General features: G+C 69.6%; 51 protein-coding genes and 1 tRNA gene (2 of these 52 running past the window's edge). 26 read left to right on the forward strand and 26 right to left on the reverse strand.

Translation table 11 applies throughout. The features are described 5' to 3' along the window. The 5 genes from ASC98_RS08885 to ASC98_RS08905 all read right to left on the reverse strand — a co-directional run. On the reverse strand, positions 1–22 hold the 5' end (the start) of the coding sequence (locus ASC98_RS08885; RefSeq protein ID WP_056816225.1) for an ABC transporter ATP-binding protein. Its footprint begins 761 nt before the window's first position; only the first 22 of its 783 coding nucleotides appear in the window; its start codon is at positions 20–22; the stop codon falls past the left edge of the window. Beyond that, positions 19–1368, reverse strand: a complete 1350-nt coding sequence (locus ASC98_RS08890; protein ID WP_082541566.1) for a branched-chain amino acid ABC transporter permease — start codon at positions 1366–1368, stop codon at positions 19–21. Before ASC98_RS08890 ends, ASC98_RS08885 begins: the two co-directional genes overlap by 4 nt. After that, on the reverse strand, positions 1365–2312 hold the full coding sequence (locus ASC98_RS08895) for a branched-chain amino acid ABC transporter permease (protein WP_056816228.1): 948 nt from the start codon (positions 2310–2312) through the stop codon (positions 1365–1367). Before ASC98_RS08895 ends, ASC98_RS08890 begins: the two co-directional genes overlap by 4 nt. Positions 2313–2377: 65 nt before the next feature. Continuing rightward, entirely contained in the window at positions 2378–3625 is a 1248-nt protein-coding gene (locus tag ASC98_RS08900) for a branched-chain amino acid ABC transporter substrate-binding protein (protein ID WP_056816230.1), read from the reverse strand. Between the two features lie 143 nt (positions 3626–3768). Beyond that, a complete protein-coding gene (locus ASC98_RS08905; RefSeq protein ID WP_157597651.1) occupies positions 3769–5415 on the reverse strand; it encodes a 3-(methylthio)propionyl-CoA ligase in 1647 nt (548 codons plus the stop codon). A 149-nt stretch (positions 5416–5564) separates the two neighbouring features. On the opposite strand from ASC98_RS08905, the gene ASC98_RS08910 reads away from it, so the two are divergent. From ASC98_RS08910 to ASC98_RS08940, 7 genes are all read left to right on the forward strand, one after another. Beyond that, the gene (locus ASC98_RS08910) at positions 5565–5861 is read left to right on the forward strand and encodes a type II toxin-antitoxin system RelE/ParE family toxin (protein ID WP_056816743.1); all 297 of its coding nucleotides are present in this window, start codon (positions 5565–5567) and stop codon (positions 5859–5861) included. 2 nt (positions 5862–5863) lie between these two features. Beyond that, the gene (locus tag ASC98_RS08915; protein WP_056816233.1) at positions 5864–6163 is read left to right on the forward strand and encodes an addiction module antidote protein; all 300 of its coding nucleotides are present in this window, start codon (positions 5864–5866) and stop codon (positions 6161–6163) included. A gap of 81 nt (positions 6164–6244) precedes the next feature. Beyond that, a complete protein-coding gene (locus tag ASC98_RS08920; RefSeq protein WP_056816235.1) occupies positions 6245–7759 on the forward strand; it encodes a YdiU family protein in 1515 nt (504 codons plus the stop codon). Next, complete coding sequence (gene msrB, locus ASC98_RS08925) at positions 7756–8193, forward strand: peptide-methionine (R)-S-oxide reductase MsrB (protein ID WP_056816238.1); 438 nt, start codon at positions 7756–7758, stop codon at positions 8191–8193. Before ASC98_RS08920 ends, msrB begins: the two co-directional genes overlap by 4 nt. 41 nt (positions 8194–8234) lie before the next feature. Further along, on the forward strand, positions 8235–8906 hold the full coding sequence (locus tag ASC98_RS08930; RefSeq protein WP_056816241.1) for a septation protein A: 672 nt from the start codon (positions 8235–8237) through the stop codon (positions 8904–8906). Between the two features lie 2 nt (positions 8907–8908). Further along, positions 8909–9175 (forward strand): BolA family transcriptional regulator, encoded by a 267-nt coding sequence (locus tag ASC98_RS08935; RefSeq protein WP_056816244.1) that lies wholly within the window; start codon positions 8909–8911, stop codon positions 9173–9175. A 134-nt stretch (positions 9176–9309) separates the two neighbouring features. Continuing rightward, positions 9310–10134 (forward strand): peptidylprolyl isomerase, encoded by an 825-nt coding sequence (locus tag ASC98_RS08940; RefSeq protein ID WP_056816245.1) that lies wholly within the window; start codon positions 9310–9312, stop codon positions 10132–10134. Between the two features lie 65 nt (positions 10135–10199). On the opposite strand, the gene ASC98_RS08945 is transcribed toward ASC98_RS08940, so the two are convergent. Next, entirely contained in the window at positions 10200–10883 is a 684-nt protein-coding gene (locus tag ASC98_RS08945; RefSeq protein ID WP_056816248.1) for an ABC transporter ATP-binding protein, read from the reverse strand. On the opposite strand from ASC98_RS08945, the gene ASC98_RS08950 reads away from it, so the two are divergent. Continuing rightward, entirely contained in the window at positions 10882–11541 is a 660-nt protein-coding gene (locus ASC98_RS08950) for an arylesterase (RefSeq protein WP_235581213.1), read from the forward strand. The genes ASC98_RS08945 and ASC98_RS08950 overlap by 2 nt on opposite strands. Before the next feature lie 24 nt (positions 11542–11565). Here ASC98_RS08950 and ASC98_RS08955 read toward each other — a convergent pair whose 3' ends face one another. Both ASC98_RS08955 and def read right to left on the reverse strand, forming a co-directional pair. Next, positions 11566–13764 (reverse strand): DUF6600 domain-containing protein, encoded by a 2199-nt coding sequence (locus ASC98_RS08955; protein ID WP_056816250.1) that lies wholly within the window; start codon positions 13762–13764, stop codon positions 11566–11568. A 218-nt stretch (positions 13765–13982) separates the two neighbouring features. After that, on the reverse strand, positions 13983–14525 hold the full coding sequence (gene def, locus ASC98_RS08960) for a peptide deformylase (protein ID WP_056816252.1): 543 nt from the start codon (positions 14523–14525) through the stop codon (positions 13983–13985). A 109-nt stretch (positions 14526–14634) separates the two neighbouring features. Here def and ASC98_RS08965 point away from each other — a divergent pair, with 109 nt between their 5' ends. From ASC98_RS08965 to ASC98_RS08980, 4 genes are all read left to right on the forward strand, one after another. Further along, positions 14635–14973: a hypothetical protein gene (locus ASC98_RS08965; protein ID WP_056816254.1), complete on the forward strand. Its 339-nt coding sequence runs from the start codon at positions 14635–14637 to the stop codon at positions 14971–14973. Between the two features lie 80 nt (positions 14974–15053). Next, complete coding sequence (locus tag ASC98_RS08970) at positions 15054–16454, forward strand: hypothetical protein (protein WP_056816257.1); 1401 nt, start codon at positions 15054–15056, stop codon at positions 16452–16454. Between the two features lie 8 nt (positions 16455–16462). After that, the gene (locus ASC98_RS08975; RefSeq protein ID WP_056816260.1) at positions 16463–17368 is read left to right on the forward strand and encodes a metal ABC transporter solute-binding protein, Zn/Mn family; all 906 of its coding nucleotides are present in this window, start codon (positions 16463–16465) and stop codon (positions 17366–17368) included. Beyond that, complete coding sequence (locus ASC98_RS08980; RefSeq protein ID WP_056816262.1) at positions 17365–18111, forward strand: metal ABC transporter permease; 747 nt, start codon at positions 17365–17367, stop codon at positions 18109–18111. Before ASC98_RS08975 ends, ASC98_RS08980 begins: the two co-directional genes overlap by 4 nt. Positions 18112–18129: 18 nt before the next feature. On the opposite strand, the gene ligA is transcribed toward ASC98_RS08980, so the two are convergent. The 9 genes from ligA to ASC98_RS09025 form a co-directional block, all read right to left on the reverse strand. Then, on the reverse strand, positions 18130–20157 hold the full coding sequence (ligA, locus tag ASC98_RS08985; protein WP_056816265.1) for an NAD-dependent DNA ligase LigA: 2028 nt from the start codon (positions 20155–20157) through the stop codon (positions 18130–18132). A gap of 54 nt (positions 20158–20211) precedes the next feature. Beyond that, positions 20212–20835 (reverse strand): hypothetical protein, encoded by a 624-nt coding sequence (locus ASC98_RS08990; RefSeq protein WP_057479993.1) that lies wholly within the window; start codon positions 20833–20835, stop codon positions 20212–20214. A 204-nt stretch (positions 20836–21039) separates the two neighbouring features. Continuing rightward, positions 21040–23190 carry an Ig-like domain-containing protein gene (locus tag ASC98_RS08995; RefSeq protein ID WP_056816271.1) on the reverse strand — a complete coding sequence of 717 codons (2151 nt, stop codon included), beginning with the start codon at positions 23188–23190 and terminating at the stop codon, positions 21040–21042. A 128-nt stretch (positions 23191–23318) separates the two neighbouring features. Further along, positions 23319–25427, reverse strand: coding sequence for a choice-of-anchor Q domain-containing protein (locus ASC98_RS09000; protein ID WP_157597650.1), 2109 nt, complete (start codon positions 25425–25427; stop codon positions 23319–23321). A gap of 419 nt (positions 25428–25846) precedes the next feature. Continuing rightward, on the reverse strand, positions 25847–26470 hold the full coding sequence (locus ASC98_RS09005) for a hypothetical protein (RefSeq protein ID WP_157597649.1): 624 nt from the start codon (positions 26468–26470) through the stop codon (positions 25847–25849). A 116-nt stretch (positions 26471–26586) separates the two neighbouring features. Continuing rightward, positions 26587–26661: transfer RNA gene (locus tag ASC98_RS09010), tRNA-Val, on the reverse strand. Positions 26662–26731: 70 nt separating this feature from the next. Further along, positions 26732–27436 (reverse strand): DNA polymerase III subunit epsilon, encoded by a 705-nt coding sequence (dnaQ, locus tag ASC98_RS09015; RefSeq protein WP_056816750.1) that lies wholly within the window; start codon positions 27434–27436, stop codon positions 26732–26734. After that, positions 27433–28254 (reverse strand): prolipoprotein diacylglyceryl transferase, encoded by an 822-nt coding sequence (gene lgt, locus ASC98_RS09020; RefSeq protein WP_056816279.1) that lies wholly within the window; start codon positions 28252–28254, stop codon positions 27433–27435. The genes dnaQ and lgt overlap by 4 nt, the downstream gene beginning before the upstream one ends. Before the next feature lie 61 nt (positions 28255–28315). Further along, entirely contained in the window at positions 28316–29245 is a 930-nt protein-coding gene (locus tag ASC98_RS09025; RefSeq protein ID WP_056816282.1) for a LysR family transcriptional regulator, read from the reverse strand. Between the two features lie 100 nt (positions 29246–29345). Between ASC98_RS09025 and ilvD the strand changes: the two genes are divergently transcribed. Further along, positions 29346–31034, forward strand: a complete 1689-nt coding sequence (gene ilvD / locus ASC98_RS09030; RefSeq protein ID WP_056816285.1) for a dihydroxy-acid dehydratase — start codon at positions 29346–29348, stop codon at positions 31032–31034. Here ilvD and ASC98_RS09035 read toward each other — a convergent pair. From ASC98_RS09035 to ASC98_RS09055, 5 genes are all read right to left on the reverse strand, one after another. Further along, positions 30982–34119 carry a CusA/CzcA family heavy metal efflux RND transporter gene (locus ASC98_RS09035; RefSeq protein ID WP_056816287.1) on the reverse strand — a complete coding sequence of 1046 codons (3138 nt, stop codon included), beginning with the start codon at positions 34117–34119 and terminating at the stop codon, positions 30982–30984. The two genes, ilvD and ASC98_RS09035, sit on opposite strands and share 53 nt — an antisense overlap. Positions 34120–34133: 14 nt before the next feature. Beyond that, positions 34134–35348, reverse strand: coding sequence for an efflux RND transporter periplasmic adaptor subunit (locus tag ASC98_RS09040; RefSeq protein WP_056816290.1), 1215 nt, complete (start codon positions 35346–35348; stop codon positions 34134–34136). A gap of 22 nt (positions 35349–35370) precedes the next feature. Then, the gene (locus ASC98_RS09045) at positions 35371–36594 is read right to left on the reverse strand and encodes a TolC family protein (RefSeq protein WP_056816293.1); all 1224 of its coding nucleotides are present in this window, start codon (positions 36592–36594) and stop codon (positions 35371–35373) included. Positions 36595–36674: 80 nt separating this feature from the next. Further along, entirely contained in the window at positions 36675–37067 is a 393-nt protein-coding gene (gene czcI, locus ASC98_RS09050) for a cation efflux protein, CzcI family (protein ID WP_056816296.1), read from the reverse strand. Between the two features lie 6 nt (positions 37068–37073). Then, positions 37074–37331, reverse strand: a complete 258-nt coding sequence (locus ASC98_RS09055; protein WP_056816300.1) for a TIGR04438 family Trp-rich protein — start codon at positions 37329–37331, stop codon at positions 37074–37076. Between the two features lie 125 nt (positions 37332–37456). On the opposite strand from ASC98_RS09055, the gene ASC98_RS09060 reads away from it, so the two are divergent. Further along, positions 37457–37765 carry a c-type cytochrome gene (locus ASC98_RS09060; protein WP_056816303.1) on the forward strand — a complete coding sequence of 103 codons (309 nt, stop codon included), beginning with the start codon at positions 37457–37459 and terminating at the stop codon, positions 37763–37765. A gap of 117 nt (positions 37766–37882) precedes the next feature. On the opposite strand, the gene acs is transcribed toward ASC98_RS09060, so the two are convergent. Beyond that, the gene (gene acs / locus ASC98_RS09065) at positions 37883–39853 is read right to left on the reverse strand and encodes an acetate--CoA ligase (protein ID WP_056816306.1); all 1971 of its coding nucleotides are present in this window, start codon (positions 39851–39853) and stop codon (positions 37883–37885) included. A gap of 154 nt (positions 39854–40007) precedes the next feature. Between acs and ASC98_RS09070 the strand changes: the two genes are divergently transcribed. Next, a complete protein-coding gene (locus tag ASC98_RS09070) occupies positions 40008–40610 on the forward strand; it encodes a YqhA family protein (RefSeq protein ID WP_056816310.1) in 603 nt (200 codons plus the stop codon). On the opposite strand, the gene nhaA is transcribed toward ASC98_RS09070, so the two are convergent. Further along, entirely contained in the window at positions 40604–41782 is a 1179-nt protein-coding gene (gene nhaA / locus ASC98_RS09075) for a Na+/H+ antiporter NhaA (protein ID WP_056816313.1), read from the reverse strand. The two genes, ASC98_RS09070 and nhaA, sit on opposite strands and share 7 nt — an antisense overlap. Positions 41783–41875: 93 nt before the next feature. Here nhaA and ASC98_RS09080 point away from each other — a divergent pair, with 93 nt between their 5' ends. From ASC98_RS09080 to ASC98_RS09090, 3 genes are all read left to right on the forward strand, one after another. Then, positions 41876–43399: a fumarate hydratase gene (locus ASC98_RS09080; RefSeq protein ID WP_056816316.1), complete on the forward strand. Its 1524-nt coding sequence runs from the start codon at positions 41876–41878 to the stop codon at positions 43397–43399. A gap of 31 nt (positions 43400–43430) precedes the next feature. Then, positions 43431–46157, forward strand: a complete 2727-nt coding sequence (locus ASC98_RS09085) for a LuxR C-terminal-related transcriptional regulator (RefSeq protein WP_056816319.1) — start codon at positions 43431–43433, stop codon at positions 46155–46157. Between the two features lie 73 nt (positions 46158–46230). After that, entirely contained in the window at positions 46231–47313 is a 1083-nt protein-coding gene (locus ASC98_RS09090; protein ID WP_157597648.1) for a hypothetical protein, read from the forward strand. Between the two features lie 17 nt (positions 47314–47330). Here ASC98_RS09090 and murB read toward each other — a convergent pair whose 3' ends face one another. Continuing rightward, complete coding sequence (murB, locus tag ASC98_RS09095; RefSeq protein ID WP_056816326.1) at positions 47331–48347, reverse strand: UDP-N-acetylmuramate dehydrogenase; 1017 nt, start codon at positions 48345–48347, stop codon at positions 47331–47333. Between the two features lie 39 nt (positions 48348–48386). Here murB and ASC98_RS09100 point away from each other — a divergent pair, with 39 nt between their 5' ends. Together ASC98_RS09100 and ASC98_RS09105 are read left to right on the forward strand one after the other, a co-directional pair. Beyond that, positions 48387–48875, forward strand: a complete 489-nt coding sequence (locus tag ASC98_RS09100; protein ID WP_047590248.1) for a YajQ family cyclic di-GMP-binding protein — start codon at positions 48387–48389, stop codon at positions 48873–48875. A 30-nt stretch (positions 48876–48905) separates the two neighbouring features. Then, on the forward strand, positions 48906–49529 hold the full coding sequence (locus ASC98_RS09105) for a TIGR02281 family clan AA aspartic protease (protein WP_235581214.1): 624 nt from the start codon (positions 48906–48908) through the stop codon (positions 49527–49529). 3 nt (positions 49530–49532) lie between these two features. On the opposite strand, the gene ASC98_RS09110 is transcribed toward ASC98_RS09105, so the two are convergent. Beyond that, positions 49533–50708: an MFS transporter gene (locus ASC98_RS09110; RefSeq protein WP_082541563.1), complete on the reverse strand. Its 1176-nt coding sequence runs from the start codon at positions 50706–50708 to the stop codon at positions 49533–49535. Between the two features lie 89 nt (positions 50709–50797). On the opposite strand from ASC98_RS09110, the gene ASC98_RS09115 reads away from it, so the two are divergent. The 6 genes from ASC98_RS09115 to ASC98_RS09140 form a co-directional block, all read left to right on the forward strand. Beyond that, the gene (locus ASC98_RS09115; RefSeq protein WP_056816334.1) at positions 50798–51976 is read left to right on the forward strand and encodes an acyl-CoA dehydrogenase family protein; all 1179 of its coding nucleotides are present in this window, start codon (positions 50798–50800) and stop codon (positions 51974–51976) included. A gap of 9 nt (positions 51977–51985) precedes the next feature. After that, positions 51986–53128, forward strand: a complete 1143-nt coding sequence (locus tag ASC98_RS09120; protein ID WP_056816337.1) for an acyl-CoA dehydrogenase family protein — start codon at positions 51986–51988, stop codon at positions 53126–53128. Between the two features lie 91 nt (positions 53129–53219). Continuing rightward, positions 53220–54200, forward strand: coding sequence for a P1 family peptidase (locus ASC98_RS09125; RefSeq protein ID WP_056816339.1), 981 nt, complete (start codon positions 53220–53222; stop codon positions 54198–54200). After that, complete coding sequence (locus ASC98_RS09130) at positions 54197–55522, forward strand: twin-arginine translocation pathway signal (protein ID WP_056816342.1); 1326 nt, start codon at positions 54197–54199, stop codon at positions 55520–55522. The genes ASC98_RS09125 and ASC98_RS09130 overlap by 4 nt, the downstream gene beginning before the upstream one ends. 15 nt (positions 55523–55537) lie before the next feature. Beyond that, positions 55538–56242 carry a pseudouridine synthase gene (locus ASC98_RS09135; protein WP_056819893.1) on the forward strand — a complete coding sequence of 235 codons (705 nt, stop codon included), beginning with the start codon at positions 55538–55540 and terminating at the stop codon, positions 56240–56242. Positions 56243–56298: 56 nt separating this feature from the next. Then, positions 56299–56695, forward strand: partial view of a bifunctional riboflavin kinase/FAD synthetase gene (locus ASC98_RS09140; RefSeq protein WP_056816348.1) — the 5' portion only. The gene runs 599 nt beyond the window's last position; 397 of the gene's 996 nt are visible here — the first part of the coding sequence; its start codon is at positions 56299–56301; the stop codon falls past the right edge of the window.

Below are 56695 nucleotides of genomic sequence, written 5' to 3' on the forward strand. Positions count from 1 at the left end.
GTGCGTAGGGGCTCGCGTTCACAGCGCCTCCCTCCGCTTGATTTCCTTTTCGATGTCCTGCTGGGTCTCGTCCCACTGCCGCTTGAACTCGCGCCGGGCCACCTCGAACATCGCGATGCCGATCGCCATCACGAAGACCGCGCCGAACCAGCTGTCCAGGCCCTGCACGTTCAGCGTGCCGCCCATGAAGCGCAGCGTCGGGCCGAGCGCCGAATTGAGCTGCAGGTGGTAGATCATCTCGACGATCGCCGCCGCACCGGCCAGCGCCACCGCGCCGGTGCCGCCCAGCGCCAGGTACGAGGACGCGAGCCGGCGCAGCTTGCCGAAGCCGGCCACGCGCAGGTTCATCATGATCAGGCTCGAGATGCCGCCGGGCGCGAACATCACCATGAACATGAACACCAGCCCGAGGTAGATCTGCCAGGCCTTCGTGATCTCGGAGAACATCACGAACGCGAGCACCAGCAGCACCGCGCCGATGATCGGCCCGAAGAAGAAGAACGCGCCGCCGAGGAAGGTGAACAGCAGGTAGCTGCCGGAGCGGAAGCCGCCGACCGAATCGGCGGTGACGATCTCGAAGTTCAGCGCGGTCAGCCCGCCGCCGATGCCGGCGAAGAAACCGGCGATGACGAACGCCAGGTAGCGCACCACCTGCGTGTTGTAGCCGACGAACTCGACGCGCTCCGGGTTGTCGCGCACCGCGTTCAGCATGCGGCCGAACGGCGTGCGCGTCAGCGCATACAGCGCCGCGGTGCAGACGAAGCAGTAGACCGCGATCAGGTAGTAGACCTGCACCTGCGGGCCGAAGGTGATGCCCAGCACCGCCTTGCCGGCCACGCGGTTCGAGCTGACGCCGCCCTCGCCGCCGAAGAACTCGGGGAACATCAGCGCCATCGCGGCGACCAGCTCGCCGACGCCGAGCGTGATCATCGCGAAGGTGTTGGCCGATTTCTTCGTCGTGACCCAGCCGAGCAGCGCCGCGACGCCGGCGCCGGCCAGCCCGCCGACCAGCGGCACCAGGCTCATCGGCAGCGGCAGCCGCCCGGCGCCGATCATGTTCATCGCGTGGACCGCGAAGAACGCGCCCAGCCCCACGTACACCGCATGCCCGAAGCTCAGCATGCCGCCCTGGCCGAGCAGCAGGTTGTAGCTCAGGCAGATGATGATCATGTAGCCCATCTGCGACAGCATCGTCATCGCGAGGCCGCTGGTGAACAGCATCGGCGCGACGATCAGCAGCAGCGCGAACACGCCCCAGATCACCCAGCGGCCGACGTTCCACGGCCGGAAATGGATGCGTCGGCCGCGCGCTTCGAGGCCGGCGCCTGGGTCGGCAGCCGGCACGGCGGGTTTCAGCACGGCACTCATCCTTCGCGCGTCCCCATCAGGCCCTTCGGGCGGAAGATCAGCATCAGCACCAGCAGCAGGTACGGCAGGATCGGCGCCACCTGCGAGATCTTCAGCTTCAGCAGCGGGTAGCCGAAGCTCTCGGGCGTGATCGCGACGCCGGCCCACTGCAGCGCGCCGAGCGCCGACTGGTCGAGCGCGACCGCGAAGGTCTGGATCAGCCCGATCAGCAGCGACGCGACGAACGCACCGGCCAGCGAGCCCATTCCGCCGACCACCACGACGACGAAGATGATCGGCCCGACCGCGCCGGCCATCGTCGGCTCGGTCACGTAGGCATTGCCGCCGATCACGCCGGCCAGGCCGGCCAGCGCCGCGCCGCCGCCGAACACCCCCATGAACACCAGCGGCACGTTGTGGCCGAGCGACTCGACCATCTCGGGGTGGGTCAGCGCGCCCTGGATCACCAGCCCGATGCGGGTGCGCGACAGCAGCAGCCACACCGACACCAGCATCAGCAGCGCGACGGCCATCATGAACGCGCGGTACATCGGGAACTGCGTGCCGTACAGCGTGAACAGCGGGCCGTCGAGGATCGCCGGCACCCGGTAGTCGACCGCCGAGCGGCCCCAGGTCAGCTGCACCAGCTCGAGGATCACGAACGACAGCCCGAAGGTGATCAGCAGCTCGGCCACGTGGCCGAAGCGGTGCACCCGGCGCAGGCAGAAGCGCTCGAACAGCGCACCGACCACGCCGGTCAGCAGCGGCGCGACCACCAGCGACGGCCAGAAGCCGACGAACAGCGTCGTGGTGTACGCGAAATAGGCGCCCAGCATGTAGAAGCTCGCATGGGCGAAATTGAGCACGCCCATCATGCTGAAGATCAGCGTGAGGCCGGAACTCAGCATGAACAGCAGCAGGCCGTAGCTGATGCCGTTCAGCAGCGAGGTGGTGAAGAACTCCATGGATGCGTCAACAAAAATCCCGCGGCGACCGGGTGGTCGACCGCGGGATTGTCAGTGGATGGGGTTCAAGCTCCAGGACGCTTCATCTGGCACGACGTCGGCGTGCTCGACACGTAGGGCTCGTAGAACTTGTCCGGCACGAAGGTGTAGCCGGTGCCCTCGACGTTGTACTTGTTCTTCGCGTCGACCTTGCGCCAGGTGCTCAGGTACAGGCCCTGCTGCATCTGGTGGTCGGAGGCGCGCATCGTGATGTCGCCGCTGAAGCCCTTCACCGTCAGGCCTTCCATCGCGGCCGCCACCTTCACCGGATCGGTGCTCTTCGCCTTGGCCATCGCGGCCGGCAGCATCGTGAAGATGTTGTAGATGTCGGTGGTGAAGAAGTCTTCCTTGAACTTCTTGTTGAACTCGTCCCCGACGTTGGCGACGTCGCCAGGAATGTTGTGGTGGGAGTAGGCGATCATCTTGACCTTGCCCTCGCCGGCCGCGCCGATCGCGGTGGGCGTGCCGATCACCGCGGCGTAGTAGGTGTAGAAGGTGACGTCCAGCCCGGCGTCCTTCGCGGCCTTGATCAGCAGCGTCAGGTCCTGGCTCCAGTTGCCGGTGATCACGGTGTCGGCGCCGCTCTGCTTGATCTTCGCGACGTAGGGCGAGAAGTCCTTCACCTGGCCGAGCGGCGTCAGGTCGTCGCCGACGATCTGGATGTCGGGGCGCTTGCGGGCCAGCGTCTCCTTCGCGAACTTCGAGACCTGCTGGCCGTGCGAGTAGTTCTGGTTGATCAGGTAGACCTTCTTGATGGACGGCTGGTCCTTCATGTAGGTCGTCATCGCCTCCATCTTCATCGAGGTGTCGGCGTCGAAGCGGAAGTGCCAGTAGTTGCACTTGCTGTTGGTCAGGTCCGGGTCGACCGCGGAGTGGTTCAGGAACACGATTTCCTTGCCCGGGTTGCGCTCGTTGTGCTTGGACACCGCATCGATGATGGCCGCCGCCGCGCCCGAGCCGTTGCCCTGCGTCACGTAGCGGAAGCCCTGGTCGATCGCCGCCTTCAGCACGTTCAGGCTTTCCTGCGGCGAGGCCTTGTTGTCGAAGCCGACCACCTCGTAGGTGACGCCGGCCGGGTTCTTCTTGCCGCTGATGCGCTCGGCCATGAACTGGAAGCTCTTCAGCTGGTTCGCCCCCAGGCTCGCGAACGGCCCGGACAGCGGGTCGATCCACGCGATCTTCACCGTCTCGCCGGATTGCGCGAAGGCGATTCCGGCATGCAGCGAGAAGGCCGCAGCCACTGACAGACCGAACAGCTTCCGGGTGAATTCCATGGGAACCTCGCGAGTTGATTGCGACAACGGCGAACGGTAATGGAAGCGGGTAGGCGACTGTTTGAGGGACTACCCGACACACGTTGTCACGGGCGGGACAGGACCGGACGAGCCGCAGCCCGGATGCCGATCCGGGTGCGGCCTCACGCGCTCGGCAACTTGTGGTCCTTGAACCGCTCGCGCAACTTCAGCTTCAGCATCTTGCCGGTCGCCGTGTGCGGGATCTCGTCGACGAAGGCCACGTCGTCCGGAATCTGCCATTTCGCGATGCGCCCTTCGAAGAAACCGAGCAACTCCCGCGCTTCGAGCGCGACGCCGGGCTTGCGCACCACCACCAGCAGCGGCCGCTCGTCCCATTTCGGGTGCGCGCAGGCGATGACGGCCGCCTCGTGCACCCCGGGGTGGCCCATCGCGATGTTCTCCAGCTCGATCGAGCTGATCCATTCGCCGCCGGACTTGATGACGTCCTTGCTGCGGTCGGTGATCTGCATGAAGCCGTCAGGGTTGATCGTCGCGACGTCGCCGGTCGGGAACCACGACACGCCGTCGACCTCGACCAGCGGCGACCCGCTGCGTCCGAAATAGCTGTCGATGACCCACGGCCCGCGCACGACCAGGTTGCCGGACGAGACGCCGTCCCACGGCAGCGGGCGCTCGTCGTCGCCGAGGATCTGCATGTCGACGCCATAGATCACGCGGCCCTGGGTTTCAAGCAGTTTGTGGCGCTGCGCGTCGTCCAGCCCGGCATGCTTGGCCTTCAGCTTCGCCAGCGTGCCGAGCGGCGACATCTCGGTCATGCCCCAGGCGTGGATCACCTCGACCCCGTGCTCCTCTTCGAGCGCCCGCATCATCGACGGCGGGCAGGCCGAGCCGCCGATCACCGTGCGGCGGAAGCTGCTGAACTTCAGGCCGTTCTGCCTGACGTGGTTGAGCAGCCCGAGCCAGACGGTCGGCACGCCGGCGCTGAAGGTGACCTGCTCGGCCTCGAACAGCTCGTACAGCGACTTGCCGTCCAGATGCGGCCCCGGCAGCACCAGCTTCGCGCCGACCAGCGCGCCGGCATACGGCAACCCCCAGGCGTTGACGTGGAACATCGGCACCACCGGCAGGATCACGTCGGCGGACGAGCAGCCCATCGCATCCGGCAGCGCCGCCCCCATCGCGTGCAGCAGCGTCGAGCGGTGGCTGTAGACCGCCCCCTTCGGGTCGCCGGTGGTGCCGGAGGTGTAGCAGATGCTGGACGCGGTGTTCTCGTCGAACTGCGGCCAGGCGTAGGCGCCGTCCTCGGCCTCGACCAGCTCGTCGTAGCAGGCCAGGTTCGGGATCGGGCTCGACGCCGGCATGTGCGCGCGGTCGGTCATCAGCACGAAGTGCTTCACCTGCGACAACTGCGGCGCGAGCTTCTCGACCAGTGGCAGGAAGCCGAGGTCGAAGCACAGCACCCGGTCTTCGGCGTCGTTCGCGATCCACGCGATCTGCTCGGGAAACAGCCGCGGGTTGATGGTGTGGCATACCAGGCCGGAGCCGGAGCTGCCGTAGTAGATCTCCAGGTGGCGGTAGCCGTTCCAGGCCAGCGTCGCGACCCGGTCGCCGCTCTCGCAGCCCAGCCGCGCCAGCGCCTGAGCCAGCTGGCGCGAGCGCAGCTCAAGGGCCTTCCAGGTGGTGCGGTGGATGTCGCCCTCGCAGCGCTTCGAGACGATCTCGGTGTCGGCCGCATGCCGCGCGGCATGCACGATCAGCGACGAGATCAGCAAGGGCATCTGCATCATCTGGCCCATCAGGCGTGACATGGACTTCTCCCGACGTGAAAACGTTTGTCTTTGGCGCAGGAATGATAGGAAGGCCACGCCCCGAGCCGGCTGGCTGTTTACCCGCATTCGACACGGCAGCGGAGCACCTGAAGGCTTGACAATTCGTATCCGAATGGATACTGTCAATGATGTTCTCGATCCAGCTCACGGAAGAATTCCAGGACTGGCTGGACGCCCTCTCTGATCGCCGTGGGCAAGCGCGCATCGCGGCCAGGCTTCGGCAGGCGGAATCCGGCAACCTGGGCGATTGGAAGGCAGTGGGCGACGAGGTCTTCGAGATGCGCGTCGATTGCGGCCCGGGTTACCGTCTTTACTTCGCCCGCAGCGGAAAGATCGTGATCGTCATCCTCGCCGGAGGCGACAAGTCAACACAGGCACGAGACATTCAGCGCGCAAAACGCATCTTGAACCAACTGGAGTTGTAGCCATGAGCCCCACGAAGAAGCTTGGCAAGCTGGTTCCCTTCGACGCGGCCCGGTATCTCACCGATGACGCAGCGGTGGCCGAGTACCTGACGGCCATCCTGGAGGCCGACGATACCGATCTGCTGCTGCTGGCGCTCGCCGACGTGGCGCGTGCCCGCGGTATGGCTCAGGTCGCCAAGGACTCGGGCTTGGGGCGCGAAAGCCTGTACAAGGCGTTGACCCCCGGCGCCAAACCGCGCTTCGACACCATTCTGCGGGTCACGCGAGCGTTGGGCGTGCGATTGACAGCGCAAACCGCCTGACAGCCGCCCGTGAAAGCGTACGGCGACGCCCTTATCCACCCTGTCGGGTCGGGGCAGAAGCGGTCGTTAAACTTTCCGCCAATGAGTGCCCTGCCCGTTTCAACGCCTGCTGCGTCCCCGACCTTTCTCACGCCGCTGCTCGCTGGCCGCTGGCTGAACCGCTTCGCCACGCTCGGCAGCGAGTTCTTCACCGAACTGCCGCCGCAGGGCCTGCCCGACCCGCACTGGGTCGCCTGGAGCGCCGACTGCGCGCGGCTGCTCGGCCTGCCGGGCGAGCCGCCGTCCGATCCACGCTCGCTGGCCGCCCTCAGCGGCAACCTGGGCGAAGCGCCGCTGCGGCCGCTGGCCAGCGTCTACAGCGGCCACCAGTTCGGCGTCTGGGCCGGCCAGCTCGGCGACGGCCGCGCGCTGTGGCTGGGCGAACTGCAGACGCCGTCCGGGCCGATGGAGATCCAGCTGAAGGGCGCCGGCCTGACGCCCTATTCCCGCATGGGCGACGGCCGCGCGGTGCTGCGTTCGTCGATCCGCGAGTTCCTGGCCTCCGAGGCGATGCACGCGCTCGGCGTGCCGACGACGCGCGCGCTGAGCATCACCGGCTCGGCGCTGCCGGTGCGGCGCGAAGAGGTCGAGACTGCCGCGGTCGTCACGCGGGTCGCGCCATCGTTCATCCGCTTCGGTCACTTCGAGCATTTCGCGCACACCGAGCCGAACACCGACGCGCTGCGCCGGCTGGTCGATTTCACGATCGACATCGGCTACCCCGAATGTCGCGGTGCGGCGCAGCCGGCCGTCGCGCTGCTCGACGCGGTGGCGCGGCGCACCGCGCGGCTGATGGCCGACTGGCAGGCCGTCGGCTTCTGCCACGGCGTGATGAACACCGACAACATGTCGATCCTCGGGCTGACGATCGACTACGGCCCGTATGGCTTCCTCGACGCCTTCGACCCCGGCCACGTCTGCAACCACTCCGACCACCAGGGCCGCTACGCCTATGCGCGCCAGCCGAACGTCGCGTTCTGGAACCTGCACGCGCTGGCGCAGGCGCTGCTGCCGCTGATCGACGACCAGCAGGCCGCGCTCGACGCGCTGGAGCCCTACAAGACCGAATTCGCGGCGACGCTCGATGCGCGCATGGCCGCGAAGCTGGGGCTGGCGACCGTGCAGGACGGCGACCGCGCACTGGCCGAGGGCCTGCTGCAGCGCATGGCCGCCGACCGCGCCGATTTCAGCATCGCCTTCCGCCGGCTGGCCGGCTTCGACAGCCGCGACGGCGCCGCCAACGATGCGCTGCGCGACCTCTTCATCGACCGCGAGGCCTTCGACGCCTGGGCACGGAACTATGCGGCGCGGCTGCGCTCCGAAGGCAGCGTCGATGCCGAACGCGCCTTGCGGATGAACCGGGTCAACCCCAAGTACGTGCTTCGCAACCACATGGCCGACACCGCGATCCGCGCGGCCCGGGGTGGAGATTTCAGCAAGGTGCAGCGGCTGCTGAAAGTTCTGTCGGCGCCCTTCGACGAACAGCCGGAGCACGCGGCGTATGCCGATTTCCCGCCCGACTGGGCGCAACACATCGAGGTGTCCTGTTCATCATGAGTGCGAACGACCACGACCACCGCCAGGACGACGGTACGCCCTACACCGTCACGAAGACCGACGCCGAATGGCGCACCCAGCTGAGCCCGATGCAGTACGAGGTGGCGCGCCACGCGGCCACCGAGCGCGCGTTCACCGGCAAGTACTGGGACCATTTCAAGGCTGGCCACTACGACTGCATCGGCTGCGGCACGCCGCTGTTCGCATCCGACACCAAGTTCGACGCCGGCTGCGGCTGGCCGAGCTACTGGGAGCCGATCAACAGCGAAGTGATCGAGCGCGTGGTCGACCGCAGCCACGGCATGGTGCGGGTCGAGGTGCGCTGCAACAACTGCGGCTCGCACCTCGGCCACGTCTTCGAGGACGGCCCGGAACCGACCGGCGAGCGCTTCTGCATCAACTCGGCAGCGATAGACTTCGCCCCCAAGCCGTGACCGCGGCCCCGTGACCGTTGCAACTGCCGACTGCGCCCCTGATGACCCTGCTGCTCGATTTCCTCCCGCTGCTGCTGTTCTTCGGCACCTTCAAGTTCGCCGATTCCAACAAGGACGCCGCCGCGGCCTTCGCGAGCGAGCATTTCGGTTTCCTGGTCTCGGGCGGCAGCGTCGGCCCGAACGAGGCCGCGGTGCTGCTGGCCACGCTGGTGGTGATCGCCGCCACCTTGCTGCAGGTGGTCACGCTGAAGCTGCTGCGCCGCAAGGTGCACACGATGCTGTGGGTCACGCTGGCGCTGGTGGTGGTGCTGGGCGGCGCGACGATCTGGTTCCACAACGCCACCTTCATCATGTGGAAGCCCAGCGTGCTGTACTGGGTGATGGGCCTGGCCTTCTGGTTCAGCCAGAGCGTGCTCGGCAAGAACATCCCGCAGAAGCTGATGGGCGAGCAGCTGGTGCTGCCGGCCGCCATCTGGCAACGCCTGAATTTCGCATGGGTCGCATTCTTCGGGCTGATGGGCTTGTTGAATCTTTACGTGGCTTACAGCTTCACGCAGTCGACCTGGGCCACCTTCAAGGTGTTCGGCGCGACCGGGCTGATGCTGGTCTTCGTGCTGGGCCAGGGCTTCTACCTGAGCCGCCACCTGCCCGATGAAGACAAGCCCGCGCCGCCGGCCGACCCCCTCAAGGAACCGACGCAGGAGCGAGGCTGAGCATGGCCGTCAGCTCGCACGAGATCGAGGCCGCGCTGCGTGAAGCGCTGCAGCCCGACAGCCTCGCGATCACCGACGACAGCCACCTGCATGCCGGCCATGCGGGGGCCCGCGAAGGCCGGCATTTCAGCGTGCAGGTGGTCAGCGCGCAGTTCAACGATCTGTCACGTCTGAAGCGGCACCGCCTCGTATATGATGCCCTTCGAACCTTGATTCCGCGCGGCATCCACGCCCTGGCCATCGAGGCCCGCGCGCCGGGTGAACGCTGATCCGAAGACATCGCTGATCCAACAACGTCGGTGACCTTCCCCGGTCCCACGGCAGCACCCACCCGATCCGCGCGGTATTCCCCCTTCGTCCCCGTTCGCATCCATGCGATTCCCCGTTGAAAGGCCATAAGCCCATGAAGAAGTCGACCCTTGCCCGCCACGCTTCGCTGCTGGTGATCAGTGCTGCCCTGTTCGTGCCGGCGGCGATGGCCCAGAACGTGGCGATCGTCAACGGCAAGCCCGTGCCGAAGTCGCGCGTCGAAGCGCTGCTCGCGCAGGCGACCCGCCCCGGCCAGCAAGGCAGCCAGCCGCGCACCGCCGAACTGGAAGCGCAGGTGCGCGACGAAGTCGTGCTGCGCGAGATGTTCATGCAGGAAGCCGAGAAGCGCGGCCTGACCGGCAGCGCCGACTACAAGCAGCAACTCGAACTGGCGCGCCAGAGCATCCTGATCCGCGAGCTGTTCAACGACTACCAGAAGAAGAACCCGGTGCTCGATGCCGACGTCCAGGCCGAGTACGAGAAGTTCAAGGCGCAGGCGAGCGGCACCGAATACCACGCCCGCCACATCCTGGTCGAGAAGGAAGAAGACGCGAAGGCCCTGATCGCGCAGATCAAGGGCGGCGCGAAGTTCGAAGACCTCGCGAAGAAGAACTCGAAGGACCCGGGATCGGGCGAGAACGGCGGCGACCTCGACTGGGCCAACCCCGGTTCGTACGTGCCCGAGTTCTCGCAGGCGATGATCAAGCTGAAGAAGGGCGAGATGACCCCCGAGCCGGTGAAGACGCAGTTCGGCTACCACATCATCAAGCTCGAGGACACGCGCGACGCGCAGTTCCCGCCGCTCGAAGAAGTGAAGCCGCAGATCCTGCAGCGCCTGGGCCAGCAGAAGCTCGCCAAGTTCCGCGACGAGATCCGCGCGAAGGCCAAGACCGACTACAAGTTCTCGACCGCGAACTGAGCTCGCCGGATTGAATGAACGGGGCGCCTTCGGGCGCCCTTTTTCATGGCCGCCCGGTCAGCAGCTCACGCCGCCTCGGCCACCACCAGCCGCCCCGCCTCGATGTGCAGCTGCCGGTCGCAGCGCGCCGCGATGCTGCGGTCGTGCGTGACCAGCACCAGCGTCGTGCCCGATTCGCGGTTCAGCTCGAACATCAGCTCCATCACCTTCTCGCCGGTCGCGAAATCGAGGCTGCCGGTGGGCTCGTCGGCCAGCAGCACCGCCGGCTTCACGACGAAGGCGCGCGCCAGCGCGACGCGCTGCTGCTCGCCGCCCGACAGCACCTTCGGGTAGTGCGACAGCCGCTCGCCGAGGCCCACGCGGCGCAGCATCTCGGTGGCCAGCGCGCGCGCATCGTTGCGGCCCTGCAGCTCGAGCGGCAGCATCACGTTCTCGAGCGCGTTCAGGTTGCCGAGCAGCTGGAAGCTCTGGAACACGAAGCCGAGCTGCGCGGCCCGGACCGCGGCGCGGGCATCCTCGCCGAGCGCAAAAAGATCGTGGCCGGCCAGGCGAACCGTTCCGGTGCTCGGCGTGTCCAAGCCCGCGATGATCGACAGCAAGGTGCTCTTGCCCGAGCCGGACGCACCGACGATGGCCGCCGACTGGCGCGCGGCGAGCGCGAAGTCGATCTCGTGGAGAATGGTCAGCACACCGGTCGAGTCCTGCACCTGCTTGGTGACGCGCTCGACGGAAATGATGGATTCGGACATGAATGCTTCTGCAGGTAGACGGCTCACGCGACGCGCGTTGCTGGTTCACTGTACCTTGCTTGCCGCGGCCGGCGCGCTGCCGGGGGCTCGCGCTGCCGCGCCGCGCCGCGTGCTGGTGCTGGGCGACAGCCTGTCGGCCGAGTACGGGCTGCAGCGCGGCGAGGGCTGGGTCGCGCTGCTCGGCGAGCGGCTCGCGCGCGACAAGATCGCCGCCAGCGTCGTCAACGCCAGCATCAGCGGCGACACCACCTCCGGCGGCCGCTCGCGCCTGCCGGCGCTGCTGAAGCAGCACCAGCCGGGTGTCGTCGTGATCGAACTCGGCGGCAACGATGCACTGCGCGGCCTGCCGCTCTCGATGACGCGCGACAACCTGCTCGCGATGGTGCGCGCGGCCAAGCAGGCCGGCGCCAAGGTGCTGGTGGTCGGCATGCAGGTGCCGCCGAACTACGGCCGCCAGTACGGTGCCGATTTCGCGGCGCTGTTCGCGCAGGTGGCCAAGACCGAGGACACCGGCCTCGTGCCGTTCCTGCTGAAGGGCGTGGCCGATTCGCCGCAGGCCGACGCGATGTTCCAGCCCGATCGCATCCACCCGATCGCGAAGGCCCACCCGACGATGCTCGACAACGTCTGGGCGGGCCTCAAGCCGCTGCTGGGCTGAACGGCGGCGGACTGCCGCCGTTCGTCAGCGGTTGTTCTCGCGCTCGTTGCGGCGCTCCGGCCGGTCCTGGCGCTCCTGCCGTTCCTGCCGCTGCTCGACGCGCGGCTGCTCCTGGCGCGGTTGCACTTGCTGCGGCGGGCGCACCTCGGGCATGCGCTGCGGCTGCGGCTGCGGCTGCGGGTGCGGTTGCGGTTGCGGTTGCGGTTGCGGTTGCGGCGCTTGCGGTTGCGGCTGCGGTTGAGGACGCTGCGGGGCCTGCGGCTGCGCGGGCTGTTGCACCTGCGGGGGGCTCGGACGCTGCACCTGCGGCGCCGCCGGCTGCTGCTGCTGCGGCACCGGGCGCGGCTGCAGCTGCGGCTGGCCGCCCACCGGCGCCGGTCGCTCGAAGCGCTCGCCACGCGGGTTGCCGCGCGACTCGCCGTTCTGGTTCACCGGCATCGGATGGCGGCGGTCGGGCGTGTTCACCGTCGGTGCCGGCGGCTGGGCCGCATTCGCGACCGGCGGGCGGTTGCCATCGGGCCGCTCGGCGTTGTCGGGCACGTCGCGGCCCGGGCGCGGGCGCGGCGTCAAGCCGGGCTGCTGCGGTTGCTGCGGCTGTTGCACCGCCACCGGTGCCTGCGGCTGCTGCCCCGGCGCGTTGGGCCGTTCCGGACGGCCCCAGCCGCCTTCGCCGCGGCCGTTGTTGTCGCCGCGGCCATTGCCATCGCCTCGACCGCCGTTGTTGACAGGAACATTGGGTTCGACGCGACCGAGGCTGTCGCCCCGGCCACCGTTGTTCTCGCGGCGCCCCGGCGGCGGTGGCACCGGCTGCTGCGGGTTCGGCGCGAAACTGATGCGCCCGGTGCGCGGATCTTCGACCCGCCGCCCACCGCCCTCGCCCCGTGCCGGCATCGGCATCGGCACCGGCGCATCGACGCGCGGCCGCTCGCGGCCCATGTCGCGCAGCACGCGGTCGTTGACGCGGGTCATCGCCGGCGCCACCGGCTGGCGGCGTTCCATCACCACGGCCGGCACCACCGTCACCGCATGCGGCATGCCGCGGTTGACGTAGTGCGTCTGCTGCACCACCGCGCCCGGGCTGTTGATGATGTTCGTGACGTTGGTGATGTTGGTCACGTGGGTCACGTTGACGTTGCGGATGTAGCGCGGGCTGACGCGATAGCCCGGCACGTAGACCTCGCGCGGAGCGAGCGGGAACCAGCCGACCGACGGCGAGTTGCCGACCGAGATCGACAGGCTCAGGTTCGGCCCGCCCACCCAGGCCACCAACGCCGGTGCGTACACCGGGCGCGCGATGTAGGTGCCCGGCGTCCAGCACCAGGCGCTGCGGTGCCACACCCAGCGGCCGTAGTGGAACGGCGCGAAGCCCCACGGCGCGTCGTCGACCCAGGTCCAGCCCCACGGATTGACCCAGGCCCAGTGGCCCATGCGGTACGGCGCCCAGTCCGGCGCGACGTTGCGCGGGATCCAGATCGCGCCGTAGTCGGGGCTCTGTTCCCAGCGGCCGTAGCGGTCCAGGTCTTCGACGCCGGTCATCTCGGGCGAGACATAGCGGGTCGAGACGCTGCGCTCCTCGCGCTGGTCGAGCGAGGCCACCCAGTCGGAGAACGGGTCGCGCACCGGATCGGTGATGCTGTACTGCGTCGGCGCGTCGGGCTTGTCGCGCCAGAACTCGGCGCGCTGGTTCGGCATCACCGTCAACGCGGTGCGGTCGCCTTCGAACTGCGCCTGTCCGCTCACCACGGTGACCTGGCTGGTGTCGTCGATGCGGTCGAAGCGGTAGCTGCCGGTGCGGTCGGTGCGAAAGCGCCCCTCGCCGGTGGCGATGCCGAATTCATTGGCCGACTCGCGCGTGCGCAGCCGGGCCGACAAGCTGCCGCTCAGCAGCTGCAGGCTCAGGTGGTTGTCGTCGAGCTGCAGCACCTCGACCTCGGTGTTGGCGGCGACGCGCAGCGTGGTCGAGCCGATGCGGATCTCGGCGCGGCCGTCCTTCTCGGTCGACAGCCGGTCGCCGGTGGTGACGGGGCGGTTGCGCGCCGCGGCGATCCATTCGGCGCTCTCGGGGGCATAGACCCAGACGGCGCCGTCGACTTCGGAGAGCCGGCCGACCCGGCCCGGCGGGTCTTCGTCGGCGGCGCGCGCGGGCTGCGCGAACACCGCCATCAGCGAGATCAGCATCAAGCCGACCACCAGGCCCAGCCAGCGCGCGGGCCGGGCGGCCACTGGGGTACCTCCGTGCTGCGCACTCCGGTATTCGCCCTTGGGACGGCCCGGCGGGCTCATGCGGGCGGATGTAGCGTTTCGGGTGCTGTTCGGCACGGCGAGCTCCTCACGTTGCATGGTCACGGTCCGGTGGGACCGTCGGGAACCGACGAGGTTCCTGGCGCACAACGTGTCAGAAGGCTGCGCGGCTGACGACAGAAACCTTTCTTCGCAAAGATTCAGTCATCGTCGTTCGGATCCAGCTCGGGGAACAGCACGCTGGTGAATCCGAACTTGCTGAAGTCCTCGATCCGCGTGGGATAGAGCTTGCCGATCAGGTGGTCGCATTCATGCTGCACGACGCGGGCATGGAAACCCTCGGCCTCGCGGTCGATCAGGTTGCCCTGCGGATCCAGGCCGGTGTAGCGGATGCGCGCGTAGCGCGGCACGACACCGCGCAGCCCCGGCACCGACAGGCAGCCTTCCCAGCCTGCTTCCCGCTCGTCGGACAGCGGCACGATCGTCGGGTTGATCAGCACCGTCTCGGGCACCGCCGGCGCATCGGGATAGCGGGTGTTGTTCTTGAAGCCGAAGATCACCAGCTGCAGGTCGACGCCGATCTGCGGTGCCGCCAGCCCGGCGCCATTGGCATGGTGCATCGTGTCGAACATGTCGTCGATCAGCTGCTGCAGCTCGCGGCTGCCCAGCTGCTCGCGCGGCACCGGCGGCGCCACGCGCAGCAGCCGGGGGTCGCCCATCTTGAGGATCTCGCGCACGGTCATCGGTCAGCATCCTTTGCAGAGTCGTCGCATCGACCGTGCATTGTCGTGAATCGGGTGCAGCCCTGCCGGCGTGTGCTATTTTCGGCGGCCTGCGCGCAACACACCTTCGATGGCCGCCCTCCGCTTCCTCCGCCTTGCCCTGCTCGTCGGGTCGGTCCTGCTGACCCCGCAGCTGTGGCTCGCGCACGCGCTGTCGCACGGGCTGGCGGCCCCGGCCAGTCCTGCCCAGCCGGCAGACCCGGCCGGCAAGGAACGGCAGTCGCAATCCGACAAGGTGTGCGACGCCTGCCTCGCGTTCGCACAGCTCGACGCGGCGGTTCCGGCGCATTTCGACTGGACGGCCTGCGCCGACGCGGCACCGCTGGCCGCGCCGCTGCCTGCCGGTGCCTGGGACGGCGCCACGCCGATCGCCACCCGCGCCCGCGGGCCGCCGACGCCACGCGCCTGATCCGTCTCCGCCGCCGACGCGCGCCCCCCGGGCGCCTGCCGGCGCTCGATCACCCGCAGACCGTCTGCAGGACGCATCCCATGCACCTCCACCGCACCTGGGCCGCCGGCCTGGGCTCCTCGCTGGGCCTGGCCGCCGCGCTGGCCTGGCCCCAGCACGCGCTCGCCGACCCGGCCTCCGATGTCGAGCAGCTGAAGAAAGATATCGCCGACCTGCGCCAGTCCTACGAGGCCCGGCTGCAGGCGATGGAGCAGAAGCTGCTGCAATTGCAGCAGGCCGCGCCGGCCGCCGTGCCGGCCGAGGCACCGCCGCCCGCACCGGCACCGGCCGCTGCCGCAGCCGCCACCTCGGCATCGGCCTTCAACCCGGCGGTCTCGCTGATCCTCAACGGCACCTACGCCAACCTGTCGCAGGACCCGGCGCGCTACCGGCTGCAGGGCTTCATGCCGTCGGGCGGCGAGGTCGGCCCCGGCCGGCGCAGCTTCCAGCTCGGCGAGTCCGAGCTCGGCTTCGCCGCGACCATCGACCCGACCTTCAGCGGCCACCTGACCTTCTCGCTGACTGGCGACGACACCGTCAGCGTCGAAGAGGCGGTCTTCGAGCGCCAGGGCCTGTTCGACGGCGCCACGCTGAAGGGCGGGCGCTTCCTGTCGTCGATCGGCTACCTGAACAGCCAGCATGCGCATGCCTGGGATTTCGTCGATGCGCCGCTGGCCTACCAGGCCTTCTTCGGCGGGCCGCTGAAGACCGACGGGCTGCACCTGCACTGGCTCGCGCCGACCGAGCGCTTCGTCGAGCTCGGCGCCGAAGTCGGCTCCGGCGCGACCTTCCCCGGCAACGACACCGGCCGCAACGGCATCGGCTCGGCCGCGCTGTTCGCCCACCTCGGCGACGACGTCGGCGACAGCGCGAGCTGGCGGGCCGGGCTGTCGGTGTTACGGCAACGCGCGCAGGACTGGCGCTACGAGGACCTCGACGCGAACGGCGACGACCACGGCGCATCGTTCAGCGGCCACAGCACCACCTGGGTGGCGGACGCGATCTACAAATGGGCCCCGGGCGGCAACGCGACGCGCGAGAACCTGAAGCTGCAGGGCGAGTACTTCCGCCGCACCGAAGACGGCACGCTGGCCCAGGGCGCCGCGCTCGGCGGCTACCGCAGCACGCAGAGCGGCTGGTACCTGCAGGCGGTGTATCAGTTCATGCCGCAGTGGCGGGTCGGCGCGCGCTACGACCGGCTCGACGCCGGCCGCCTCGGCATCGGCCTCGTCGACGACGGCACGCTGAATGCGGCCGACCTGCCGGTGCTGCAGCACGCGACGCCGACGCGCAGCACGCTGATGGTCGACTACTCGCTGTCGGAGTTCAGCCGCTTCCGGCTGCAGCTCGCGAACGACCGCAGCCGCGGCGACGCGACCGACCGGCAGCTCTTCCTCCAATACATCATGAGCCTCGGCGCCCATGGTGCCCACTCGTTCTAGGACACCGCATGACTCCCTTGCTGAAGACCCTCGCGCTGGCGGCCCTCGCCGGCTGCGCGCTGCAGGCGCAGGCCGCGCTGAACGTCGTCGCCTGCGAACCCGAATGGGCCGCGCTCGCGAAAGAGCTCGGCGGCGACAAGCTCAACGTGTCGTCGGCCACCACCGCGCTGCAGGACCCGCACCACATCGAGGCCCGCCCCAGCCTGATCGCCCGCGTGCGCGGCACCGACCTGCTGGTGTGCACCGGCATGGAGCTGGAGATCGGCTGGCTGCCGGTGCTCATCCAGCAGTCCGGCAATGCGAAGCTGTCGCCCGGTGCGCCGGCGATGTTCGAGGCCGGCCGCTTCGTCGCGCCGCTGGAGGTGCCCACGCGCCTGGACCGCGGCGACGGCGACGTGCATGCGCAGGGCAATCCGCACATCCAGCAGGACCCGCGCAACATCGCGAAGGTGGCGGCCGCGCTCGGCGCGCGGCTCGCGCAGCTCGATGCCGCCAATGCGGCCACCTACCAGCAGCGGCTGCAGGACTTCAACACCCGCTGGGCCGCGGCGCAGCAGCGCTGGGAGGCGCAAGCCAGGCCGCTGAAGGGCGTGGTGGTCGTCGCGCACCACAAGAACATGGGCTACCTGTGGAACTGGCTCGGCGTGCGCGAGATCGCGACGCTGGAGCCGAAGCCCGGCGTCGAGCCGAGCGCCGGCCACCTGACCGAGCTGAGCGCGCTGCTCGCGCAGCAGCCGGCGAAGATGGTGGTGCGGGCCGCCTACGAAGACCCGCGCGCGTCGAAGTGGCTGTCCGAGCACGCGAAGATCCCGGCCGTCGCGCTGCCGTTCACCGTCGGCGGCAACGACAAGGCGAGTGACCTGTTCGGGTTGTTCGACAGCAGCATCGCGCTGCTGCTGGAGGCGGCCAAATGACGGTGGCGCCGATCGATTTCGCGATCCTCGCGCCGGCCTTCGCCGCCGGGCTGCTGGTCGTCGCGACGCATGTGCCGCTGGGTGCGCAGGTGCTGCGCAAGGGCATCGTCTTCATCGACCTGGCGATCGCGCAGATCGCCGCGCTGGGGGTGATCGTCGCCGGGCTGCTCGACATCGACCCGAACGGCTGGCAGGTGCAGGTGGCGGCGGCACTCGCGGCGCTGGCCGGCGCACTGCTGCTGACCTGGACCGAGAAGAAGTGGCCCGACGTGCAGGAGGCGCAGATCGGCGTGCTGTTCGTGCTGGCCGCCACCGCAGGGATCCTGCTGCTGGCGAAGAACCCGCACGGCGGCGAGCACCTGCGCGACCTGCTGGCCGGGCAGATCCTGTGGGTCGGCTATGCGCAACTGGCGATCCCGGCGGTGGTGACGCTCGCGATCCTCGGGCTGTGGTTCGGCGCGCGCGCACTGGTCGAGCGGGCCGGCTTCTACCTGCTGTTCGCGCTGGCGGTCACGGTGTCGGTGCAGCTGGTGGGCGTCTACCTGGTTTTCGCGACGCTGATCGTTCCGAGCCTGGGCACGCGCAGGCACCGCGAGTCGCGGCGACTGGCGCTGGCGTATGGCATCGGCATTGCAGGCTATGCGATCGGGCTCGTGCTGTCGTCTGCATTCGACCTGCCGGCCGGGGCATTGATCGTGTGGTGCCTGGCGCTGCTCGCGATGGCAGTGCATGCCGTGTCGTAGCCGGGATGCGCATCCCGGCTACTGAAGAAGCGCCCGCAGCGCCGCCTCGTCGATGACCTCGACGCCCAGCTCGCGCGCCTTCTCCAGCTTGCTGCCGGCCTCTTCACCCGCGACGACGTAGTGCGTCTTCTTCGAGACCGAGCCGGACACCTTGCCGCCGGCCGCCTCGATCGCATCCTTGGCCTCGTCGCGCGACCACACCGGCAGCGTGCCGGTCAGCACCACCGTCTTGCCGAGCAGCGGGCGCGGGCGGTCGTCGCCCTCGCCCACGCTCTCCCTGGGTTGCACGCCGGCCGCCAGCAGCTGCTCGATGACCTCGCGGTTGTGCGGCTGGGCAAAGAAGGTCCGCACGCTGGCCGCGACGATGGGACCCACGTCGGGCACCTCCAGCAGTTGCTCGACGCTGGCCGCCATCAGCTTGTCCAGCGTGCCGAAATGGCGCGCCAGGTCCTTGGCCGTCGTCTCGCCGACCTGGCGGATGCCCAGCGAGAACAGGAAGCGCGCAAGCGTCGGCGCCTTGCTCTTCTCCAGCGCGTCGACGATGTTCTGCGCGCTCTTGTCGGCCATGCGGTCCAGCGCCGCCAGCTTCGCGACGCCGAGCTTGTACAGCCCGGGCAGGCTCGACACGATGCCGGCATCGACGAGCTGTTCGACCAGCTTGTCGCCCAGTCCCTCGATGTCCATCGCGCGGCGGCCGGCGAAGTGCAGCAGGGCCTGTTTGCGCTGGGCCGGGCAGAAGACGCCGCCGGTGCAGCGGTACTCGATGCCGCCCTTCTCGCGGGTCGCCTCGCTCTTGCAGATCGGGCAGGCCCTCGGCATGTGGAAGTTGGGGACATAGCCCGCGCGCGCGCCCGGCACGCGCCCGACGACCTCGGGAATCACGTCGCCGGCACGGCGGATGATCACCTTGTCGCCCACCCGCACGCCCTTGCGGCGCATCTCGAACACGTTGTGCAGCGTCGCGTTGCTGACCGTCGTGCCGCCGACGAAGACCGGGTCCAGCCGCGCCACCGGCGTCAGCTTGCCGGTGCGGCCCACCTGCACGTCGATGGCCAGCAGCGTCGTCACCTGCTCCTGGGCCGGGTACTTGTGGGCCACCGCCCAGCGCGGCTCGCGGGTCTTGAAGCCGAGCTTCTGCTGCAGCTCGCGCGAATCGACCTTGTAGACCACGCCGTCGATGTCGAAGGGCAGGCCGTCGCGCGCCTCGGCCACGCGCTGGTGGAAGGCGACCAGGCCGGCCGTGCCGGTGGCCACCGTGCGCAACTCGTTGACCGGAAGGCCGAGGCCCGCCAGCGCATCCAGCAGGCCCGACTGCGTCGCCGGCAGCGCCCAGCCCTGCACCTCGCCCAGCCCGTAGGCGTAGAAGCTCAGCGGCTTGTCGCGCGCCTGGCGCGAATCGAGCTGGCGGATGGCACCGGCCGCGGTGTTGCGCGGGTTCACGAAGGTCTTGTCGCCCTTGCTGCGCTGGCGCTCGTTCAGCGCCTCGAAGGCGTCGCGGCGCATGTAGACCTCGCCGCGCACCTCGAGCACCGGCGGCGGGGCATCCCCGTGCAGACGCAACGGAATCTGGCCGATCGTGCGCACGTTGTGCGTGACGTCCTCGCCGGTCTCGCCGTCGCCGCGCGTGGCCGCCTGGACCAGCACGCCGTCTTCGTAGCGCAGGTTGATCGCCAGGCCGTCGAACTTCAGCTCGGCGTTGTAGTCGACGGGCGCGTCGCCCTCCTTCAGCCCCAGCTCGCGGCGCACGCGGGCGTCGAACGCGATCGCGCCTCCCTCGGTCGTGTCGGTTTCCGTCGTGATGGACAGCATCGGCACGACGTGCTGCACCGGCGTCAGCCAGGGCAGCACGGCACCGATGACACGCTGCGTCGGCGAGTCCGGGGTCAGCAGTTCAGGGTGCGCGGCTTCGAGGGCCTGCAGCTCCTGGAAGAGCTTGTCGTACTCGGCGTCCGGCAGGGCCGGTGCGTCGAGCACGTAGTAGAGGTGCGCGTGGTGGTTCAGCTGGGCGCGCAGCTCGGCGGCGCGCTGGGAAGAGGTCGGTGCCATGCCGCCAGTTTAGAGGCCGGCCAGCCCGCTCCCCGCGGCAGCCTCCCCCCAACTTCAGGCCGGACCGAAGCTCGCGGTGACGTTGTGCAGCATGTAGTTGCGGATCTCGCAGGTGTCGCGCTTGCCGGAGCCGATGCAGGCACCGCCCCAGCCGCGGAACACCTGGCCGGCCTTCGGCACCGCGCTCAGCAGCACCGTCTTGTACTTCGTGTAGATCGCGTTGCAGTTGGTGCCGCCCTGCACGCAGCTCATCGTGCCGGCGTTGCCGCGCACCGAGTTGCCCACCGTGCCCTGGCCGGTCACCAGCACCCGGATCGGGCGCAGCGGATAGTAGGCATCCAGCTCCGCGTCGTTCCAGGTCTGCACCCACGCGTCGGTCGCCACGCTGGCGACGAACTCGGAGGCCACCCCGGAGACCGGTTCGGCGCCGGCCGCCACGTCTTGCGTCGGTGCCGCGTCCTGCCCGGCCACCGGTGGCGTTGCCGCGTCGTCCGGGGTCTGTGGCGCCGAAGGATCCGTCGCCGGCTGCGTCGTCGGCGGAGTCGCCTGACCGACCGTCACGGCGTCATCGGCCGCGCGAGCTGCATCGGCCGCATCGCTGCCACCACCCCCACCACCGCATGCAGCCAGCAGTGCCATCAGCAGGCATGCGCCGGCCGTCTTGCTCAAACTCTTCATTCCCTGCTCCAACCACGCCCGGCCTTGCACCCATCGCAAGGTCCGTGTGACCTGACTTGTTTCGGCGCCGCTGCCACTTCATTGAGTGGTCTGTCGGGCCGAATCGTTACCAATGCGCGTCTTCGAGAATTGCTGCCCAGACTGCGCCGTTGACGAAAAAGCCCGGCCGTGCATCGCACGCCGGGCCTCGTCGGATGGACCTGCTCAGCGCGTCGTGAAGGTGTCGAGCACCGCGCCGTCCTGGCCGATCGTCTTCACGCTGACCTTGCCGCCGTCGACGTCGATGCGCATGTAGTGGTAGGCCGCGGTGGCCTTCGCGTTCAACGCGCCGACCTTGTTGAAGCCCGCGAGGGCCGAGCCGCCGCCGCCGGTCACCGTGTAGACGGTGCCCTTGGCATCGTCACGCACGCCGTTCGGGTTCGCGTCGTCGGCATACACCGGCACCGAGCGCTCGTACACGTGGCTGTGGCCCGAGATCACCATCTTCACCTTCGGGTACTTGCTGAAGTCCTTGATCAGCGTCGGCCACGAGGCGTTCGGCGCATGGCCGTCGGAGTACGAGATCAGCGGCGCATGCATCAGCACGATGGTGTTCTGGATGCCGGTGTTCGCGGCAGCCTGCGCCAGGTCGTAGCGCAGCCAGTCGAGCTGGTGCTTGTAGTAGTAGGCGTCGTAGTTGCCTTCGTTGGCGGCCGTGCAGTTGCTCGAGCACTCGTTCAGGTCGTAATAGTCCGAGTTCAGGCGCAGCACCACGAAGTGCGTGCCCTTGTAGTCGAACGAGTAGTACATGTAGTCCGGATAGACGCCACTGCGGGTCTTCGCGCAGGCCAGCTGGTAGAACTGGTCGTCGGTGTAGTGCGTGACGCCCGAGGTGGTCCAGTCCTTGAAGTAGGCCTTGTTCTGCGTGTGGTTCGGGATGCCGATCTTCTTCGGGTCGAACACGTCGCAGAAGCCGTTGCCGAACTTGTCCGGATACCAGCCGTCGCCGAAGTTGTCGTCGTGGTTGCCGACCACCGGGAAGTAGTACGTCGGCACGCCGGCGGCCGGCGTCTTGTTCTGCAGCGGCGCGATGATTTCCTTGAAGCTGCCCTTCGAGGCGTCGCTCGGGCAATCGCCGCGCTGCACCCAGTTGGTCGACTTGTCGTAGCCGGTGACCATGTCGCCGAGGTTGAACACGAAGGCGGCCGATTCGTTGACCATCCGGTTCACCAGCCCGATGTGCACGGTGTTGCCGCCGCAGCCGTTGCCCGAGCGGCTGTCGCCGTAGGCCAGGAAGCTGAAGGCACCGCCGCTCGCCGGGGGCGTGGTGGGCGGCGTGGTCGGCGGCGTGGTGGTCGCCGAAGCGGTCGTGAAATTCCAGCTGGTGGTGCCGGCGAGCGCGTTGCCGGCGGTGTCCTTGATGCCGCTCGTGCCGGCGGTCAGCGCCACCGGGTACTGCGCCGCCGTCGCGAGGGCCGCGGTCGGCGTGAAGGTCGCGGTGTTGCCGGTGCACGCGATCGTGCCCGACACCGAACCGACCTTGAAGGTCTGGCCCGAGACCGTCGAGCAGTCCAGCGTCTTGCTGAAGGTCACCTTGACCGGCGCGGTCACTGCAACGCCGGTGGCACCGGCGCCGGGCGTGGCGCTCGCCACCGTCGGCGCGGTCGTGTCGGCGACGACGAAGCTCGCGCTGACGTCGCGCGCCTGGCTCATCGTGATGCTGCAGGTGCTGGCGCTGCCGGCGCAGTCGCCGCCCCAGGCGCTCAGCTTGAAGCCGGCCGCCGGCGCCGCGGTCAGCGTGACCGCCGCGTTCGGCGTCACGTCTTCGCTGCAGTCGGCGCCGCAGTTGATGCCGCCGGCACCCGAGGTCACCGTGCCCGAGCCGCTGGTGCTGACATTCAGGCGGTACTTGGTGGGGCTGGTCGGCGGGGTCGTGGTACCGGCCGGGCCGAACTTGGCCGTGACCACGCGGGACTGGCTGTTGGTCAGCGTGCAGGTGTTGGCCGTGCCGGAGCAGGCGCCGCCCCAGCCGAGGAACACCATGCCGCTGTTGGGCAGCGCGCCCAGCAGCACCGAGGTGTAGGCCGAGTACTTCACCGAGCAGGCCGTGCCGCCGTTGCCGCAGTTCATCGGCCCGAGCACGCCGCCCACCATGTTGCCCACCATGCCGGGGCCGGTCACCGTGACGGTGATCGGACGCGCGGTGTAGTAGCTGCTGTCGACGGCCTGCGCACCCTCGGTCGCGCCGGTGGCCGCCAGTTCGGGATCGACTTCGGACGCAGCCACCGTCGTGGTGCTGCCGTTGCTTCCGCCGCCGCAAGCCGCCAGCATCATCGCCAGCGACATCGCACCGAACACCTTGTTCACCCTGTTCATTGACTAGCTCCAGACAAGCCCGGTCCAGGCCCGATCGCGTGGATCGCCGGGCTGGGCTTCAGCGGCCGCATCGGCCGCATGTGTTGATCGAGGAAGGCGCCGGCAGGATCGCCGGCGCCTGGTTGACATCAGTACTCGTAGGCGCCGATGTCCGTGGTTGCCCCCTGAGCGCGCTGCACGCCGCGGGAGTCGGTCGGGACCAGCGACTGGTTCGCGCCGGCATCGACCGCCGGGCTGCCGCTGGACAGCGTCAGCGGGGTGCTGCCGGTGGTGGTCGAGAACTTCGGATCGGCCACCTTGCTGCCGCTGTCGTCGCGGCCGCTCAGCGCCTTGTACTTGGTGAGCCAGGTCGCGAAGTTGACGCCGGAGAAGTCGTCGCTCGAGAAGGTCGGGTTGCCCGTGCTGGTGTAGTAGACGTTGTGGTCGAAGACCAGCGTCTTGTAGTCGGTCATCGCGTTGGAGCCGATCTTCACCACCGGCTTGGCCGACGAGCCGTAGACGATGTTGTTGCCGAAGTAGACGTTGGTGCCGGCCTGGCCGACTTCCGACTCGTTGGAGAGGAAGATCGAACCGTGCATCAGCTTGCCGGTGTCGTAGCAGCTGTTGTTGTAGAAGCGGGCGTTGCTCGACGACGAGGTCGCGAGGCAGGCCCAGGTGGACCCGACCACGACGTTGTTGCGGACGATGCCGTCATAGGTCTCGTACTTGCCGTCGACCAGGCGGTAGTCGTCGGTCTCCTGGCCCAGCATCAGCGCATGGCCGTTGTTGGCGTTGCCGATGTTGACGAGGCGGTTGTTCTCGAAGATCGGGTTGCGGGCATTGCCCTTGGCGTAGACGCCGATGTCCGGCACGTCGTGGATGTAGTTGCCGGCGACGCGGACGCGGTCCGCACCGACGATGTCGACACCCTGGGCGTTGCTGCCCGGCTTGACCTTCGACGCGTCTTGCCAGATCTCGTTGTCGAGCACTTCGACGTCGTTGGACGTGCGCACCAGCTTGACGATGTCGGCGACGCTGCAGCACAGGCGGTTGCCCACCAGCTTGACCTTCGGCGTGTCGATCTTGATCGCGTTGCCGTCGCTGCCGCCGGCGGCGCTGCCCTGGATCTCCAGGCCTTGCACCACCCAGTACATCGGGTAGCAGTCGGTGTTGCCGCTGCCGTCGCCGACCGCGTCTTCATCGCAGGCCGAGTTGTAGAAGTACACGGTCGGGCCCGAGCTCGTGCTCTTGATCACCGGACGCTCGCCGTTGTAGCCGCGCAGCGAGATCCACTTCGTGGCGCTGCCCTGGCGGCGGATCACGACGCTCTCGGTGTAGGTGCCGGCACGCACGTCGATGGTGTCGCCGGCGCTGGCCAGGCCGACGGCCTTGTTGATGGTCTTGAACGGTGCCGCGAGCGTGCCGGCGTTGCTGTCGCTGCCGGTGGTTGCCACGAAGTAGGCCTTGCCGGTGCCGGTGCCCGGCGCGGTGCCGGAACCGCCGCTGCCGCCCGAACCGCCGCCGGTGGAGGTGGCGGTGAACGATGCGCCGACCGCGGCCGCCGCATTCATCTGCACCGTGCAGGTGCCGGTGCCCGAGCAGGCGCCGCTCCAGCCGCTGAAGCTGTAGCCGGCAGCCGGTGCCGGGTTCAGCGTGACCGGCGTGCCGGAGTAGAAGACGCTGGTGCACGACGCGCTGCACGACACGCCGGCCGGGCTCGACGTCAGCGAGCCGCTGCCGGTGACGGTGATCGCCAACGGGTAGGTGACCGTGGGAGTCGGCGTGGGGGTCGGGGTCGGGGTCGGGGTCGGGGTCGGCGTCGGCGTGGGGGTCGGCGTCGGGGTCGGGGTGCTGTTCGAGACGAAGCTGCCGGCGACCGAGCGGTTCTGGCTCATCGTCACGTAGCAGAACTCGGTGCCCGAGCACGAACCGCCGCTCCAGCCCTTGAAGGTGTAGCCGCTGCTGGCGCGGTGGCCGATCATCACCTGCGTGCCGGCGGCAAAGCTGGCCGTGCAGGTGGTGTTGCCTTCGCCGCAGACGATGCCTGCCGGCTGCGAGCCGATCAGGCCGCCGGCCTGGCCGGACACCGTCAGCGTGTAGCGCGTGCCGGCTGCCGCGGCAACGCGCAGGGCTTCGGCCGATTCGGTGGCACCCGCAGCATCCGCTGCATCCGTGCCTTGATCCGTCGAGGACCCGCCGCATCCGGCCAGCACGGCCGTCACGCAGAACGCGCCCAACACCTTGTGAAACCAACTCATTCGATAGCTCCTCTAGCCAATCCAAACGCCGGGCCAATCCCTGCGCCCGTCGATGCGGCATCCCTGTTTCGACGGCTGGGACGAATCTTTGAACGACCAGAGGTGAGCCCTGTTACGGGAAGTCAGATCAGGGGCTTTTGTTTTTGCAAGCGCTCGAATGCAGGCGGCACCCCCTTGTTCACGGGGGTGGCAGAGGGGGATCGCCCCATCCATCGGAAATCACGATGGAGCGATGTAGGGTTTATCCGACGTCCGACTTGTTTCAGATTCAGTTACAGACTCGTAGGCTTTCGCTACAAAACCGCCCCTGGCTGACGATAAGTCCTTGATTGCGCTCGGAAAATAGCAAGGCGAAAGCCTGCCAATCCTGGCGATCCGAACCTGCGTGTTTTCGAAGAAGGGGCCCGTTCGGGCGCCTATTACGGCGACTGCTTCGCGGCCGGGGTATCGGCTTTTGGTTTGTCGCCGCGTTGCGCCGAATCCACATCGGCGGCGGGCGCCGTCGATTCCTGTTCCGCCAGGCGGCTCAGGCGGCGCCCGGCCTCGCTGTCGGGCGCCAATCGCAGGCCCAGGTGCACCTTGTGCTGCACCCGCGATGCATCGGGCGGGTAGTACGACACCGACAGCTCCAGCCCGCCCGGGCACAGCAGCTTCACCAGGTCGTTCATGAAGGACGGGCTCTTCGGGCACTTGTCGCCGTAGGCGCTGGCGATCTGTGCGGACTGGCGGGCCGCGAACGCGCGCGCCTGGGTTTCATCGGCGAAATCGGCAACGCCGTGCACGCTGAGCAGCGTCAGGCTCTTCGGTGTCGCGAGCAGCTCGACCGCCTTGAACTCGGGCGCCTTGTCGGGCCGGTCGATCACCATCTCGACCATCGGCGAGACGCGCGTGCGCTGCTGCGTCAGCTCGCCGACGGCGTACGGTGCGCCGAGCTTGTAGCCGAACAGGTCGCCATCCGGCGGGCCGGCGTGCGCCGCGGCGCAGGCGGCAACGGCGCACAGCACGGCCAGCGCGCGGGTCGAGAAGCGTTGAATGCTGGGCATGCCGATCAACTATATCTGCGGCGAATGATGACTCCGGTCACGGCCGAACCGGCGGGCAGAAAGACGCGGGCAAAAAAAAGCAGCACGTCGTGCTGCTTGTTTCGTGGTGATCGAGCTGGTGGGCGGTGCAGGGTTCGAACCTGCGACTTCCACCGTGTGAAGGTGGCACTCTACCGCTGAGTTAACCGCCCGAGTGTCTTTCGATCACCGGCTTCGCGCTGCTTGTGGACATTGCTGTCTCGTCATCCGCGAAGCCACGGATTATGCCACAAGCTGGCGCCACCCCGTCTTGCCGCCGGAAGCCTTGTCGAGATCGGCGAGCTGTTTCTCGTGGGCCGCCAGCTCCTCGTCGTTCGCGACGATGACCGGCAGGTCGAAGCTGCTGAAGTCGATCGCCGCGATGACGATGTCCTGCGACGAGCTGCCGCCCGCATCGATGACCAGCGAGTTCTGCCCGCGCGTCATGTTGATGTAGACCTCGGCCAGCAACCCGGCGTCGAGCAGCGCGCCGTGCAGCGAGCGGTTCGAGTTGTCGACCTCCAGGCGCTTGCACAGCGCATCGAGCGAATTCGACTTGCCGGGGAACATCTCGCGCGCCATCAGCAGGCTGTCGCTGACGCCCGCCACGCACTCCGCGAACGGCCGGCGGCCGAGCCGGCGCAGCTCGGCATTCATGAAGCCGACGTCGAAGCCGGCGTTGTGGATGATGACCTCGGCGCCCGCCAGGAAGTCCATCAGCTCGTCGGCGATCGCGGCGAACAGCGGCTTGTCGGCCAGGAATTCGTCGGTCAGCCCGTGGATCTTCACCGCGTCTTCATGGCTCGAGCGCTGCGGGTTGACGTAGAAGTGCTTGGTGTTGCCGGTGAGCCGCCGGTTGACCATCTCGACGCAGCCGATCTCGATGATGCGGTCGCCCGATTCGGGGCTCAGGCCGGTGGTTTCGGTGTCGAAGAAGACCTGCCTCATGCGGCCACCTTCTCGCCCGCCGGCACGCCGCGCCGCGCCGACCAGACGCACAGCACGACGCCGGCGAGGATCATCGGCACGCACAGCCACTGGCCCATGCTCATGCCGAGCGCGAGGATGCCGAGGAAGGCATCCGGCTCGCGGAAGAACTCCGCGGCGAAGCGGCACAGCCCGTAGCCGATCAGGAACACGCCCGACACCTGGCCCATCGGCCGCGGCTTGCGCGAGAACCACCAGAGGAACGCGAACAGCAGCAGGCCTTCCATGCCGAACTGGTAGAGCTGCGACGGATGGCGCGGCTGCGTGCTGCCCGATTCCGGAAACACCATGCCCCACGGCAGGTCCGGCGACGCGAAGCGGCCCCACAGCTCGCCGTTGATGAAGTTGCCGATGCGCCCGGACGCGAGGCCGGTCGGCACGCACGGTGCGATCAGGTCGGTGACCTGCCAGAACGGCCGCTTGCGCATCCAGGCGAACACGCCCATCGCGGCGATCACGCCGAGCAGCCCGCCGTGGAAGGCCATGCCGCCCTTCCAGACCGAGAAGATCTCGAGCGGATGGCTGGCGTAGTAGCCCGGCTTGTAGAACAGCACGTAGCCGAGCCGGCCGCCGATCACGACGCCCAGCACGCCGTAGAACAGCAGGTCCTCGACGTCGCGGCGGGTCCAGCCGGCCTGCGCGAACTGCGTCTGCCGCACGCGGATCGACGCGAGCCACAGGAAGAGCCCGAAGGCGACCAGGTAGGTGATGCCGTACCAGTGGATGGCCAGCGGGCCGACCTGCAGCGCGACGGGATCGAATTTCGGGTGAACGAGCATGGGTGTGGGGAGCCGGGCAATGCTGAAGCAGGCGAACGATACCGCAGCTCGGGCCGCCCGCTCAGCCGGTCAACGATGCGCGCACGAATCGCACGAAGCGCTCGACCACCGGCCCCGCATCGCCCGGCCACACCAGGCTGGTTTCGGACTGCGGCGCCGCGCCCGCCAGCGACGGCGGCAGCCGCCGGTACAGCACGCCGTCGCGCCGCAGCTGGGTCACCGATTCGGGCACCCACGCGAGGCCCAGCCCGGCCGACACCAGGTTGACGATGGTCTGCATCTGGATCGCCTCCTGGCCGATCACCGGCGTCGCGCCGTGACGGTGGTAGAACGCGACCACCGCATCGTGGATCGACGGCGCGATCGCCCGCGGGAAGATGATCAGCGGCTGCGCCAGCAGGGCCGGCAGCGCCAGCCGGCGCGCGCCGGCCAGCGGGGATGCGGCCGGCAGCGCCAGCACCAGCGGCTCGGTGCCGAGCGACAGGTGCTCGAGCGCCGGCGCCGGCAGCATGCCCGGGGCGTGCAGCACGAAGCCGGCATCGGCCTCGCGCTGCGACAGCGCGGCGAGCTGCACGTCGGTGGTGGCTTCGCGCAGCTCGACATGGATGCCGGGCTCGGCGAGCCGGAAGTCGCGCAGCCAGCCCGGCAGCGGCCCGAAGCCGACCGTCGACACGAAGCCGAGCCGCAGCCGCCCGACCGCGCCGCTGCCGGCCGCACCGGCCACCGCCACCAGCGCCGCGGCCTGCTGCAGCAGCTGGCGCACCGGCGACACCAGCGCCTCGCCGGCCGGCGTCAGCGCGACGCGCCGGCGCGTGCGGTCGAACAGTGCCGTGCCCAGCCGGGCCTCGATCTGGCGGATCGCGAGCGTCAGCGGCGGCTGCGTCATGTTCAGCTGCTGCGCCGCACGGCCGAAATGCAGCGTCTCGGCCAGCACCAGGAACTGCCGCCATGCGCGCAGCTCGATCGCCGGCACGCGGAACTCTTCACTCATACACAGGACATATCAATCCACCACGCTGGATATATTGGACGACATTCTGCACGCGATCGATACTCACGCTCCCCCCGAGCATCCGCCAGGAGACATCCCGATGAGCAGCCCCGTCAACCGCCGTTCGAAGAACATCACCGAAGGCGTCGCGCGCGCACCGAACCGTTCGATGTACTACGCGCTCGGCTATCAGGAAGGCGACTTCAAGAAGCCGATGATCGGCGTGGCCAACGGCCATTCGACGATCACGCCGTGCAACTCCGGGCTGCAGAAGCTGGCCGACGCCGCGGTGGCCGGCATCGAGGAAGCCGGCGGCAATGCGCAGATCTTCGGCACGCCGACCATCAGCGACGGCATGGCGATGGGCACCGAAGGCATGAAGTACAGCCTGGTGTCGCGCGAGGTGATCGCCGACTGCATCGAAACCTGCGTCGGCGGCCAGTGGATGGACGGCGTGCTGGTGGTCGGCGGCTGCGACAAGAACATGCCCGGCGGCATGATGGGCATGCTGCGCGCCAACGTGCCGGCGATCTACGTCTACGGCGGCACCATCCTGCCGGGCCGCTACAAGGGCCAGGACCTGAACATCGTCAGCGTGTTCGAGGCGGTCGGCCAGTTCAGCGCCGGCAACATGAGCGAGGAAGACTTCTGCGAGATCGAGCGCCGCGCGATCCCCGGCAGCGGCTCGTGCGGCGGCATGTACACCGCCAACACGATGAGCTCGTCGTTCGAGGCGCTCGGCATGGCCCTGCCCTTCAGCAGCACGATGGCCAACCCGCACGACGAGACCGCCAACACCGCGAAGGCGGCGGCGCGCGCGCTGGTCGAGGCGGTGAAGGCCGACCTGAAGCCGCGCGACATCGTCACGAAGAAGTCGATCGAGAACGCGGTCGCGGTGATCATGGCCACCGGCGGCTCGACCAATGCGGTGCTGCACTTCCTGGCGATCGCCCATGCGGCCGAGGTCGAGTGGACGATCGACGACTTCGAGCGCGTGCGCCGCAAGGTGCCGGTGCTGTGCGACCTGAAGCCTTCGGGCCGGTACCTGGCGGTCGACCTGCACCGCGCCGGCGGCATCCCGCAGGTCATGAAGGTGCTGCTGAAGGCCGGCCTGCTGCACGGCGACTGCATGACGATCACCGGCAAGACGGTGGCCGAGAACCTGGCCGACATCCCCGACGTGCCGCGCGCCGACCAGGACGTGATCCGCACCATCGACAACCCGATGTACGCCGAGGGCCACCTGGCGATCCTGAAGGGCAACCTGTCGCCCGAAGGCTGCGTGGCCAAGATCACCGGCCTGAAGAACCCGGTGATAACCGGCCCGGCGCGGGTGTTCGACGACGAGCAGTCGGCGCTGGCCGCGATCATGGCCCGCAAGATCGTCGCCGGCGACGTGATGGTGCTGCGCTACCTCGGCCCGAAGGGCGGCCCGGGCATGCCGGAGATGCTGGCCCCCACCGGCGCGCTGATCGGCCAGGGCCTCGGCGAATCGGTCGGGCTGGTCACCGACGGCCGCTTCTCCGGCGGCACCTGGGGCATGGTGGTCGGCCACGTCGCGCCCGAGGCGTACGCCGGCGGCACCATCGCGCTGGTGCACGAGGGCGACTCGATCACGATCGACGCCCACACGCTGACGCTGCAGCTGAACGTCAGCGACGCGGTGCTGGCACAGCGGCGCGCCACATGGACGCCGCCGCCGCCGCGCTACACCCGCGGCGTGATGGCCAAGTTCTTCAAGAACGCAGCCAGCGCCAGCCAGGGCGCGGTGCTCGACAGGATCGACTGAGCCGGTACAGCACCGGCAGCACCAGCAGCGTGAGGGCGGTCGACGACAGGATGCCGCCGATCACCACCGTCGCCAGCGGCCGCTGCACCTCGGCGCCGGTGCCGGTGGCCAGCGCCATCGGCACGAAGCCGAGCGAGGCCACCAGCGCCGTCATCAGCACCGGCCGCAGGCGCGTCAGCGCGCCGTCGCGGATGGCCTCGTCCAGCCCCATGCCGTTCTCGCGCAGGCTGCGGATGTGCGACAGCATCACCAGCCCGTTCAGCACCGCGACGCCGCACAGCGCGATGAAGCCGACCGCCGCCGAGATCGACAGCGGCATGCCGCGCAGCCACAGCGCCAGCACGCCGCCGGTCAGCGCGAACGGGATGCCGGTGAACACCAGCAGCCCGTCGCGCACGCTGCCGAACATCGCGAACAGCAGCGCGAACACCAGCAGCAGCGCCAGCGGCACCACCACCTGCAGCCGCTGCGTGGCCGACGCCAGCTGCTCGAACGTGCCGCCCCAGGCCGTCCAGTAGCCGGCCGGCACCTTCACCGCGGCCAGCGCGGCCTGGGCCTCGGCGACGAAGCTGCCGAGGTCGCGCCCGCTGACGTTGGCGCTGACGACGACGCGGCGCTTGCCGTCTTCGCGCGAGACCTGGTTCGGCCCCGGCGCGAGGTCCAGCGATGCGATCTCGCCCAGCGGCACGTAGGCCGGCCCCGATGACGAGGCCGGCAGCGCGATCGGCAGCCGGCGCAGCGCGTCGATGTCCTGTCGCACCGCCTCCGGCAGCCGCACCAGGATGTCGAAGCGCCGGTCGCCCTGGAAGAACGTGCCCGCCTCGCGCCCGCCGATGGCCGCGGCCACCGTCTCCTGCACCTCGCCGAGGTTCAGCCCGTAGCGCGCGGCGCGGCCGCGGTCGATCTGCACCGACAGCATCGGCAGGCCGCCGGTCTGCTCCACCTTCACGTCGGTCGCGCCCGGCACCGCCTGCAACACCGCCGCCAGGCGCGCCGCGGTCGCGTCGAGCACCTGCTGGTCGTCGCCGAAGACCTTGACGGCGACATCGGAGCGCACCCCCGAGATCAGCTCGTTGAAGCGCAGCTGGATCGGCTGCGACAGCTCGTGCTGGCTGCCCGGTTGACGGGCCGCCTCGTCGCGGATCGCCGCCACCAGCTGCTCGCGGGTCTTGCGCGGCTCGGGCCACTGGTCGACCGGCTTCAGCATGATGTAGCCGTCGGAGATGTTCGGCGGCATCGGGTCGGCCGCGATCTCCGCGGTGCCGGTGCGCGCGAAGACGCGTTCGATCTCCGGGAAGGCGGCCACCAGCCGGGCCTCGAGCTGCTTCTGCATCTCGACCGATTGCGTCAGGCTGGTGCCCGGGATGCGCAGCGCCTGGATCGCGAGGTCGCCTTCGTCGAGGTTGGGCACGAACTCGCTGCCGAGCCGGCTTGCCACCGCCAGCGAGAACAGCACCGCCACCCCGGCAAACGCCAGCACCACCGGCGCATTCGCCATCGCGGCCCGCAACGCCGGCTCGTACCACTGGCGCGCCCGCACCATCAGGCGGTTGTCCTGCTCGGCCACGCGGCCGCCCATGCACAAGGCCATCGCGGCCGGCACGAAGCTGAACGACAGCAGCATCGCGCCGAGCAGCGCCAGCAGCACCGTCCAGGCCATCGGATGGAACATCTTTCCCTCGACGCCGGTGAGCGCGAGGATCGGCAGGTAGACCACCATGATGATCAGCTGGCCGAACAACAGCGGCCGGCGCGTCTCCTTCGCCGCCAGCGCCACCTCGTGGAAGCGCTCGGCCCGCGTCAGCAGCCGCCCGTGTTTCGCCTGCGCGTGCGCGAGCCGGCGGATCGCGCCTTCGGCACCGACGATGGCGCCGTCGATCAGCAGGCCGAAGTCGAGCGCCCCGAGGCTCATCAGGTTGGCACTGATGCCGCGGCCCACCATGCCGCTGAAGGTGAACAGCATCGCCAGCGGAATCACCATCGCCACCACCAGCGCCGCGCGCAGGTTGCCGAGGAACGCGAACAGGATCGCGGTCACCAGCACCGCGCCTTCGAGCAGGTTGTTGCGCACGGTCGCGATGGCCTTGTCGACCAGCGTCGTGCGGTCGTAGACGGTGACCGCCTGCACGCCGTCGGGCAGCGTGGTGTTGATGGCCGCCATCTGCCGGTCGACCGCGCGCGAGACGCTGCGGCTGTTCTCGCCCATCAGCATGAACACCGTGCCGAGCACCACCTCCCGGCCGTTCTCGGTGGCGGCGCCGGTGCGCAGCTCGCGGCCCGTCTCCACCTGCGCGACGTCGCGCACCCGCACGCCCGGCCCGACCAGGATGTCGCCGATGTCGTCGACCGAGCGCACCTGCCCCGGCGCGCGCACCAGCACCTGCTCGCCGCGCCGCTCGATGTAGCCGGCCCCCTGGTTGCCGTTGTTCTTCTCCAGCGCCGCCACCACGTCGGCCAGGCCCAGCCCGCGGGCACCGAGGCGCTCCAGGTCGGGAGCGACGACGTACTGCCGCTCGAAGCCGCCGATCGAGTTGACCTCGGTGACCCCGGGCACGTTGCGCAGCTGCGGCTTGATGACCCAGTCCTGGATCTCGCGCAGGTCGGTCGGCGTGTACGGCGTGCCGTCGGGCTTCTTCGCGCCGGGGCGGGCCTCCACCGTCCACAGGTAGATCTCGCCGAGGCCGGTCGAGATCGGCCCCATGCTCGGCGTGACGCCGCGCGGCAGCTGGTCGCGCGCCTCCTGCAGCCGCTGGTTGACGAGCTGGCGGGCGAAGTGGATGTCGGTGCCGTCGCGGAAGATCACCGTCACCTGCGACAGGCCGTAGCGCGACAGCGACCGCGTCTGCTGCAGCCCGGGCAGCCCCGCCATCACGCGCTCGATCGGGTAGGTGATGCGCTGCTCGGTCTCGAGCGGCGAATAGCCGGGCGCCTCGGTGTTGATGACCGCCTGCACGCTGGAGATGTCGACCACCGCGTCGACCGGCAGCCGCGTGAAGTTCCAGGCGCCGAGGGCCGCCATCCCGGCGACGCCCAGCATGACCAGCCAGCGCTGCGCGATGCAGAAGTGAATGATGCGTTCGAACATGGATCGCTCCGGCCTCAGTGGGCGTGCTCGGCGCCGGCCTTGCCGAGCTCCGATTTCAGGATGAAGGTGTTGCCCGCGGCATGGCGGTCGCCGGGCTGCAGGCCGGCGACGATCTCCACCCAGCGGCCGTCGCGGCGGCCGGTCCGGACCGGCCGCGCGACGAAGCCGCCCGGGGCCACGACGAAGAGCGTCGGCTGCCCGTCGATCTCCTGCAGCGCATCGGCCGCCACGGCCACCGGCACCTGCTGCGCCGCGCCCAGCGCCGCGACGGTCACGAACAGGCCGGGGCGCCAGGCGCCGTCGGGGTTGGCGAGCACGACGCGGGCGCGCGCGCTGCGGGTCTGCTCGCCGAGCAAGGCACCGATGTACGCGATGCGGCCTTCGGCGGTGCGCTCGAACGCGGTCGACGACACCACCACCTTCTGGCCGACGCGCAGCGTCGCGAGGTCCTTTGGCGCGACCGCGAACTCGGCCCAGACGCTGCGCAGGTCGGAGACGGTGAAGACGCTGGCGTCTTCCTTGACCGCCTCGCCGGCGGCCAGGTGCTTCTCGACCACGGTGCCGGCGAACGGCGCCCGCAGCGCGAGGCGGTTCAGCGGGCCGTCGGCCGTGGCCGGGGCGCCGACGGCGGCCAGCTTCGCTTGCGCGTTCTCCACCGCGATGTCGGCCTCCTGCAGCGCCGCCTGCGCCTGCTGGAGGTCGTGCAAGGCCGAGACCTTCTGTTCCCACAGCGTCTTCTCGCGCTCGTGCGCCACGCGCGCGGCGGCCTGCCGCTTGCGTGCGCCCAGCAGTTCGCTGCGCTGCTCGGAGAGCGCGGTGCTCGCGATCACCGCCAGCACCTGCCCGGCCTGCACCACCTGCCCGAGGCTTGCCGGCACGGCCTGCGCGACGCCGGCGAGCCGGGGCACGATGTGCGCGGTGCGGTCGTCGTCGAAGCGGATCTCCCCGAGGAAAGGCGTGCCGTGCTGCAGCGTGGCCGGGCCCGCGGCCTGCACCGCGATGCCGGCCGCCTTCAGCTGCGCATCGTCGATCCTGACCTCGCGCTGGTCGTGGGCGCTTGCGCCGGCGAGCACATCGGGACGCTCGCTTCGGTGTTCGTCGGCGTGTGCCTCGTGGCCTGCCGCTTCGCCGCCGGGATGCCGTTCGGTCAGCAGCACGGCCGTGCCGCCCAGCAGCCCGGCCAGCACGATGACCGCGATCGCAATGCCTTGTCGTTGTGTGATTGCCATGGTGATTCTCGAGGGTTGGGGGTCAGCGGCCAAGCAGGCGATCGATCGCCGCGGCGGCCTGGTGGGCGCTGGACAGCGCCGACAGATGGCGCTCGCGGGCCTGCAGCAGCGAACGCTGCGCGTCGAGCACGTCGAGGAAGCCGAACTTGCCAGCCTCGAAACCGCGCGTCGCGGCGTCGTGGGCCTGGCGCGCGGCCGGCAGCACCGTGTCCTTCAGCCGGCGCACCGTGGTGGTCGCCAGCGCCAGCTGCCCGCAGGCCTGCTGCAACGCCGCCAGCGCCTGCAGGCGGGCCTGCTGCTGCTCGGCCTCGGCCTTGTCGGCACGGCGCGCCGCTTCGAGCACGCCGCCCTGCTGGCGGTCGAACAGCGGCAAGGGCAGCGAGACGCCGACGATGGCCAGCGTGCGCCCGAGCTCGTTGTCGCGCTTGGCGCCCACGCTGACGCCCAGGTCGGGCACCGCGCGGCTGCGCGCCAGGTCGACCAGCGCGCGCTGCCGGTCGAGCTCGAGGCGGTGCGCCTGCAGGCCGGGCGAGGCGTCCAACCCGGCCAGCAGCTCGCCGAACGGCGGGCGCGAGGGCAGCGCGTCGGTGTCGCCCTGCACGCGGGCGAAGTCCGGCTCGGCGTCGCCCCACAGCGTGGCCAGCGACCGGCGCGCCTGGGCCAGCGCGACGTCGGCCTCGGCGGCTTCGAGCTGCGCATTCGCCTCGTCGACGCGCGCACGGGCTTCATCGATCGGCGCCACCTTGCCGGCGGCCACGCGCCGGGCGGCGGCATCGGCGGCCGCGGCAGCGAGCCGGACCGAATCCGCACTCAGCGCCAGCCGTTCCTGCGCCACCAGCACGCCGAAGAACTCGCGGGCGACTTCGGCGCGCAGCCGCGAGCGGGTGTCGGCCGAGACCGCCTGCGCCAGCTCGCGCGAGCGTTCGGCCACCGCGATCCGCGCCGCGCGCTTGCCGCCGAGCTCGATCGGCCATTCGAGCGTGGCCGTCGTGCTGCGCGACGCGCGCCGGGTGTCTTCGACGGCGGCGTTCAGCGTCGGATTGGCGCGTGCGCCGGCTTGCTGCAGCGCCGCTTCGGCGGCGTCGGCATCGCGCTGCGCCGCCAGCAGCACGGGGCTGCGCGACACGGCCCGTTCGACGGCGCCGTCGAGGCTGAGTTCAAGAAAGGGAGTCGCAGGCTGGGCCTGGACAGGAAGCGGGCTCGACCACATCGCCGCGAGCACCAGCGGCATCAACATTCTTCGCATCGAATCTCATCGGTTGGGACCTGAGGATTCGGCGAAACGCGAGCGCCTCCGCGACCGGAAGCGGGGGGAATGGAGTCAGTTCACGCGTCTCGCCGGACGGCGAGACGGGGCCACTGGGGGCGGTCGGGCGCCCGGGCGAGCGCGGAGCTGAACGCCGCGTCGGACGACAGCCCGGCGGCGCTGGCGGATTGCAGGGCCGGCGAGCCTTGCAGCGTGCCGGGGCCGAGGGCCGGGCTGCAGGCGGCATGGCAGGTGGCGCAGTCGGTGTCGACGGCCAGCGAGCCGCCGGACGCCTGCCCGCGCTCGTCTTGATGCTCGTGCAGGTGGTGGCCGATGTGGCGGGCCTGGACGCTGCCGCCGGGCGCGGCGCCCTCGTGTTGACCACTCTCGTGTTGACAATACGCAGAGGCAGCCCCCCACGCCAGCTGCAGCGGCAGCAGCACGGCGAAGAACAGGAGCAGCCAGCGGCGCATCGACGGTCAGACCTTGCGCTTCTTGCGGCGGCCGCGATGGTCCATGCCGAGCTTCTCGAGGCTTTCCTTGCGCCGCTTGGCCACGCGCTCGTCCATCTTCTCGATCTCCTTGCGCTTGGTGTAGCCGGTAGTGTCCGCAAAGATCCACCAGGCGATGGCCGCGGCGAACGGCCACAGGATCGCGAGCCAGCCCCATTCGGCGGCCGGCCCGACCTCGGCCATTTTCATCACCAGCAGCAAGACGCCCAAAACGACGAAATACATGATCTTCCCTCGGCCTTCCGGCTTGTCCTACGGCAAGGCACGGTCAACCGCGCCACGTAGAATTCGTTGAGTTGTCCAGTGATCCAAATGTAATGGATGGCTCCCCACCCCTTCGGAAGGAAATCATGAAGTCGCTGCTTTCGCTGATCGTTGCCCTCTCCGCCCTGGCGGCCGCACCGGCTTTCGCCAACCCGGAGCTGGCGCAGAAGAAGAACTGCATGGCCTGCCACGCCGTCGACAAGAAGCTGGTCGGCCCGGCCTACAAGGACGTCGCCGCGAAGTACGCCGGCCAGAAGGACGCCGTCGACAAGCTGTCGCAAAAGGTCATCAAGGGCGGTGCCGGTGTCTGGGGCGCGGTGCCGATGCCGGCGAACACGCAGGTGTCGGATGCCGAAGCCAAGCAACTGGTGACCTGGATCCTCGGCTTGAAGTGACCCACCCCCGAGGCGCTTCGCGCCTCCCCCTCAAGGGGGCGCCGCCAGTGGCCCGGCAAAGCCGGTTCCGCGGCGTGCGCTGGATATAGAAGGCCCCCCTGCGGGGCCTTCGTCATTTCAATAGGCCTGCCCCAGCTGCTCCAGGATCGCCGGGTTCTCCAGCGTGCTGGTGTCCTGCGTCACCGCCTCGCCCTTGGCCACCGAGCGCAGCAAGCGCCGCATGATCTTGCCGGAGCGCGTCTTCGGCAGGTTGTCGCCGAAGCGGATGTCCTTCGGCTTCGCGATCGGGCCGATCTCCTTGCCGACCCAGTCGCGCAGCTGTTTCGCGATCGCCTTGGCCTCGTCGCCGGTCGGGCGCGGGCGCTTCAGCACGACGAACGCGCAGATCGCCTCGCCGGTCGTGTCGTCCGGGCGGCCGACCACCGCGGCTTCGGCGACCAGGTCGGTGCAGCCGACCAGCGCCGATTCGATCTCCATCGTGCCCATCCGGTGCCCGCTGACGTTCAGCACGTCGTCGATGCGGCCGGTGATCGTGAAGTAACCGGTCTTCTCGTCGCGGATCGCGCCGTCGCCGGCCAGGTAGTAGCGGCCCTGGAAATCGGCCGGGTAGTAGCTCTTCTTGAAGCGCTCCGGGTCGCCGTAGATGGTGCGGATCATCGCCGGCCACGGCTTCTTGACGACCAGGATGCCGCCCTGCCCGTTCGGCACGTCCTTGCCGGTCTCGTCGACGACGGCCGCGATGATGCCGGGGAACGGCAGCGTGCAGGAGCCCGGCACCAGCGGCGTCGCGCCCGGCAGCGGCGTGATCATGTGGCCGCCGGTCTCGGTCTGCCAGAAGGTGTCGACGATCGGGCAGCGGCCGCCGCCGATGTGCTCGTGGTACCACTCCCACGCGGCCGGGTTGATCGGCTCGCCGACCGAGCCGAGGATGCGCAGCGACGCGAGGTCGTAGTTGCGCGGGTGCACCGCGGCATTGCTCTCGGCCGCCTTGATCAGCGAGCGGATCGCGGTCGGTGCGGTGTAGAAGATCGAGACCTTGTGGTCCTGGATCATCCGCCAGAAGCGGCCGGCATCGGGATAGGTCGGCACGCCCTCGAACACGACCTCGGTGCCGCCGAGCGCCAGCGGCCCGTAGGCGATGTAGGTGTGGCCGGTCACCCAGCCGATGTCGGCGGTGCACCAGAAGATGTCGTCGGGCTTCAGGTCGAAGGTCCACTTCGTCGTCAGCGCCGCGTGCAGCAGGTAGCCGCCGGTCGAATGCTGCACGCCCTTCGGCTTGCCGGTGGAACCCGAGGTGTACAGCAGGAACAGCGGGTGTTCGGCGCCGACCCATTCGGGCTCGCAGGTGGCCGGCTGCGCGGCCGTCAGCTCGTGCATCCAGCGGTCGCGCGACGCATCGAACGCGATCTTGCCGCCGGTGCGCTGGTAGACGATCACGCTCTTGATGCTGTCGCAGCCGCCGAGCGCGATCGCGTCGTCGACGATCGCCTTCAGCGGCAGCTGCTTGCCGCCGCGCAGCTGCTCGTCGGCGGTGATCACCATCACCGCGCCGGCGTCTTCGATGCGATCGCGCAGGCTCTGCGCCGAGAAACCGCCGAACACCACCGAATGGGTCGCGCCGATGCGCGCGCAGGCCTGCATCGCGACCACGCCCTCGACCGACATCGACATGTAGATGACGACGCGGTCGCCCTTCCCGACGCCCTGCGACTTCAGTGCGTTGGCCATGCGGCAGGTCTTTGCCAGCAGGTCGCGGTAGCTGACGCGCGTCACCTGGCCGTCATCGGCCTCGAAGACGATCGCGGTCTTGTCGCCGAGGCCGGCCTCGACCTGCTTGTCCAGGCAGTTGTACGAGACGTTCAGCGTGCCGTCCTCGAACCACTTGAAGAACGGCGCCTGGCTGCTGTCGAGCGTCTTCGTGAACGGCGTCTTCCAGCTCACCATCTCGCGCGCGAGACGGGCCCAGTAGCCTTCGTAGTCGGCCTCGGCCTCGGCGCACAGCTTGTCGTAGGCGGCCATGCCGGACACATGGGCGGCCTTGGCCAGTGCCGCGGGCGGGGGGTAGACCTTGTGCTCGCTCGAACTCATTGCTTGTCTCCTTCAGCGGTTTGCGCAGCGGTTTGCAAATTCTGCTCGCACCATAGACAGCTGCTCTTACGAACGACTGACGAAGGCGCCCGGGGTCTTCACCGATGGTGGGCCAACTAGAATTCCCGGCAACCGGACTATCCCTGCACTCCCCATGGCCCAGATTCCCGATCGCGGCGACCGCAAGCTGCGCGCGTTGCCCAACCTCATCTTCATGAGCCGTTGGCTGCAGTTGCCGCTGTACCTCGGGCTGATCGTCGCGCAGGCGGTCTACGTGTTCCACTTCTGGGTCGAGCTGGTGCACCTGGTCGAAGCGGCCTTCGGCAGCCAGACGGCGCTGCAGGCGGTGTTCAGCGCGGTCGGCGTCAGCGGCGAGGCGGCCCAGGGCACCAAGCTGACCGAGACGACGATCATGCTGGTGGTGCTCGGACTGATCGACGTGGTGATGATCTCCAACCTGCTGATCATGGTGATCGTCGGCGGCTACGAGACCTTCGTGTCGCGCATGAACCTCGAAGGCCACCCCGACCAGCCCGAATGGCTGAGCCACGTCAACGCGTCGGTGCTGAAGGTCAAGCTCGCGACCGCGATCATCGGCATCTCGTCGATCCACCTGCTGAAGACCTTCATCAACGCCGACGCGCTGAGCGACCGAGTGCTGATCGCGCAGACGGTGATCCACTGCGCGTTCCTGCTGTCGGCGATGGCGATCGCGATGACGGACCGGCTGCTGCCCAGAGGCCCCGCCGATCACTGAGCCTGGCGCGACCCGCCCAGCAACAGCAGCGTGCCGATGACGCCGGCGACCAGCGAGCCGCACAGCACGCCGAGCTTGACCTGGGTCTCGTAGTCGCCACCGCGGCCTTCGAAGGCCAGCGCGCCGATGAACAGGCTCATCGTGAAGCCGACGCCGCACAGCACGCAGACGCCGAAGAACTGCCGCGTGCTGGCACCCGCCGGCAGTTCGGCGCCGGCCAGGCGGATCAGCAGCCACGACGCGCCGAACACCCCGATCGCCTTGCCGAGCACCAGACCGGCGGCAATGCCCAGCGGCACCGTCTGCGCGAGCGTCGCGAAGCTGACGCCCTGCAGCGACACGCCGGCATTCGCGAACGCGAACATAGGAAGCACCGCGAACGCCACCCACGGGTGCAGCGCGTGCTCGGTGGCTTCGAGCGGCGAATGGCCGTCGTCGCCGGCACCGCGCAACGGGATCGCCAGCGCCGTCGCCACGCCGGCCAGCGTCGCATGCACGCCCGACTTCAGCACGCACACCCAGATCACCAGCCCGACGACGACGTACGGCGCGACGCTCATGACCCGGCTGCGGTTCATCAGGAACAGCACCACCCCGCCCGCCAGCGCGGCGCCCAGCATCGTGAGCGACACGTCGGCGGTGTAGAAGAACGCGATGACAACGATGGCGCCCAGGTCGTCGATGATGGCCACTGCCGTCAGGAACACCTTCAGCGACGCCGGCACCCGCGAGCCCAGCAGCATCAGGATGCCGAGCGCGAACGCGATGTCGGTGGCCGCCGGAATGGCCCAGCCGTGCAGCGCGACCGGATCGCGCAGGTTGATCAGCGCGTAGATCAGCGCCGGCACCGCCATGCCGCCGACCGCAGCCCCCGCCGGCAGCAGCGCCTGGCGCGCCGAGGCCAGCTCGCCGGCCAGCAGCTCGCGCTTGATCTCGAGCCCGACCAGGAAGAAGAACACCGCCATCCACAGGTCGTTGACCCACAGCAGCAGCGGCTTGGCCAGCACCAGCAGGTCGCCGCCGATGCGCAGCTCGCCGGGCAGGCCGACGAAACGCTGGTAGGCGTCGTGCCACGGCGAGTTGCTGACGACCAGCGCGATCGCGGCTGCCAGCGCCAGCACGACGCCGCCGGCCGACTCGGATGCGATGAAGCGCCGGACGCTGTTCAGCATGAGTTCTCCCCTATCAGTAAAATTCGCCGCTTCAAGCCAAGCCCGTCCGCCGGGGATTGTTCCGTAGTTCCGCCCACTTTCCGGGATAGCCACATGACCTCGATCCGCTACACCGACCTGGTTGACAGCGTCGCCGCCGCATTGCAATACATCAGCTACTACCACCCGGCCGACTACATCGCGCACCTCGCGCGGGCGTACGAATCCGAGCAGGGGCCGGCCGCGAAGGACGCGATCGCGCAGATCCTGACCAATTCGAAGATGTGCGCCGAAGGGCGCCGCCCGATCTGCCAGGACACCGGCATCGTCAACGTCTTCATGAAGATCGGCATGGACGTGCGCTTCGAGGGCTTCCCGTCGGGCGTCGAGGAGGCGGTCAACGAAGGCGTGCGCCGCGGCTACCTCGACCCCGAAAACAAGCTGCGCGCGAGCATCGTGGCCGACCCGCACTTCGAGCGCAAGAACACCAGGGACAACACGCCGGCGGTGATCCACATGAGCGTGGTGCCGGGCAACACGGTCGACATCCAGATCGCGGCCAAGGGCGGCGGCAGCGAGAACAAGAGCAAGTTCGTGATGATGAACCCGAGCGACAGCCTGGTCGACTGGGTGCTGAAGACGGTGCCGACGATGGGCGCCGGCTGGTGCCCGCCGGGCATGCTGGGCATCGGCATCGGCGGCACCGCCGAGAAGGCGATGCTGCTCGCGAAGGAGTCGCTGATGCAGGACATCGACATGTACGAGCTGAAGGCGCGCGGCCCGCAGAACAAGCTCGAGGAGCTGCGCATCGAGCTGTGCGACAAGATCAATGCGCTCGGCATCGGCGCGCAGGGCCTGGGCGGCCTGACCACCGTGCTCGACGTGAAGATCGCCACCTACCCGACGCATGCGGCCAGCAAGCCGGTCGCGATGATCCCGAACTGCGCCGCCACCCGCCATGCGCACTTCGTGCTCGACGGGTCGGGCCCGGCCTTCCTCGAAGCGCCCAGCCTCGACCTGTGGCCCGACGTGAAATGGGCGCCCGACTACAACAAGAGCCGCCGCGTCGACCTCGACACGCTGACGCGCGAAGAGGTGGCGAGCTGGAAGCCGGGCGAGACGCTGCTGCTGAACGGCAAGATGCTGACCGGCCGCGATGCCGCGCACAAGCGCATCCAGGACATGCTCGCCAAGGGCGAGAAGCTGCCGGTCGACTTCACGAACCGCGTCATCTACTACGTCGGCCCGGTCGATCCGGTGCGCGACGAGGTGATGGGCCCGGCCGGCCCGACCACCGCGACGCGCATGGACAAGTTCACCGAGATGATGCTCGCAGAGACCGGGCTGATCGGCATGATCGGCAAGGCCGAGCGCGGCCCGGCCGGCATCGACGCGATCCGGAAGCACAAGTCGGCCTACCTGATGGCGGTCGGCGGCGCGGCCTACCTGGTGTCGAAGGCGATCCGCAAGGCCGAGGTCGTCGGTTTCGCCGACCTGGGCATGGAAGCCATCTACGAGTTCGAGATCAACGACATGCCGGTGACGGTGGCGGTCGATTCCGAAGGCACCTCGGTGCACCAGACCGGGCCGAAGGAATGGCAGGCGAAGATCGGAAAAATCCCGGTGGCCGTGGCCTGACGCGGCCCGGATCCAATCCGGGACTCGCCGCATGCCGGAAGCCCTGCCCTTCGCGCTGACCAAGCTCCAGCCGCCGCGCCCGCGCAGCGAGCACCTGGCGCGCCCCCAGCTCGAACGGCAACTGGCAGCCGCCATCGGCCAGGCCCGGCTGATGCTGCTGTGCGCGCCGGCCGGTTTCGGCAAGACGGCGCTGCTGGGCCAGCTGCTGGCGTCGCTCGAACAACGGCCCGGCGGCGCGATCGCCTGGATCGCCGCCGACGATGACGACGACCTCGCCCGCTTCGTCGCCTGCCTGGTGGCCGCACTGGAGCCGCACGACCTGCCGTGGCGCATCTCGCCACAGGCGCTCGCGACGCTCGGCCAGCAGCCGCGCGGGCTGCGCCGCATCGCCGACGAACTGCTGAGCGCGCTGGGCGGTGCCGACCTGCGGCACGGGCTGATCGTGCTGGACGATGCGCACCGCATCGCCGATGCGCGCATCTTCGAGCTGCTCGACCTGCTGCTGGAGCACCTGCCCGCGCCATGGACCGTGCTGCTCGCGAGCCGCACCGATCCGCCGCTGTCGCTGGCCCGGTTGCGCGCGCAGGGCGAGTTGCTGGAGCTGCGCCAGGCCGAGCTGGGCTTCGCCGACGACGAGGTCCGATCGCTCGCCGCGCAGCGCGGCGCCGGCGCGGCGCTCGTCGAGCCGCTGATCGGGCGGCTGCAGGGCTGGCCGGCCGGCATCCGCCTGAGCCTCGATGCCGCGACGCTCGCTGGTGCCCGTGCGCCGGCGGCGCTCAGCCAGCGCCACCTGTTCGACTACCTGGCGAGCGAGGTGCTGGCCGACATGCCGGACGGCCTGCGCCGCTTCCTGCTGCAGACCTCGGTGCTGGCCGAGCTGGAGGCCGGCCGCTGCGCCGCGCTGACCGGCGACCCGCAGGCCGCCGACTGGCTCGACGACATCGAGCGCCGCGGCCTGTTCGTCACCGTGCTCGACGGGCCGCAGCTGACGCTGCGCCTGCACGACCTGTTCCGCGATTTCCTCGAGGACCGGCTGCGCCAGGAGTCGCCCGACGCGCTGACCGGCCTGCTGCACCGCGCCGCCGACACCGAGCCGGACGACGCGCGCCGCATCGCCTACCTGCAGCGGGCCGGCGACTGGGCCGCGGCCGAGGCGGCACTGAACGCCGTCGCGCGCGGCTGGCTCAGCGACGGCCTGCTGACGCAGACGCAGCGGCTGCTGGCGCAGTTTCCGCCCGCATGGCGCGAGCGCTCGTCGACGCTGATGCTGCTGCAAGGGCTGGCCGCGTGGGCGCACTGGGATTTCGTCGCGATGGCCGGGCATTTCCAGCAGGCACTGCGGCTGGCCGAGCAACAGGGCCACGCAGCGCAGGCGCAGCTTGCCAAGGCCTGCGTCGCGCTGAGCCTGTGCCAGCTCGACCGGCGCGACGAGGCGGCCGCGCTGCTCGCCGACCTGCGCGGGCAGGCGCTGCCGCGCGACGCCGAGATCACGACGCTGACCGCCAGCCTGTGGCATGCCGGCGACTACGGGCCGGTCGGGCCGTCGGCCGGCTACCTGGCGCGGCGCAACGAGTTGCTGGCCGATTGCACCGACATCGGCCTGTGGTACCAGGCGACGCCCAACCCGCGCGACGTGGCGCTGCCCGGCGCGGCCCCCGCGCTGACGCTGTTCGTCGAGCGCGCGTTGCGCCTGGCGCCCGAGCACCCGACCGCGATGAGCGCGATCACCTGGCTGCTGTACGGGCTGATCGCGCTGTGGCACGGCGATGCGGTGCGCGCGGCCGAACGGCTGCAGCGCGCCGACGAGGAGTCGCGCTGGCTCGGCGGCCCGCGCAATGTGCGCACGATGCTGGCGCTGGCACGCGGCATGCTGCATGCGCTGCGTGGCGACATCGACGCGATGCGCGAGGCCGCCGCCCACCTGCTGGCCGACCCCGAGCAGGAGCCGCCGAGCGCACGCCGCGACAAGCTGCGCCGCGCCATGCAGTTCCAGGTGCTGCGGCTGGCGATGATCGCCGACGACGGCGAGCGCGCGCGTGCGCTGGTCGCCACGCTGGGCGCGCCCGATCTGCTGGTCTCGAGCCGCATCGCGCAGCGCGCCCGCGAGCTGGCGCTGCCGGCCTTCGCGGCCGAGCTGGCGGAACACTGGCCGCAGGTGGTCGAGTGCTGGCAGGCGGCGCTGCAGACGCCGGAAGCGCTCGAGTGGTACGGGCTGCTGACCGAAGGCCGGCTGCGGCTGGCCGCGGCGCTGGTGCGGCTGGGCCGGGCGCGCGATGCGGTGCCGCTGGTCGAGGCGGCCGCCCTGCGCTGCGCGAACGATGGCTGGATCGGCTCGGCCTTGCTGGCCGGACCGCGCGTGCTCGCGGTGCTGGCGCATGGCGGACTGGCGCTCGGCGCCGGCGCGCAGGCGGCGCTCGCGAACTGGCTGGACCGCGCCGAGCAGTTGCGCGGACACCGGCCGCTGCGGGCGGATGGCGCGCCGGTCGTCGCGCCGGCCCTCGCGCTGGATACGCGGTCCACGGGGCCGACCGCGGACCCGCTCGCGGGGCTGAGCGCGCGAGAACGCGAGGTGCTGGCCCGCATGGCCGCCGGCGACAGCAACAAGCTGATCGCGCGCGCGTTCGAGCTGAGCCCGCACACGGTGAAGCGGCATGTCGCGAACATCCTCGACAAGCTCGGCGCCGACACGCGCGGCCAGGCGGCGGCGCGCTGGCGCGACGCGCAATCGACGCCGACGGAGGCATTCCGCGCCGATTGATCCGCGATGGAACCGCGACGCACCGGCCGGTCACTCAGGCCGGTATCCCTCCGACGACCATCACGGTGACCTCATGAAACGCTCCCTCTCTCCCGGCGCCCCACCGCGCCGCGGCGCCGTTCCTCCCTTCGCAGGCGACCCGGCGGGCCAGGTCGGGTTGCAGCGCTTGCTCGAAGGAATGGCCCACATCGACACGTCGCACGAAGACCCATGCGTGCAAACGTTCCAGGCCCAAGGGGTCATGCCCGACCCCGCGACGCGTGCCGGTGCTGCCGATGCCCAGCTCGTCCTCCACTGGTGTGCCGATCACGGGCTCGACGACCTGTTCCTGATGGGGGCCAAAGCCTTCAATGCGCAGGCGCAGCCTCCGGGCGTGAGCCGCTACCGCGGCCAGGGCATTGACCTCGAGTTCGAGGACATCGCTGCAGAAGAGCGCCCCTTCTTCATCGGCGTCCTGCCCGGTTGCCCGGAGATCACCGGCATCGAGCTGCCGATCCCGTCGGACCCCGAGCAGGCCGCCGAGCTCGCCCAGGCGCTGGGAGACAACATCGGCCTGAATTCTCTCAAGCTGCACGTGGACGAGAACGCGCCACCGGAAGCCGGCGCATTGGTGCGGCTGTTCTCGCATCCCACGGCGCGCGCCAGGCCATTGGCTGAACTGGAAATCATCGTGACCGCCGCGCCGGCCGACCTCGACGCCGGCGAATGGAAGCGCCGGTTGTGCAGTTCGCTGTCGACACACCTGATGGCGAACGCCGCCTGTCTGACCCTGCCTTGGTGCGACGAGCTGCTGGGATGGCTGATGGAAGCGAGCCAGGAGAGCCCGTGCCTGTCATCGCTGGAGTTGCGCGGAAATCTTCAGGGCTGCACACAGCTGCGCAAGCTGGTGGTGGATGCATTGCAGCATCCGGACTGCAAACTGAGGTCGCTGTCGTTTGCCAACGCGGCCTTCAACCAGGCACTGGCCGATGCGCTGATCGGGGCCGTCGAGACAAACACCTCATTGCTCCAACTTCACCTTGGCGACACGGAGCTGACAAACGAAGCATTCGGGCGGCTGACGGCGGCGCTGCAGCGCAACCAGGCGCTCGCGCGACAGGCCTTCCAGCAGCGCCACGGATTGCAGGGGGTGTTCAGCGGCCTGTCGCAGATGTGACCGGCGCATCGATCGGCTCACACCACCACCGGCTCCGGCTCGAGCCGGATCCCGAAGCGCCCGTACACGCTCTCCTGGATCGCGCGTGCCAGCGTCACCACCTCGGAGCCGATCGCGCCGCCGCGGTTCACGATGACCAGCGCCTGCTTCTCGTAGACGCCGGCTCGGCCGATGCTCTTGCCCTTCCAGCCGCAGGCGTCGATCATCCAGCCGGCCGCCAGCTTCACGCTGCCGTCGGGCATCGGATAGTGCACGATCTCCGGATCGCGGCCGATGATGTCGCGGCACTGCTCGGGCGTCACGACCGGGTTCTTGAAGAAGCTGCCGGCGTTGCCGACCACCGCCGGATCCGGCAGCTTGGCGCGGCGGATCGCGCAGACCCAGTCGAACACCTGCTGCGGGCTCGGCGCGCCGATGCCGGTCTCGTGCATCTTGCGTTCGAGTTCGAGGTAGCCGAGCACTGGCTGCCACGGCTTGGGCAGCCGAAAGCGCACCCGCGTGATCACGCTGCGGCCGGCCAGCGAATGCTTGAAGACGCTGTCGCGGTAGCCGAACGCGCAGATGCCGCTGGCGAGCGTGACGCTGCGGCCGGTCACCAGGTCGACGGCATCCAGCGATTCGAAGCGGTCTTTCAGCTCGATGCCATAGGCGCCGATGTTCTGCACCGGCGACGCGCCCACCGTGCCGGGGATCAGCGCCATGTTCTCGAGGCCCGGCCAGCCCTGGGCCAGCGTCCACGCGACGAACTCGTGCCAGTTCTCGCCGGCGCCGGCCTCGACGATCCAGGCGCTGTCGGTCTCGCGCACCAGCGAGCGGCCCTTGACCTCGACTTTCAGCACCACCTGGGGCATGTCGCGCGTCAGCACGATGTTGCTGCCGCCGCCGAGCACGAACTTCGGGGCACGGCCGAGCTGGGGATGGTCGACGACGCGGCGCACGTCGGCATCGCCCGCGATGCGCACCAACGTGTGGGCGACAGCCGGCAGTCCGAAGCTGTTGTAGGGTTTCAGGCTGACGCCCGACTCGATTTGCATGCGAGAATTTTCGCTGATCCGGAAGAGGAATGAACGACCATGCCCAGCTTCGATGCCGTACTCGACCCCAACCTCGTCGAGGTTCGCAATGCCGTGGACCAGACTGCCAAGGAAATCGGCACCCGTTTCGACTTCAAGGGCTCGTCCGCCCGCGTCGAATTGAAAGAGAAGGAACTGACGGTCTACGCCGACAGCGACTTCCAGATCGGCCAGGTGATGGACATCCTGCTGGCCAAGCTCACCAAGCGCAGCGTCGACATCCGCTTCCTCGACCGCAGCGCGAAGATCGAGAAGATCGGCGGCGACAAGGTCAAGCAGTTGATCACCGTCAAGAACGGCATCGACAGCGACACCGCGAAGAAGATCCAGGCGCTGATCAAGCAAAGCAAGATGAAGGTGCAGGCCGCGATCCAGGGCGACACGGTGCGCGTCACCGGCGCCAAGCGCGATGACCTGCAGGCGGCGATGGCACTGATCCGCAAGGACGTGCCGGACGCGCCGCTGAGCTTCGACAATTTCAGAGACTAGGTGGGCACCCCCCCGAAGGCGCTTCGCGCCTTGGCGAGCGTCCTGCTGTTCGCGCCTGGCGCGTGGGCTCAAACCGTCTCGCTCAGCGGCACGCTGGGTGCCGACAAGGCGCTGCTGATGATCAATGGCGCGCCGCGGACGTTGGCGGTCGGCAGCACGGTGCAAGGGGTCAAGCTGGTCAGCATGGCGGGCGGCGACGCGATCGTCGAGATCGGCGGCGAGCGCCGGCAGCTGCGGCTCGGCGGCGTGCAGGTCAGCCTCGGCGCGGCGCCGGTCGAAGGCGGCGGCAGTCGCATCGTGCTGCCGGTCGGGCCGGGTGGCCACTTCTTCACGCAGGGCTCGATCAACGGGAAGGCGGTGGTGTTCGTCGTCGACACCGGCGCCACCACCGTGACCATCGCGCAGTCCGAAGCCGACGCGATCGGCCTGAAGTACCTCGACGGCCAGCGCGGCATGGTCAGCACCGCGAACGGCTCGGTGCCGGCCTACCGCATCACGCTGAGTTCGGTGCGCGTCGGCGACGTGCAGGTCTACAACGTCGACGCCGTCGTGCTGCCCGCCTCGATGAGCCAGGTGCTGCTCGGCAACAGCTTCCTGACGCGCTTCCAGATGCGGCGCGACAACGACACGATGACGCTCGACAAGAAGCCGTAGCCCTCACGCCGGCGGCCGGGCCAGCGCAAAGCTGACCACCGCGACCACCCCCATCCCCGCCAGCATCAGCAGCAGCTCGCGGTAGCCCGGCAGCACCAGCAGCAGCCAGGCCGTCAGCAGCGGCGCGGCCGCCCGCGACAGCAGCGCGATCGCCGACATCGCGCCGCCGATGCGCCCCACGTGCGCACGGCCGAAGTACGCCGGCACCAGGTTGCCGCGCACGATGGTCACCAGCCCGTTGGCGATGCCGAACAGCACCGCGAACGCGATCAGCGCGGCCAGGTTATCGGCCACCGCGAAGATCGCGAACGACAGCGGCAGCCCGCCCAGCACCGCCAGCCCCAGCCCGCGCGGCGTGACGCGGCGCCCGAACGCGAGGAACACCAGCCGGCCGGCCACCTGGGCCGGGCCGATCCAGGTCAGCACCGCCAGCGCCTGCCCCTCGCTGCGCCCCTTGGCCGCGAAGATCGGCATCACGTGCGCCCACAGCGCCGCCGCCGAGAACGAGTACAGCGTGAAGGTGATCGTCAGCAGCCACAAGGCCCGGTGGCGCAGCGCCTCGTGCAGCGTCGCATCGTCGGCTTCGTCGTGCGCACCGCGCGGTGCGTGCGGCGGATCGCTGCCGCGCAGCGCCCACGCATGCAGCGGCGCCACGCCCAGCAGCAGCACGCCGCCGATCACCGCCAGCGCGACACGCCAGCCGCAGGCGTTCACCAGCCAGGCCGCCGCCGGAAACGACAGCGTGCTCGCGAAGCCGCCGACCAGCGTCAGCGACGTGATGCCGTCGCGGTAGCGCTCCGGAAAACGCTTCGTCAGCACGTTGAAGGCCGGCTCGTACAGCGTCATCGCCATCGCGGCGCCGAGCAAGGCCCACGCCGCATACAGCGTGGCCGGTCGATCCACCTGCGACCACACCAGGAAACCCACCCCCGCGAACACCGCGCCGAGCGTCATCACGCCGCGCCCATGTCCGCGGTCGATCGCGGCACCGGCCGCGTAGCTGCTCGCACCCCACACGGCCAGGCCGAGCGTGAAGGCCCCCATCAACACGGGTTTGCTCCACCCCAAGGCCTGCTGCATCGGCAGCACGAACGACGAGAATGCGTAGTGCAGCGCCGCCCAGCTCACCAGCTGGCCGGCAGCCAGCGCGGCCACGGTGGATCGGTAGGAAGAAGTCACCGCGGGATTATCGGTAGGCCCGTTGTCGCTGCTGGGACAGTTCGTCAGCGCACGACCGTGCTAAAACGCGGCGCACAGGAGACACGACGATGGATTTGAACTTCACGCCCGAAGAGCAGGCCTTCCGACAGCAGATTCGCAGCTGGGTGGCCGAGCACCTGCCGAAGGACATCAGCCACAAGGTGCACAACGCGCTGCGGCTGTCGAAGGACGATCTGCAGCGCTGGGCGAAGATCCTCGGCAAGCAGGGCTGGCACGGCTGGGCCTGGCCGAAGCAGTTCGGCGGCCCGGGCTGGAACGCGGTCCAGCGCCACCTGTTCGAAGAAGAATGCGCGCTGGCCGGTGCGCCACGCGTCGTGCCGTTCGGGCCGGTGATGGTGGCGCCGGTGATCATGGCCTTCGGCTCGCCCGAGCAGCAGAAGCGCCACCTGCCCGGCATCATGAGCGGCGACGTGTGGTGGAGCCAGGGCTACAGCGAACCCGGCTCGGGCTCCGACCTGGCGTCGCTGAAATGCCGCGCCGAGCGGCGTGGCGACTACTACGTCGTCAACGGCCAGAAGACCTGGACCACGCTCGGCCAGTACGGCGACTGGATCTTCTGCCTGGTGCGCACCAGCACCGAAGGCAAGCCGCAGACCGGCATCAGCTTCCTGTTGATCGACATGAAGAGCCCCGGCATCACGGTGCGCCCGATCATCACGATGGACGGCGAGCACGAGGTCAACGAGGTCTGGTTCGACGACGTCGAGGTGCCGGCGGACAACCTGGTCGGCGAGGAGAACAAGGGCTGGACCTACGCCAAGTACCTGCTGGCCCATGAGCGCACCAACATCGCCGACGTGAACCGCTCGAAGCGCGAGCTGGAGCGGCTCAAGCGCATCGCGAAGGCGGAGAAGGTGTACGGCGACGTGCGCTTCCGCGACGAGATCGCGAAGCTGGAGGTCGACATCGTCGCGTTGGAGATGATGGTGCTGCGGGTGCTCAGCGGCGAGAAGTCCGGCAAGCAGTCGCTCGACGTGGCCGGCCTGCTGAAGATCCGCGGCAGCGAGATCCAGCAGCGCCTGACCGAGCTGCTGATGCTGGCCGCCGGGCCGTACAGCGTGCCCTTCATCCATGACGCGATGGAAGCCGGCTGGCAGGGCGACCACGTCGGCGCGGCGTATTGCGCGCCGCTGGCGGCGACCTACTTCAACGTGCGCAAGACGACCATCTACGGCGGCAGCAACGAAGTGCAACGCAACATCGTCGCGCAGACGGTGCTGGGCTGAGGAAACGACATGGACTTCGACTTCTCCGACGATCAAGAGATGCTGCGCGACTCGGTGCGCAAGTGGGTCGCCAAGGGCTACGACGCCGAGCGCCGCAAGCGCATCGTGCAGGCCGGCGGTTTCTCGCGCGAGGCCTGGCGCGAGCTGGCCGACCTCGGGCTGACCGGGCTGTTCGTGCCCGAGGCGCACGGTGGCATGGGCTTCGGGCCGACCGACGCGATGGTGGTGATGGAAGAGCTGGGCCGCGGCCTGGTGCTGGAACCCTATGCGCAAGGCGCGCTGATCGCCGGCGGCGTGCTGTCCGCCTGCACGCCGCAGCCGGCCATCGCCGGCTGGCTCGAGAAGATCGCCGGCGGCGATGCGCTGGTCGTGCTGGCGCACCAGGAGCGCGGGGCGCGCTACCGGCTCGCGCATGTGGAGACCACGGCCAAGGCAGCCGGCGAGGGCTGGACGCTGAGCGGCGCGAAGAGCGTCGTGCCGGCCGGTGACCAGGCCGATGCGTTCATCGTGCCGGCGCGGGTGTCGGGCGCGGTCGACGACCCGGCCGGCATCGCGCTGTTCCTCGTCGAGCGCCGCGCCACCGGCGTGAAGACGCGCGGCTACGGCAGCGCCGATGGCGCGCGCGCCGCCGAGCTGACGCTGGCCGGTGCACCGGCCACGCTGCTGGTGCCGGCGGGTGGCGGGCATGCCGCGCTGGAACTCGCGATCGACATCGGCATCGCGGCGCTGTGCGCCGAAGCGGTCGGGGCGATGGACCAGCTGGTCGCGGTGACGGTCGAGTACATGAACACCCGCAAGCAGTTCGGCGTCGCGATCGCGAGCTTCCAGGCGCTGCGCCACCGCATCGCCGACGTGAAGATGCAGCTCGAACTCGCACGTTCGATGAGCTACTTCGCGACGCTGAAGATGAACGAGCCAGCCGCCGCGCGCCGCCGCGCGCTGGCGCAGGCCAAGTACCAGCTGGGCGTCTCGATGCGCTTCGTCGGCCAGCAGTGCATCCAGCTGCACGGCGGCATCGGCGTGACCGACGAGTACATCGCCGGGCACTACTTCAAGCGGCTGACGGTGATGGAGCTGAGCTTTGGCGACACGCTGCACCAGTTGGGCGAAGTTTCTGACCGCATGCAGGACACCGCAGGCGTGTTCGCGTAGGACTCGGACCACGGCCGAAGGCGCGTCGCGCCTTCGTGCCGCGGGAGCGGTGCCCGCCATAATCGCCGGGTCCCCCGTTCCCACCCCAGCGATGCACTCTCCCTCAGGCCTGAGCGCCGTTCCCGGTCTGCGCGTCGGCCACTTCACCGACAGCCGCCGGCCGACCGGCTGCACCGTCGTGCTCGCGCCCGCGGGCGCGGTCGGCGGCGTCGACGTGCGCGGCGCCGCGCCGGGCACGCGCGAGACCGACCTGCTGTCGCCGCTGAACGCCGTCGAGCAGGTCCATGCGGTGATGCTGGCCGGCGGCAGCGCGTTCGGGCTCGATGCGGCCGGCGGCGTGATGCGCTGGCTCGACGAGCGCGGCATCGGCTACCCGGTCGGCCCGCACCGCGTGCCGATCGTGCCGGCAGCCATCCTGTTCGACCTGTCGGTCGGCGACGGCCGCATCCGCCCCGACGCGGCCGCCGGCTATGCCGCCTGCGAGGCCGCGAGCGACGCGCCCTGTGCCGAAGGCAATGTCGGCGCCGGCGCCGGCGCGCTGGTCGGCAAGCTGTTCGGGCTCGAGCGTGCGATGAAGGGCGGCTTCGGCAGCGCCTTCGTCACGGTGGCCGGCGTCACCGTCGGCGCGTGGGTGGCCGTCAATGCGATGGGCGACGTGATCGACCCCACCAGCAGCCGCGTGCTGGCGGGTGCGCGCCGCGCCGACGGCAGCGGCCTGCTCGACAGCACGCAGGCCTTGCTGCGCGGCGAGTTGCCGCACCCCTTGCAGCCGGGCGCGGCAACCACGATCGGCGTCGTCGGCACCGATGCCGTGCTGACCAAGGCTCAGGCCAACAAGATCGCGCAGACCGCGCACGACGGGCTGGCGCGCAGCATCAGCCCGGTGCACACGCAGAGCGACGGCGACACGGTGTTCGCGCTCGCCACCGGCGCCAGCGGGCTGGTCGCCCACCCGACGCTGCTCGGCACCATGGCGGCCGAGGCGATGGCCCGCGCCGTCGTCCGCGCCATCGAGGCAGCGGCCGCCTGGGGACCGTATCCGGCGGCGCGCGACCTCGCCCGACCCGGATGAGCGCTCCCGTGGCCGATACCTTTCCGCCGATCGTCTTCGTGCACGGCAACGGCGACACCGCCGCGCTGTGGCTCACCACCGTCTGGCGCTTCGAGAGCAACGGCTGGCCTCGCGAGCGCCTGCACGCGATCGACATGCCCTGCCCGCTCGCGCGCGACGACGACGGCATCGCGCAGCCCGGCCGCAGTTCCAGCGACGACGCGCGCCGCTGCGTGGCCGACGCCGTCGAGCAGGCCTGCCGCCGGCATGGCGTCGCGCAGGTGGTGCTGATCGCCAATTCGCGCGGCGGCTTCGCGGTGCGCAACTTCGTTGCGAACGACGGCGCGGCGCAGGTGTCGCACGCGATCCTCGGCGGCACGCCGAACCACGGGGTGTGGGCCGATGCGGGCTTCCGGCCGGGCAACGAGTTCAACGGCGCCGGGCCGTTCCTGCAGAGGCTGAACGCAGGCCACGGCGATGGCGACGAGACGACGCCCGGCCCGCGCTGGATGACCGTGCGCTCCGACGGCAACGACAAGTACGCGCAGCCCGATGGCCTGTGGATCGGCGCGCCCGGCCGGCCGACCGGCGTCGATGCCGACGGCCCGGCGCTGCGCGGCGCGCACAACGTCGTGATCGCCGGCATCGACCACCGCGAGACTTCGTTCGGCCCGGTCGCGTTCGACGCGATGTGGCGCTTCCTGACCGGCCGCGCGCCGGCGACGCTGCAGCCGACGCCTGCCGACGGCACCATCGAGTTGAGCGGCACCGTCTCGGGCCTGCACCCGCAGGCCGCGGTGCACGACAACCTGCCGCTGGCCGGCGCCACGGTCGAGGTGCATGCGACCGATCCGGCCACCGGCGAACGCGTCGGCGCGCCGCTGTACCGCCACGCCGTCGGCAGCGACGGCGCGTGGGGCCCGCTGGCCACCGACAGCCGCACGCCGCTCGAGTTCGTCATCAGCGCGCCCGGGCACGGCACGACGCACCTCTACCGCTCGCCGTTCGCGCGCTCGTCATCGCTGGTGCACCTGCGCGCGATGCGGCTGGCGGACGTCGATGCCGATGCGGACGCCGACCCGGCGGCCGACCGCGACGCGCTCGCGCTGGTGCAGCTGAGCCGGCCGCGCGGCTACTTCGGCGTGCCGCGCGACCGCATCCTGCTCGACGGCCACCCGCCCGCCGGGCTGCCGCCGGGCGTCGCGGGCCTGTCGCTGGCCGCCGTCAAGGTGACCGACACGGCCGGCCGCGCGGTGGCCGCAGAATTCAACGGCGAGCGCATCGTCGGCCGCGCCTGGCCGTGCGCCGACGGGCACGTCGTGCTGCTCGAACTCCATTCCTGAACGAAAGATTTTTCGATGCGCTTGTCGCAGGTGTTGTTTTCCCAAGGCTTCGGCACGCGCCGCGAATGCGACGGCCTGGTGTGGCACGGGCTGGTGTTGGTCGGCGGGCGGGTGATCGAGGAGCCGGCCGAAGAGGTCGACACCGACGGCCTGGTCTTCACGGTGCAGGGCCGCGACTGGCGCTTCCACGAGAAGGCGCTGGTGCTGCTGCACAAGCCGACCGGCCACGAGTGCTCGCAGAAGCCCAAGCACCACCCGAGCGTGCTGAACCTGCTGCCGGCGCCGCTGCGCAACCGCGGCGTGCAGCCGGTCGGCCGGCTCGACGAAGACACCACCGGGCTGCTGCTGCTGACCGACGACGGCACGCTGATCCACCGGCTCACTTCGCCGAAGCACCATGTGCCGAAGGTGTACGAGGTGACGGCGAAGCACGAGGTGACGCCCGACCAGGTGGCGAAGCTGCTGGACGGCGTGGTGCTCGACGACGACCCGGCGCCGGTCCGCGCCGCGGCCTGCGAAGCGACCGGGGCCAACACCTTGCGGCTCACGCTGACCGAAGGCAAGTACCACCAGGTCAAGCGCATGGTGGCCGCGGCCGGCAACCGGGTCGAGGCGCTGCACCGCAGCAGCTTCGGCGAGCTGACGCTGGCCGGCGTGCCGAGCGGCGCGTGGCGCTGGGTCAGCGCGGCGGAGCGGGAAGCGTTGGAGCGCAAGCGCTGATCCAAGGGGGTTGCACGGCGAGCGACCCGCTGCGCCGCGACAGATAATCCCACCCCATGCGCGTCTTCAGCGGTTTCCACCATCCCGGCATCGCCGATGCCTGCGCCCTCACCATCGGCAACTTCGACGGCGTCCACCGCGGCCACCAGGCCATGCTGGCGCTGTTGCGCAACGAGGCCCAGCACCGCGGGCTGCCGTCGTGCGTGATGACCTTCGAGCCGCACCCGCGCGACTACTTCGCCCGCGCCGCCGGCAAGCCCGAGCTGGCGCCGGCGCGCATCGCGACGCTGCGCGACAAGCTCTCGGAGCTGGAGCGCTGCGGCATCGACCAGGTCGTCGTGCTGCGCTTCGACCAGGCGCTCGCGTCGCTGTCGCCCGAGGCCTTCATCGTCGACATGCTGGTGCGCGGCCTCGGCGCCCGCTACATCCTGGTCGGCGACGACTTCCGCTTCG

The sequence above is a fragment of the Rhizobacter sp. Root1238 genome (genome assembly GCF_001425825.1).
GTDB lineage: Bacteria > Pseudomonadota > Gammaproteobacteria > Burkholderiales > Burkholderiaceae_C > Rhizobacter.

Excerpts from the sequence above, each read along its gene's own strand:
- murB (WP_056816326.1), bottom strand. The coding sequence starts at position 48,347 with ATGCAAATCGAGTCGGGCGTCAGCCTGAAACCCTACAACAGCTTCGGA.
- ASC98_RS08935 (WP_056816244.1), top strand. The coding sequence starts at position 8,909 with ATGGCCGTCAGCTCGCACGAGATCGAGGCCGCGCTGCGTGAAGCGCTG.
- ASC98_RS08890 (WP_082541566.1), bottom strand. The coding sequence starts at position 1,368 with ATGAGTGCCGTGCTGAAACCCGCCGTGCCGGCTGCCGACCCAGGCGCC.
- ASC98_RS08905 (WP_157597651.1), bottom strand. The coding sequence starts at position 5,415 with ATGTCACGCCTGATGGGCCAGATGATGCAGATGCCCTTGCTGATCTCG.
- acs (WP_056816306.1), bottom strand. The coding sequence starts at position 39,853 with ATGAGTTCGAGCGAGCACAAGGTCTACCCCCCGCCCGCGGCACTGGCC.
- ASC98_RS09025 (WP_056816282.1), bottom strand. The coding sequence starts at position 29,245 with ATGAGTGAAGAGTTCCGCGTGCCGGCGATCGAGCTGCGCGCATGGCGG.
- ASC98_RS08895 (WP_056816228.1), bottom strand. The coding sequence starts at position 2,312 with ATGGAGTTCTTCACCACCTCGCTGCTGAACGGCATCAGCTACGGCCTG.
- ASC98_RS08980 (WP_056816262.1), top strand. The coding sequence starts at position 17,365 with ATGACGGTGGCGCCGATCGATTTCGCGATCCTCGCGCCGGCCTTCGCC.
- nhaA (WP_056816313.1), bottom strand. The coding sequence starts at position 41,782 with ATGCTGAACAGCGTCCGGCGCTTCATCGCATCCGAGTCGGCCGGCGGC.
- ASC98_RS09045 (WP_056816293.1), bottom strand. The coding sequence starts at position 36,594 with ATGCGAAGAATGTTGATGCCGCTGGTGCTCGCGGCGATGTGGTCGAGC.
- ASC98_RS08950 (WP_235581213.1), top strand. The coding sequence starts at position 10,882 with ATGAATGCTTCTGCAGGTAGACGGCTCACGCGACGCGCGTTGCTGGTT.
- ASC98_RS09040 (WP_056816290.1), bottom strand. The coding sequence starts at position 35,348 with ATGGCAATCACACAACGACAAGGCATTGCGATCGCGGTCATCGTGCTG.
- ASC98_RS08945 (WP_056816248.1), bottom strand. The coding sequence starts at position 10,883 with ATGTCCGAATCCATCATTTCCGTCGAGCGCGTCACCAAGCAGGTGCAG.
- ilvD (WP_056816285.1), top strand. The coding sequence starts at position 29,346 with ATGAGCAGCCCCGTCAACCGCCGTTCGAAGAACATCACCGAAGGCGTC.
- ASC98_RS08975 (WP_056816260.1), top strand. The coding sequence starts at position 16,463 with ATGACTCCCTTGCTGAAGACCCTCGCGCTGGCGGCCCTCGCCGGCTGC.
- ASC98_RS08995 (WP_056816271.1), bottom strand. The coding sequence starts at position 23,190 with ATGAACAGGGTGAACAAGGTGTTCGGTGCGATGTCGCTGGCGATGATG.
- dnaQ (WP_056816750.1), bottom strand. The coding sequence starts at position 27,436 with ATGAGGCAGGTCTTCTTCGACACCGAAACCACCGGCCTGAGCCCCGAA.
- czcI (WP_056816296.1), bottom strand. The coding sequence starts at position 37,067 with ATGCGCCGCTGGCTGCTCCTGTTCTTCGCCGTGCTGCTGCCGCTGCAG.
- ASC98_RS08900 (WP_056816230.1), bottom strand. The coding sequence starts at position 3,625 with ATGGAATTCACCCGGAAGCTGTTCGGTCTGTCAGTGGCTGCGGCCTTC.
- def (WP_056816252.1), bottom strand. The coding sequence starts at position 14,525 with ATGACCGTGCGCGAGATCCTCAAGATGGGCGACCCCCGGCTGCTGCGC.
- ASC98_RS09080 (WP_056816316.1), top strand. The coding sequence starts at position 41,876 with ATGACCTCGATCCGCTACACCGACCTGGTTGACAGCGTCGCCGCCGCA.
- ASC98_RS09035 (WP_056816287.1), bottom strand. The coding sequence starts at position 34,119 with ATGTTCGAACGCATCATTCACTTCTGCATCGCGCAGCGCTGGCTGGTC.
- ASC98_RS09115 (WP_056816334.1), top strand. The coding sequence starts at position 50,798 with ATGGATTTGAACTTCACGCCCGAAGAGCAGGCCTTCCGACAGCAGATT.
- ASC98_RS09060 (WP_056816303.1), top strand. The coding sequence starts at position 37,457 with ATGAAGTCGCTGCTTTCGCTGATCGTTGCCCTCTCCGCCCTGGCGGCC.
- ASC98_RS09070 (WP_056816310.1), top strand. The coding sequence starts at position 40,008 with ATGGCCCAGATTCCCGATCGCGGCGACCGCAAGCTGCGCGCGTTGCCC.
- ASC98_RS08910 (WP_056816743.1), top strand. The coding sequence starts at position 5,565 with ATGTTCTCGATCCAGCTCACGGAAGAATTCCAGGACTGGCTGGACGCC.
- ASC98_RS09135 (WP_056819893.1), top strand. The coding sequence starts at position 55,538 with ATGCGCTTGTCGCAGGTGTTGTTTTCCCAAGGCTTCGGCACGCGCCGC.
- ASC98_RS09005 (WP_157597649.1), bottom strand. The coding sequence starts at position 26,470 with ATGCCCAGCATTCAACGCTTCTCGACCCGCGCGCTGGCCGTGCTGTGC.
- ASC98_RS08920 (WP_056816235.1), top strand. The coding sequence starts at position 6,245 with ATGAGTGCCCTGCCCGTTTCAACGCCTGCTGCGTCCCCGACCTTTCTC.
- ASC98_RS09120 (WP_056816337.1), top strand. The coding sequence starts at position 51,986 with ATGGACTTCGACTTCTCCGACGATCAAGAGATGCTGCGCGACTCGGTG.
- ASC98_RS09100 (WP_047590248.1), top strand. The coding sequence starts at position 48,387 with ATGCCCAGCTTCGATGCCGTACTCGACCCCAACCTCGTCGAGGTTCGC.
- ASC98_RS08915 (WP_056816233.1), top strand. The coding sequence starts at position 5,864 with ATGAGCCCCACGAAGAAGCTTGGCAAGCTGGTTCCCTTCGACGCGGCC.
- ASC98_RS09000 (WP_157597650.1), bottom strand. The coding sequence starts at position 25,427 with ATGAGTTGGTTTCACAAGGTGTTGGGCGCGTTCTGCGTGACGGCCGTG.
- ASC98_RS09055 (WP_056816300.1), bottom strand. The coding sequence starts at position 37,331 with ATGTATTTCGTCGTTTTGGGCGTCTTGCTGCTGGTGATGAAAATGGCC.
- ligA (WP_056816265.1), bottom strand. The coding sequence starts at position 20,157 with ATGGCACCGACCTCTTCCCAGCGCGCCGCCGAGCTGCGCGCCCAGCTG.
- ASC98_RS08965 (WP_056816254.1), top strand. The coding sequence starts at position 14,635 with ATGGCCGCCCTCCGCTTCCTCCGCCTTGCCCTGCTCGTCGGGTCGGTC.
- ASC98_RS08940 (WP_056816245.1), top strand. The coding sequence starts at position 9,310 with ATGAAGAAGTCGACCCTTGCCCGCCACGCTTCGCTGCTGGTGATCAGT.
- ASC98_RS08930 (WP_056816241.1), top strand. The coding sequence starts at position 8,235 with ATGACCCTGCTGCTCGATTTCCTCCCGCTGCTGCTGTTCTTCGGCACC.
- ASC98_RS08990 (WP_057479993.1), bottom strand. The coding sequence starts at position 20,835 with ATGAAGAGTTTGAGCAAGACGGCCGGCGCATGCCTGCTGATGGCACTG.
- ASC98_RS09125 (WP_056816339.1), top strand. The coding sequence starts at position 53,220 with ATGCACTCTCCCTCAGGCCTGAGCGCCGTTCCCGGTCTGCGCGTCGGC.
- lgt (WP_056816279.1), bottom strand. The coding sequence starts at position 28,254 with ATGCTCGTTCACCCGAAATTCGATCCCGTCGCGCTGCAGGTCGGCCCG.
- ASC98_RS08970 (WP_056816257.1), top strand. The coding sequence starts at position 15,054 with ATGCACCTCCACCGCACCTGGGCCGCCGGCCTGGGCTCCTCGCTGGGC.
- ASC98_RS09085 (WP_056816319.1), top strand. The coding sequence starts at position 43,431 with ATGCCGGAAGCCCTGCCCTTCGCGCTGACCAAGCTCCAGCCGCCGCGC.
- msrB (WP_056816238.1), top strand. The coding sequence starts at position 7,756 with ATGAGTGCGAACGACCACGACCACCGCCAGGACGACGGTACGCCCTAC.
- ASC98_RS09090 (WP_157597648.1), top strand. The coding sequence starts at position 46,231 with ATGAAACGCTCCCTCTCTCCCGGCGCCCCACCGCGCCGCGGCGCCGTT.
- ASC98_RS09130 (WP_056816342.1), top strand. The coding sequence starts at position 54,197 with ATGAGCGCTCCCGTGGCCGATACCTTTCCGCCGATCGTCTTCGTGCAC.